Origin of the sequence: Shewanella sp. 8A, assembly GCF_023475945.1 — a bacterium.
Taxonomy (GTDB): domain Bacteria; phylum Pseudomonadota; class Gammaproteobacteria; order Enterobacterales; family Shewanellaceae; genus Shewanella; species Shewanella xiamenensis.
This window is the reverse complement of the sequence record NZ_JAMDJP010000023.1, coordinates 1-57,671: the sequence shown is the minus strand read 5'-3', so window position 1 is coordinate 57,671 and position 57,671 is coordinate 1. Positions and strand designations below refer to the sequence as shown.

The 57,671-nt window shown below is 46.7% G+C and carries 50 protein-coding genes and 2 pseudogenes (1 of these 52 running past the window's edge); 23 read left to right on the top strand and 29 right to left on the bottom strand.

The genetic code is table 11. The annotated features are described in order from the left end of the window. Nucleotides 1-19 (top strand): annotated as a pseudogene (locus M0413_RS16520) (class I adenylate cyclase); it begins 2,395 nt to the left of the window's first position. A 36-nt stretch (nt 20-55) separates the two neighbouring features. Here M0413_RS16520 and cyaY read toward each other — a convergent pair. Then, nucleotides 56-388 carry an iron donor protein CyaY gene (gene cyaY, locus M0413_RS16515; RefSeq protein WP_037422994.1) on the bottom strand — a complete coding sequence of 111 codons (333 nt, stop codon included), beginning with the start codon at nt 386-388 and terminating at the stop codon, nt 56-58. Nucleotides 389-455: 67 nt separating this feature from the next. Here cyaY and lptM point away from each other — a divergent pair, with 67 nt between their 5' ends. The 7 genes from lptM (at nt 456) to M0413_RS16480 (ending at nt 5,822) form a co-directional block, all read left to right on the top strand. Continuing rightward, complete coding sequence (lptM, locus tag M0413_RS16510; protein WP_037422991.1) at nt 456-650, top strand: LPS translocon maturation chaperone LptM; 195 nt, start codon at nt 456-458, stop codon at nt 648-650. A gap of 42 nt (nt 651-692) precedes the next feature. Next, complete coding sequence (gene lysA, locus M0413_RS16505; RefSeq protein WP_099457344.1) at nt 693-1,937, top strand: diaminopimelate decarboxylase; 1,245 nt, start codon at nt 693-695, stop codon at nt 1,935-1,937. 69 nt (nt 1,938-2,006) lie between these two features. Continuing rightward, nucleotides 2,007-2,834 (top strand): diaminopimelate epimerase, encoded by an 828-nt coding sequence (dapF, locus tag M0413_RS16500; RefSeq protein ID WP_069454111.1) that lies wholly within the window; start codon nt 2,007-2,009, stop codon nt 2,832-2,834. Beyond that, nucleotides 2,831-3,466: a DUF484 family protein gene (locus tag M0413_RS16495; protein ID WP_037430216.1), complete on the top strand. Its 636-nt coding sequence runs from the start codon at nt 2,831-2,833 to the stop codon at nt 3,464-3,466. Before dapF ends, M0413_RS16495 begins: the two co-directional genes overlap by 4 nt. Nucleotides 3,467-3,507: 41 nt before the next feature. Next, complete coding sequence (xerC, locus tag M0413_RS16490; protein ID WP_161808790.1) at nt 3,508-4,407, top strand: tyrosine recombinase XerC; 900 nt, start codon at nt 3,508-3,510, stop codon at nt 4,405-4,407. Beyond that, entirely contained in the window at nt 4,407-5,129 is a 723-nt protein-coding gene (locus M0413_RS16485; protein WP_099457346.1) for an HAD-IA family hydrolase, read from the top strand. Before xerC ends, M0413_RS16485 begins: the two co-directional genes overlap by 1 nt. A gap of 114 nt (nt 5,130-5,243) precedes the next feature. After that, a complete protein-coding gene (locus M0413_RS16480) occupies nt 5,244-5,822 on the top strand; it encodes a HupE/UreJ family protein (RefSeq protein ID WP_099457347.1) in 579 nt (192 codons plus the stop codon). 8 nt (nt 5,823-5,830) lie between these two features. Here the strand turns inward: M0413_RS16480 and M0413_RS16475 are convergent, their stop codons facing one another. From M0413_RS16475 to M0413_RS16465, 3 genes are all read right to left on the bottom strand, one after another. Then, the gene (locus tag M0413_RS16475; protein ID WP_099457348.1) at nt 5,831-6,334 is read right to left on the bottom strand and encodes an AlbA family DNA-binding domain-containing protein; all 504 of its coding nucleotides are present in this window, start codon (nt 6,332-6,334) and stop codon (nt 5,831-5,833) included. Nucleotides 6,335-6,432: 98 nt separating this feature from the next. Further along, a complete protein-coding gene (ric, locus tag M0413_RS16470; RefSeq protein ID WP_099457349.1) occupies nt 6,433-7,179 on the bottom strand; it encodes an iron-sulfur cluster repair di-iron protein in 747 nt (248 codons plus the stop codon). Nucleotides 7,180-7,706: 527 nt separating this feature from the next. Beyond that, entirely contained in the window at nt 7,707-8,414 is a 708-nt protein-coding gene (locus tag M0413_RS16465; RefSeq protein WP_249554946.1) for a hypothetical protein, read from the bottom strand. A gap of 232 nt (nt 8,415-8,646) precedes the next feature. On the opposite strand from M0413_RS16465, the gene M0413_RS16460 reads away from it, so the two are divergent. Together M0413_RS16460 and M0413_RS16455 are read left to right on the top strand one after the other, a co-directional pair. Next, entirely contained in the window at nt 8,647-9,981 is a 1,335-nt protein-coding gene (locus M0413_RS16460) for a helix-turn-helix domain-containing protein (protein ID WP_249554944.1), read from the top strand. Between the two features lie 329 nt (nt 9,982-10,310). Continuing rightward, nucleotides 10,311-10,979: an inovirus Gp2 family protein gene (locus M0413_RS16455; RefSeq protein WP_249554942.1), complete on the top strand. Its 669-nt coding sequence runs from the start codon at nt 10,311-10,313 to the stop codon at nt 10,977-10,979. 185 nt (nt 10,980-11,164) lie between these two features. On the opposite strand, the gene M0413_RS16450 is transcribed toward M0413_RS16455, so the two are convergent. From M0413_RS16450 to radC (M0413_RS16420), 7 genes are all read right to left on the bottom strand, one after another. Continuing rightward, the gene (locus tag M0413_RS16450; RefSeq protein WP_172591152.1) at nt 11,165-11,458 is read right to left on the bottom strand and encodes a type II toxin-antitoxin system RelE/ParE family toxin; all 294 of its coding nucleotides are present in this window, start codon (nt 11,456-11,458) and stop codon (nt 11,165-11,167) included. Further along, nucleotides 11,446-11,730, bottom strand: coding sequence for a CopG family ribbon-helix-helix protein (locus M0413_RS16445; protein ID WP_172590110.1), 285 nt, complete (start codon nt 11,728-11,730; stop codon nt 11,446-11,448). The genes M0413_RS16450 and M0413_RS16445 overlap by 13 nt, the downstream gene beginning before the upstream one ends. Nucleotides 11,731-12,017: 287 nt before the next feature. After that, the gene (locus tag M0413_RS16440; RefSeq protein WP_249554940.1) at nt 12,018-12,740 is read right to left on the bottom strand and encodes a lecithin retinol acyltransferase family protein; all 723 of its coding nucleotides are present in this window, start codon (nt 12,738-12,740) and stop codon (nt 12,018-12,020) included. 88 nt (nt 12,741-12,828) lie between these two features. Then, entirely contained in the window at nt 12,829-13,395 is a 567-nt protein-coding gene (locus tag M0413_RS16435; RefSeq protein ID WP_249554938.1) for a site-specific integrase, read from the bottom strand. 108 nt (nt 13,396-13,503) lie between these two features. Next, the gene (locus M0413_RS16430; protein WP_249554936.1) at nt 13,504-13,911 is read right to left on the bottom strand and encodes a DUF2787 domain-containing protein; all 408 of its coding nucleotides are present in this window, start codon (nt 13,909-13,911) and stop codon (nt 13,504-13,506) included. A gap of 81 nt (nt 13,912-13,992) precedes the next feature. Further along, nucleotides 13,993-14,355 carry a hypothetical protein gene (locus tag M0413_RS16425; protein ID WP_249554934.1) on the bottom strand — a complete coding sequence of 121 codons (363 nt, stop codon included), beginning with the start codon at nt 14,353-14,355 and terminating at the stop codon, nt 13,993-13,995. Nucleotides 14,356-14,421: 66 nt separating this feature from the next. Next, a complete protein-coding gene (gene radC / locus M0413_RS16420; RefSeq protein WP_249554932.1) occupies nt 14,422-14,901 on the bottom strand; it encodes a RadC family protein in 480 nt (159 codons plus the stop codon). A 130-nt stretch (nt 14,902-15,031) separates the two neighbouring features. Here radC (M0413_RS16420) and M0413_RS16415 point away from each other — a divergent pair, with 130 nt between their 5' ends. Beyond that, on the top strand, nt 15,032-15,223 hold the full coding sequence (locus M0413_RS16415; RefSeq protein WP_249554930.1) for a helix-turn-helix transcriptional regulator: 192 nt from the start codon (nt 15,032-15,034) through the stop codon (nt 15,221-15,223). A gap of 96 nt (nt 15,224-15,319) precedes the next feature. Here the strand turns inward: M0413_RS16415 and M0413_RS23045 are convergent, their stop codons facing one another. From M0413_RS23045 to M0413_RS16365, 10 genes and pseudogenes are all read right to left on the bottom strand, one after another. Next, the gene (locus M0413_RS23045) at nt 15,320-18,529 is read right to left on the bottom strand and encodes a protein NO VEIN domain-containing protein (RefSeq protein WP_249554928.1); all 3,210 of its coding nucleotides are present in this window, start codon (nt 18,527-18,529) and stop codon (nt 15,320-15,322) included. 270 nt (nt 18,530-18,799) lie between these two features. Beyond that, nucleotides 18,800-19,984: pseudogene (locus M0413_RS16405) on the bottom strand (IS3 family transposase). Nucleotides 19,985-20,170: 186 nt separating this feature from the next. Continuing rightward, nucleotides 20,171-22,222 carry a BREX system Lon protease-like protein BrxL gene (gene brxL / locus M0413_RS16400; RefSeq protein ID WP_249554926.1) on the bottom strand — a complete coding sequence of 684 codons (2,052 nt, stop codon included), beginning with the start codon at nt 22,220-22,222 and terminating at the stop codon, nt 20,171-20,173. A 34-nt stretch (nt 22,223-22,256) separates the two neighbouring features. Continuing rightward, nucleotides 22,257-24,827 (bottom strand): BREX-1 system phosphatase PglZ type A, encoded by a 2,571-nt coding sequence (gene pglZ, locus M0413_RS16395; RefSeq protein ID WP_249554924.1) that lies wholly within the window; start codon nt 24,825-24,827, stop codon nt 22,257-22,259. Further along, nucleotides 24,820-28,389 (bottom strand): BREX-1 system adenine-specific DNA-methyltransferase PglX, encoded by a 3,570-nt coding sequence (pglX, locus tag M0413_RS16390; RefSeq protein ID WP_249554922.1) that lies wholly within the window; start codon nt 28,387-28,389, stop codon nt 24,820-24,822. The genes pglZ and pglX overlap by 8 nt, the downstream gene beginning before the upstream one ends. Then, nucleotides 28,389-31,955: a BREX system P-loop protein BrxC gene (gene brxC, locus M0413_RS16385; RefSeq protein WP_249554920.1), complete on the bottom strand. Its 3,567-nt coding sequence runs from the start codon at nt 31,953-31,955 to the stop codon at nt 28,389-28,391. The genes pglX and brxC overlap by 1 nt, the downstream gene beginning before the upstream one ends. A gap of 23 nt (nt 31,956-31,978) precedes the next feature. Then, nucleotides 31,979-32,617, bottom strand: coding sequence for a DUF1788 domain-containing protein (locus M0413_RS16380; protein ID WP_249554918.1), 639 nt, complete (start codon nt 32,615-32,617; stop codon nt 31,979-31,981). Continuing rightward, nucleotides 32,614-33,195, bottom strand: a complete 582-nt coding sequence (locus M0413_RS16375) for a DUF1819 family protein (RefSeq protein ID WP_249554916.1) — start codon at nt 33,193-33,195, stop codon at nt 32,614-32,616. The genes M0413_RS16380 and M0413_RS16375 overlap by 4 nt, the downstream gene beginning before the upstream one ends. A 97-nt stretch (nt 33,196-33,292) precedes the next feature. Continuing rightward, entirely contained in the window at nt 33,293-34,504 is a 1,212-nt protein-coding gene (locus M0413_RS16370) for a tyrosine-type recombinase/integrase (RefSeq protein ID WP_249554914.1), read from the bottom strand. A 221-nt stretch (nt 34,505-34,725) separates the two neighbouring features. Next, nucleotides 34,726-35,589, bottom strand: a complete 864-nt coding sequence (locus M0413_RS16365; protein WP_037422912.1) for a YicC/YloC family endoribonuclease — start codon at nt 35,587-35,589, stop codon at nt 34,726-34,728. Nucleotides 35,590-35,798: 209 nt separating this feature from the next. On the opposite strand from M0413_RS16365, the gene rph reads away from it, so the two are divergent. Both rph and pyrE read left to right on the top strand, forming a co-directional pair. Further along, nucleotides 35,799-36,512, top strand: a complete 714-nt coding sequence (rph, locus tag M0413_RS16360) for a ribonuclease PH (protein WP_011073930.1) — start codon at nt 35,799-35,801, stop codon at nt 36,510-36,512. 96 nt (nt 36,513-36,608) lie between these two features. Further along, nucleotides 36,609-37,256: an orotate phosphoribosyltransferase gene (pyrE, locus tag M0413_RS16355; protein ID WP_037422911.1), complete on the top strand. Its 648-nt coding sequence runs from the start codon at nt 36,609-36,611 to the stop codon at nt 37,254-37,256. Nucleotides 37,257-37,349: 93 nt separating this feature from the next. On the opposite strand, the gene folE is transcribed toward pyrE, so the two are convergent. From folE to coaBC, 5 genes are all read right to left on the bottom strand, one after another. After that, the gene (gene folE, locus M0413_RS16350; protein WP_037422910.1) at nt 37,350-38,000 is read right to left on the bottom strand and encodes a GTP cyclohydrolase I FolE; all 651 of its coding nucleotides are present in this window, start codon (nt 37,998-38,000) and stop codon (nt 37,350-37,352) included. Nucleotides 38,001-38,269: 269 nt separating this feature from the next. After that, a complete protein-coding gene (locus tag M0413_RS16345; protein ID WP_249554913.1) occupies nt 38,270-40,255 on the bottom strand; it encodes a S9 family peptidase in 1,986 nt (661 codons plus the stop codon). Nucleotides 40,256-40,389: 134 nt separating this feature from the next. Further along, complete coding sequence (gene slmA, locus M0413_RS16340; protein WP_011073926.1) at nt 40,390-40,983, bottom strand: nucleoid occlusion factor SlmA; 594 nt, start codon at nt 40,981-40,983, stop codon at nt 40,390-40,392. A gap of 31 nt (nt 40,984-41,014) precedes the next feature. Then, nucleotides 41,015-41,473: a dUTP diphosphatase gene (gene dut / locus M0413_RS16335; RefSeq protein WP_011624324.1), complete on the bottom strand. Its 459-nt coding sequence runs from the start codon at nt 41,471-41,473 to the stop codon at nt 41,015-41,017. Then, nucleotides 41,470-42,702: a bifunctional phosphopantothenoylcysteine decarboxylase/phosphopantothenate--cysteine ligase CoaBC gene (coaBC, locus tag M0413_RS16330; protein WP_249554952.1), complete on the bottom strand. Its 1,233-nt coding sequence runs from the start codon at nt 42,700-42,702 to the stop codon at nt 41,470-41,472. Before coaBC ends, dut begins: the two co-directional genes overlap by 4 nt. Before the next feature lie 119 nt (nt 42,703-42,821). On the opposite strand from coaBC, the gene radC (M0413_RS16325) reads away from it, so the two are divergent. The 5 genes from radC (M0413_RS16325) to M0413_RS16305 all read left to right on the top strand — a co-directional run bounded on the left by radC (M0413_RS16325) (nt 42,822) and on the right by M0413_RS16305 (nt 46,292). After that, nucleotides 42,822-43,499: a RadC family protein gene (radC, locus tag M0413_RS16325; RefSeq protein ID WP_011073923.1), complete on the top strand. Its 678-nt coding sequence runs from the start codon at nt 42,822-42,824 to the stop codon at nt 43,497-43,499. A gap of 121 nt (nt 43,500-43,620) precedes the next feature. Then, on the top strand, nt 43,621-43,857 hold the full coding sequence (gene rpmB, locus M0413_RS16320; RefSeq protein ID WP_006079870.1) for a 50S ribosomal protein L28: 237 nt from the start codon (nt 43,621-43,623) through the stop codon (nt 43,855-43,857). A 6-nt stretch (nt 43,858-43,863) separates the two neighbouring features. After that, nucleotides 43,864-44,037, top strand: coding sequence for a 50S ribosomal protein L33 (rpmG, locus tag M0413_RS16315; protein WP_006079871.1), 174 nt, complete (start codon nt 43,864-43,866; stop codon nt 44,035-44,037). Between the two features lie 313 nt (nt 44,038-44,350). Then, on the top strand, nt 44,351-45,670 hold the full coding sequence (gene argA, locus M0413_RS16310; RefSeq protein WP_055647679.1) for an amino-acid N-acetyltransferase: 1,320 nt from the start codon (nt 44,351-44,353) through the stop codon (nt 45,668-45,670). Between the two features lie 103 nt (nt 45,671-45,773). Continuing rightward, the gene (locus tag M0413_RS16305) at nt 45,774-46,292 is read left to right on the top strand and encodes a PH domain-containing protein (protein ID WP_249554911.1); all 519 of its coding nucleotides are present in this window, start codon (nt 45,774-45,776) and stop codon (nt 46,290-46,292) included. A gap of 64 nt (nt 46,293-46,356) precedes the next feature. Here the strand turns inward: M0413_RS16305 and rarD are convergent, their stop codons facing one another. Both rarD and M0413_RS16295 read right to left on the bottom strand, forming a co-directional pair. After that, a complete protein-coding gene (gene rarD, locus M0413_RS16300) occupies nt 46,357-47,244 on the bottom strand; it encodes an EamA family transporter RarD (protein WP_249554909.1) in 888 nt (295 codons plus the stop codon). A 217-nt stretch (nt 47,245-47,461) separates the two neighbouring features. Next, a complete protein-coding gene (locus M0413_RS16295; protein WP_037422889.1) occupies nt 47,462-47,926 on the bottom strand; it encodes a thioesterase family protein in 465 nt (154 codons plus the stop codon). Between the two features lie 275 nt (nt 47,927-48,201). Between M0413_RS16295 and recQ the strand changes: the two genes are divergently transcribed. Then, on the top strand, nt 48,202-50,025 hold the full coding sequence (gene recQ, locus M0413_RS16290) for a DNA helicase RecQ (protein ID WP_249554907.1): 1,824 nt from the start codon (nt 48,202-48,204) through the stop codon (nt 50,023-50,025). Here recQ and M0413_RS16285 read toward each other — a convergent pair. Continuing rightward, nucleotides 50,007-51,785: a diguanylate cyclase domain-containing protein gene (locus M0413_RS16285; RefSeq protein ID WP_088586581.1), complete on the bottom strand. Its 1,779-nt coding sequence runs from the start codon at nt 51,783-51,785 to the stop codon at nt 50,007-50,009. The genes recQ and M0413_RS16285 overlap by 19 nt on opposite strands. Nucleotides 51,786-52,280: 495 nt before the next feature. On the opposite strand from M0413_RS16285, the gene leuA reads away from it, so the two are divergent. From leuA to leuD, 4 genes are read left to right on the top strand one after another with little or no spacing between them, the layout of a single operon-like run. Beyond that, nucleotides 52,281-53,849, top strand: a complete 1,569-nt coding sequence (gene leuA, locus M0413_RS16280) for a 2-isopropylmalate synthase (RefSeq protein WP_047534488.1) — start codon at nt 52,281-52,283, stop codon at nt 53,847-53,849. Nucleotides 53,850-53,900: 51 nt separating this feature from the next. Further along, nucleotides 53,901-54,995: a 3-isopropylmalate dehydrogenase gene (gene leuB / locus M0413_RS16275; RefSeq protein WP_047534490.1), complete on the top strand. Its 1,095-nt coding sequence runs from the start codon at nt 53,901-53,903 to the stop codon at nt 54,993-54,995. Further along, nucleotides 54,995-56,419, top strand: a complete 1,425-nt coding sequence (leuC, locus tag M0413_RS16270) for a 3-isopropylmalate dehydratase large subunit (RefSeq protein ID WP_249554905.1) — start codon at nt 54,995-54,997, stop codon at nt 56,417-56,419. Before leuB ends, leuC begins: the two co-directional genes overlap by 1 nt. Before the next feature lie 24 nt (nt 56,420-56,443). Further along, nucleotides 56,444-57,049 (top strand): 3-isopropylmalate dehydratase small subunit, encoded by a 606-nt coding sequence (gene leuD, locus M0413_RS16265; RefSeq protein WP_203432606.1) that lies wholly within the window; start codon nt 56,444-56,446, stop codon nt 57,047-57,049. The last annotated feature ends 622 nt before the right edge of the window (nt 57,050-57,671 follow it).

Here is a 57,671-nt window from a genome sequence, read left to right as displayed (position 1 = left end):
CGCCAATGTGGAGTTTTAGCGGGAGCGACCTCCCGCTTAGGAATAAAGCCGCGGCTTAGGAGAGGCTGAGTTCGATACCGCTTTGGCGTAGAATCGAGTCCTGCACAAAGGGCATAAACTCGCCGCCATTACGACCATCAAGCCATTTCCCCTCTACATAGCCAAAGTGATAGCCACCAAAACGCGTTGCTACCCAAATTTCATGCAAAGGTTCCTGTTTGTTGATTACGATTTTCGAACCATCGACAAATTCTAGCTGTAACACGTTACCACTGGCATCAATATCCACATCGGCATCTTGTTCATCAATTGCGGTTTCGATAGCGGTCTCTATCGCTTGGAACATGTCATCGGCGAGCTGGTGAAATTCTGTATCTGTCATGGCCATGCATTTCTGTCCTTTGCTTTCGTCAAGATGGGTGCGATTATAAGACGATTAGACACTAGATGCACAGATGTTGAGAAAAATGAGACTGTTTTTATTGTTATTGATTGGTAGCCTATTCATTACGGCCTGTGGTCAAAAAGGCCCCCTGTATAAATCCTCTCCAGTAGAGGCGACTCAGTCTAAAAAAAATAAGCCAGCTAAGCGTGATGCTACGCCTGTACAAGCCGCGGAGCCTCAAGCTGAAACTGAAAAAACACAATAATAATCAGCATAATTACTACAAAGCGCAGTAAGGAATCGGACATTGGATCACTTTCTCTACCAAGATAATACCCTGTACGCAGAAGGCTGTCGGGTCAATGATTTAGCCCAGCAGTATGGCACGCCACTGTATATCTATTCCCGTGCGACGCTCGAGCGTCACTGGCATGCCTTTAATAATGCAGTTGCCGACCATCCACATATAGTGTGTTACGCGGTGAAAGCCAACTCGAACTTAGCCGTACTGAACGTATTGGCTCGTTTAGGTAGTGGTTTTGATATTGTCTCGGGCGGCGAGTTAGCGCGGGTGATTGAAGCCGGTGGTGACCCTGCCAAAGTGGTGTTTTCGGGCGTGGGTAAAACCGTTGCCGAAATGGAGCAGGCATTAAATCTTGGTATCTACTGCTTTAACGTTGAATCGAGCGCTGAGCTTGAACAACTTAACGATGTTGCCGGCCGCTTAGGTAAAGTTGCTCCAGTGTCACTGCGGGTGAATCCCGATGTCGATGCCGGTACGCATCCTTATATTTCGACGGGTCTTAAAGAAAATAAATTCGGTATCGCCATGGATGAGGCCGAAGTTGTATTTGCTCGCGCCCATGCGCTGCCGCATTTGCAGGTAAAAGGGGTTGATTGCCATATCGGCTCACAGCTCACTGAAATTCAGCCGTTTCTCGATGCAATGGACAGAATGCTATCGCTCATTGACCGCCTAGCCGAGCAAGGGATAGTGATTGAGCACTTTGATGTCGGTGGCGGTTTAGGGGTGACCTATGATGATGAAACGCCACCGCATCCTGATGTGTACGCCGCTGCACTGCTCAAGCGTTTAGGTCATCGCAAGCTCAAACTGATTTTCGAACCGGGCCGTGCGATTGCTGCCAATGCGGGGATTTTCGTGACTCAGGTGCTGTATCTTAAAGAAAACAGCGATAAGCGTTTTGCGATTGTTGATGGCGCGATGAACGACTTAATTCGGCCCGCACTCTATAGTGCATGGCAAAATATCATTCCGGTGAATCCACGGGATGAAGATACGCAAGTATTTGATATTGTAGGGCCAGTGTGCGAAACCGGTGACTTTTTAGGTAAGGACAGACAACTCGCGATTGCGGCGGGGGATTTACTGGTTGTGCGCTCCAGTGGTGCTTACGGTTTTGCCATGGCGTCGAACTATAATACTCGTCCGCGTGCGGCCGAGGTCATGGTGGATGGCGATAAGGCTTATCTGGTGCGAGAGCGAGAAAAATTAGCGCAGCTCTGGCAAGGTGAGCAGCTCCTGCCGTAAACTAGAAAATTATATTGATTCAGGCGCTTGGCTAGTTATCGCGGCGCCTAGGCTTAAAGGATAAGTATCTTGATCCAATTCACTAAGATGCACGGACTTGGCAACGATTTTATGGTGGTCGATGGTGTCACGCAGAACGTGTTCTTTTCGCCTGAGCAGATCCGCCGTTTAGCTGACCGTAACTTTGGCATCGGTTTCGACCAACTCTTGCTAGTTGAGCCACCCTATGATCCCGACCTCGACTTTCACTATCGCATCTTTAATGCCGACGGTGGTGAGGTCGAAAACTGCGGCAATGGTGCCCGTTGCTTTGCGCGCTTTGTCCGTAATAAAGGGCTGACGAATAAGAATAAAATTCGTGTAAGTACCTCTGCGGGTAAGATGACTCTGCGCCTTGAGCGCGATGGTACTGTCACTGTGAATATGGGCGTGCCCGTGCTCGAACCTAGCCAAATCCCCTTTAAAGCCAAAAAGGCCGAAAAAACCTATCTACTGCAAACACCGCAACAAACCTTTTTGTGTGGCGCGGCCTCCATGGGCAATCCCCATTGCGTGCTCGATGTGGAAGATGTTGCCAGCGCTAATGTTGCCGAAATCGGGGCGCTACTCACCAAGCATGAGCGATTCCCGCGCGGGGTAAACGTTGGTTTTATGCAGGTGGTGAACTCGGGTCATATCAAGCTTAGAGTTTACGAACGTGGTGCGGCTGAGACTTTAGCCTGCGGCACAGGTGCTTGTGCTGCCGTGGTAGTCGGACAAATTCAAGGTAAACTCGATCAACAAGTACAAGTGGATTTACCGGGCGGCAGCTTAACCATCAATTGGGAAGGTGAAGGCAAACCGCTGTGGATGACGGGCCCAGCGCAGCACGTTTATGATGGACAAATTCAGTTATGACCGAGCCTTTGATGCCGCAGACCAATCTTCCCTTTGATGAGTTGATTATTCGCGAATATCTACTCGATAATCCTGACTTTTTTAATCGGTATCCCGAGCTGTTATTGGCGATGCGTTTACCCCATTTGGAGCGTGGTGCTATTTCCTTAGTCGAACGACGTCAAGAGTTGTTGCGCCTGCGGGTTGGGCAACTCGAAGAAGAAATCACCAGTTTACTGGCCATGGCTGCACGTAATGAAAAGATATTCCGATTTAATACTGAACTGTCTTTTAAGCTACTAAATTGCGTTAACTTAGAATCCCTTAAAGAAGTGCTGGCTGATAATTTAAAGGCGCAGTTTAATTTTACCCATGTGCGTCTTATCAGTGTGTTAGAGGCCGATATTGAGATGAAGGCGATTTGGGCGCAGCGTTTACGCAAGAATTACTATTTTGGTCGTCTGACACAACAAGAGGCGAAACGCTTATTTGGCAGTGAGGTCGGCTCGGTGGCATTAGTTAAATTAGCTGATGATATTCCTGTCATTTTTGCAGTTGCCAGCCACGATGCCACCCATTTTCATCCCGATATGGACAATATGCTGCTCGAGCAACTTCGGCGATTGCTGGCACATATGCTCGCCAAACTCTAAGCCCCGATGAGGAGTCCAATATGAACTCGCCAGCTAATGATATGCCCGCGCGTTGTCACTCCTATTTACAGCAATTTGAAACCTATATGCAGTCTGAACGTCAGTTATCGGCGCATACGGTTCGCAATTATATGTACGAGTTGCAGCGGGGAAGCGAGTTACTGCCCGAAGGTGTTGATCTGCTTAATGTTGGGCGTGAGCATTGGCAACAAGTGCTTGCTAAGTTGCACCGCAAGGGACTGAGTCCGCGCTCGCTGTCATTATGGTTATCGGCAGTAAAACAGTGGGGAGAGTTTTTACTGCGCGCAGGCGTGATAGAACTCAATCCTGCTAAGGGACTGAGTGCGCCCAAGCAAGCTAAGCCTTTACCGAAAAATATCGATGTCGATTCCCTCACACATTTACTTGAGATTGAAGGCAATGATCCGCTAACACTGCGTGATAAAGCCATTATGGAGCTATGCTATTCCAGCGGGTTACGTTTAGCAGAACTCGCAGCGCTCGATTTATCCAGTGTGCAATATGATCAGCGTGAAGTGCGGGTATTAGGTAAGGGCAACAAGGAGCGTATCGTCCCCGTTGGTCGTTATGCTATTGATGCCTTAGGCGCTTGGCTTGAGTGCCGCAGGCAAATCCCCTGTGAAGATAACGCATTATTTGTCACCGAAAAGGGCAAGCGTTTATCCCATCGCAGCATTCAGGCGCGCATGAGCAAATGGGGGCAGGAACAGGCACTTTCTATGCGGGTGCATCCCCATAAGCTGCGCCATTCTTTTGCCACACATATGCTGGAATCCAGTGCCGATTTACGGGCGGTGCAGGAATTATTAGGCCACGAAAACCTGTCGACCACGCAAATTTATACCAGTTTAGATTTCCAACACTTAGCTAAGGTGTATGATAACGCCCATCCTAGAGCGAAAAAACAACAGGATAAATAATGCGTTGTTATCTTAGACCCCAGAATATTCGTGCGATTAGCTTCGATCTCGACGATACCCTATACGATAACGAACCCCACATTCTCAATGCCGAAGCTGAGTTAATGCAGTTTTTGCATCAGGCTTATCCGCTGACTCAAGCTTGGCAACCGCAGCAATGGCGACTGCTCAAGTTACAACTACTACAGCAAAATCCGGCCCTCGCCCATGACACCTCGGCGGCGCGAATTGCGACTCTGCATAAAGGCCTTTTACTGCTCGGTTATAGTGAGCCTGAGGCAAAACGTGGCGCGCAGGAAGGTTTAGCTTGTTTTTATTTTCATCGAAGCCATTTTCAGGTTTCAGACGACGTCTTGGCGCTGCTCACGCGTTTATCGGTCCATTTTAGGCTGATTGGCATCACTAATGGTAATGTGGACGCACAGCGTATCGGCTTAAGTAATGTGTTTGAATTTGTGCTGCATCCTGGTAGTGGTGTAAGGATGAAGCCTGCTAAAGATATGTTTTCACAGGCCTGTGAAAGGTTAGATATCGGCTTAGATCAACTGCTGCACGTTGGCGATAGTATGAATGCCGATGTTCGCGGTGCGCGTTTAGCGGGATGTCAGTCTGTCTGGTTAAATCCCAGTTTTGGCCGTGTGGCATCGTTACCGATTGCTGCACTCTTACCCCATATGGAGATTGCCACTCTCGATTCATTACAGGAAATGTTATTGCCTTAAAAGAATAGCAGCCTATTTAAAGTGATAGGGATCAAGGATTGGCATATCGTTTTGCCGTAGAGTATTAGCATTTGTTTAACTCAGTTGTTACGCCCTCACTAACAAGGAACTGCTATGGTGCGTTTATGTCTGTTGCTCCTCTTGAGTCTATCGTTTATAGCCCCTGCGTCGGCGCACGAAATCCACTCCGGTGGTGGTTTTATGGCGGGCTTTAATCATCCCGTTTTAGGTTTTGACCATCTCCTTGCCATGTTAAGTGTGGGCATGCTCAGTACGCAGCTCGGTGGTCGCGCGATTTGGACTGTGCCCTTAGCCTTTGTGTGTTTTATGTTGGTTGGTGGAATACTGGGGCTTTATGCCATTCCGGTGCCCTTTGTTGAAATTGGCATTGCTTTGTCAGTACTGTTGCTTGGGTTAGCGATTGCCTTTGACCGCCAATTACCGCTGTTGTTTGCTATGGCATTTGTCGGCGTGTTTGCGATTTTCCACGGTCATGCCCACGGCATGGAAATGCCTGAACTTGCCAGCCCAGTTCTTTACGCCTTTGGTTTCTTATTTGGTACTGCGGTTATCCATTTAGGTGGCGTTATGCTAGGGCTAGGCATGCAGCGCGTCACTGGGCAACGCAGCTTAATGCGCGTATCTGGCGTGGCAATTGCCGCCATGGGAGGCTATTTACTCGCTGGTTTTTAGAAAAAGCACTACCGCGCCTTTATCAGCTTATTGCAGTGATGGGCGCGGCGTAGCATTTGTGTAACCTGTCTCCGGCTGGCATGCATGTCGGCATCTCCAACCCGAAAATAAGTCCCCATATAAGCATCGGTGCCTATAAATACTGGCTTTAGGTGCTCTGGCGCGAGTGGCACGCGAATCCTTATCAGCTTTTTATTCATAATTTCAATCAGCTGCACATCAGATATCGCTAAAATATTACAGCTTATCCGGCTAGGGTCATCGAGGATTTCCCAAAATTCCTGTAATACGGGTAGCGGATTAGGGATGCCTTCAATGGTGAAATGGCCACGATCTTCGCGTACCCCAAGAATAATCTCTCCGCCTAAGGTGTTGGCGAAGGAGCTATAGGTTGCCCAAATATCTTCAGGTAATTGACCTTGACCATCACGGCCTCTTGCGAGTTTAAATTCTACTTGGGCTGATTCGTGTAGAGAAGCAATATCATCGAGTGCGAATGTTGGGTATGTCATGGCGGCTTATCCTTGCAAGGCACACCACTTTTTGTAACACGCCAAAATCACAAAGGCCAGCAGTTGTGCTGACCTTGGTGGTTAATCAATCTTGTTTATTAGGCGAGTTGCAGCGCCTTAGGGAAGAGAATGTTGTTTTCTAAATGAATGTGTCTATGCAGGTCTGCCTCAAATTCTGCGAGCGTTGCATAACAAACCCGCCAAGTAGTACAGGCATATTCGGGAGGCGTAAAGTCGTTGGTTAACTCATGTAGCTTTTGTAAAATCAATCCTGCTTCTTCGTGCTCGTGTTGCATTGCATTGATAGGGTTACCTATATGACCAAAACAACCCTGCACTTGCTCGCCTTGACTCATCGCCCGAATCGCAGGAAAGAGGATATTTTCTTCCTTCATCAAATGCGGCATTAAATCTTCTATCAACGCACGAACCCAACCTGCAAATGGAACAATTTCAGCATAATGCTCGCCATGGGCGCGTACCATCTTTTCTGAGTATTCCAGCAATAACGGTGCTTTAGCGCGGACATATTGGTGGTGTGTACGCTCAATATAATCAATTAGTTGCTCAAGTGGTAGTTGATTAAGTTCATCTTCTTTAGCACCTGAATATGTCATGTACTCTAATGCGGCGGCGACTTTATTTGGGTCGGCTTGCGCTCGCTCACAGGCACTGATCAGTGCTCGACCACCGCCACAGCAGAAATCGATACCAAATTGGCTAAACACATGGGCGCGGCGAAAATCCTCCGCGACCAGCTCGCCTACTTTACGCTCAAGCCATGGGGATAAAGGGGCTGATGGTTGTTCAACGTGAGACGCTGACGAAAAGCTAGTTGATGACATTGCAACACTCCAAAGCACAAATAATTTACATGCATATTATTTACAGCTTTATTGTGATGCAATAAATCTTGACTAATTTAGTCAGGATTTGCTGCGGCTGTCACATTAAATTGCCTGAATTATTCCCAAAGGAGTAGGGGGTAGAGGCTGATGAAGACGAGTCGACGTTTTATCTAATTAGTATTTTTTTGGAACTTTGTAGCGTATTGAATTTACCATTCTTTGCGTATCATCTAAGGCTCATCGAATATTAAGTATTTGATAATAAATGAAACTACAAAGATGCTTTCAATGCCCTAAGAGTAGGGCATTAAAAGCAGATTGCTGAAGGAATGAGGAGATTATTCCACGTTTTGGATCTGAATGTTTTTATTTTCAATAAAACCATTATTTAACAATGGCTAGTGTGCGCTACTTCTTGGTAATTCGCATTGATACCCACCGATATACCCACCAGTTGAAAATGGCTAGGGTGAATTCCTAGATTAGCCGTTTGGGAATGAAATAAGCCAAATTACTGTTGATTCTTAGCTTTTTGTATCATCAACTTTATTTGCATTTAGTTTGCTGAGTTTTTCCGTTAGCTGTCGGTATTTTTTTTGTTCATCTTTACTGAAAAGGCTAGATGTTCTTTCAATGAGATCAAGTAACTCGTTGCAGTATTTGGTTAAGTTTTTGACATTATTAGATAATATATCAATTTGCTGATCTTTTTCTTCATTGCTTTTATGGAGCATAAGAAAACGATCAATAGGTGGTGTTTTTAGCGCTTGTTTGGCGGCTTTTGCTACTTCCTTTTTTTCCTTTTCGGTGCTTTTTGCAATCTTTTTTTGTTCTATTAAATTTTGGAAGTTGTTATCAATCAGGTTTTCTAGGACTTGACTCAGTGGCAAGTCCGCATCGACTGCCAATTTTCTGAGTTGAGAATGATGCTGCATAGAAATTGGGTAGGTAATTGATACTTTGCCATTTTTCTTGTTTTCCTGTCTCTGAATGACACTCCGCCAAGCATCCTTCATATTGCGGACCAATAATAACTCATTGCCATAATGCTCTTTGTACTGCCCAAGTCCAATTTCGAACGAGACTTTATCGAGTGATTTGTTTGCTCCCGAGGTTTGATCAACTGTATAGGGAAGTATTATTTTCTTTTCTAAAAAGTAACCCTCAGCCCACCTGACCATATCCACGTTCTTGAAGTCTATCCAATCGAATGGACCTTTAGTCTGAGCCATAGATTACCTCTTATAAAACGTCAATTTAGATTATGAAGTCATAACAGTAGCTTTTTCTAATAAACATTACTTAGTTTAGTACTCAAACCTTTACTTAATTTGATAACTAAATCATGCTACTTTGTCAATGTCTTAATTGATTGCTTAATTGCGTGACTTGGTCACATACTCTGTTTAATAGGTACTTTTTACGCTACTAAAGTCAGTTTTTGTTTAAGTTAACGAGGTGAAAATGTACCTAAATGCAATCAGTATTGAATTATCTTTACCTAAAGAAAACCACCTTGTACAAGGTGGTTATTTGGGTCGTCTTATTGCAAAACCTGAACTGAAATTCTTTTTTATCAGACTGATACATCAATATGGTATCGATGAAATTAGTGGCTTTAGTATTGAGGCGTTAGCTAAGGCTTTAGGCGTTTCTAAGAACACTTTCGTTGATGGGATGTCATTGCTATGCCGGATTGGCTTTTATCGAAAATCGTTGACTAAGGCTATAAGCACTTCAGGGAAAGGACGCCCAGCTTGCGTGTATAGTCCAACAGATAAACTCAATGAAGAGTTGCAGCGAGAAGATTTTGAATGTAACTGGAAGGTATTGATTGAGGATTTATTGGTTGATTGTGGTGACACTCAAGAAGGCCTGCGACATCCATTAAAGTTAGCTAATCGATTACTACTCATTACTTTTTTAATGCATGCCGATGAGTTTGGTGAAGTGCGTACGCTTGGATATGCACAGTTGTATAAACTTACTGGTATGTCCAAGCAACAGCTGGCCTCACAACGGAAAAACTTAATCAGCCTTGGCTACATAAATCACTACCAGCCAGGTACACCAAAGATAACTAAGAAACGAAGACGACAAAGTAAGAGTTGCTACTTCATAAATACCAGCCCTACAAAATATCCTCCGATTGGCACTAAACCCGCACGTCATATAGCCTTGATGAACCAATGGGAGTTGAATCCATATAGGTTGTTACAAGCTGCGGCAGAAATTGAAATAGCTAAGCAAATATTTTTATCTATGGAGGAGAATGTTGATGGCGATAAAGTTTTCGCTGAATTAGAGTACGTTGAAGCACAAAGACGATTCAGCGTCATTGTCAGTCTTGATAATGCATGGAAGTGTTCTAGATATTTCTATAAAAAATTTTCTACAAAACAGGAGGTGAAAACTCTAGACTTGCAAGTAATTTCATATGCGTCTTTAATGCTAACCAAACATTGGGATCTGTTTTCAAGAAAAAATCTGCATTACAGTGAGCTTACGATTGTGTCTAGCCTCGAGCAGCAGGTGTATGATTATTTCTTACGAGAAGAGATGATGCTGGAAAGCTTTTTACTCAAAAATGTGCAGCTAAGTGCAGAGGAATTGGCAAAGGTAATTTCCGACACACTCATTAGCATCAGTTTTGGGTTAGCAAAATTTGTTTATCGAGAATTGACTGAATTTGTAGAACACAAACCTTCAGGCATCATTTGCAACCTAACTATTTGTCCCATGACGTATGTTTCTCCAACCATGCACATGCCAATCAATGTGCTACTTGCTGAGAAATAGCAAGCAAACGGGAGATCTTAATAATTTAACTGTCGAGCGATATGAGATCCCATCGCCCTTGCTCGCCCGATCTGCTGCTCAATGATTGACGGGGATTTCAGTTATTGCGATTGTCTGTTTGTTAATACTATTAGTCTGTAGTTATACCTATCACTCAGTAGTATTCCTCCATCAGTATCTCTAACACTATCTACCCATGAACATACAGCGTTAGCTGCCATCATAGGCGAGCTAACTTTTGCTTTTTATATCAAGCACTTTTTGGCTTTTGAGTAATAAATTACACAGACCATATACGTTATGTAACTTAACCAATATGGGAACTCAACATGTCAAAACGTCATACCTCTAACACTAACCTTACCGTCATCAGCAATGGCCAATACCAAGGCTTCAAAGTTTATCCTAGGCTACTAAGCGCTGAATACTTAGATGCAATTTTACAGACCTTACAAGCAGCTATGAATGAGCACCCTCGTACCTTCATGGTGCGGTTTGATTTGCATCTACCACAGCTTAACTTTCTCGACTCACCTGTAGTTTATGATTCAACGGTAATCAGCAAGTTCTTTAAATCTCTGGATGCAAAAATCCAGCATAATAGGTTAATCAAGGGCCGTGAGGGTAAGCGGGTGCATCCTTGTACTCTGCGTTATATTTGGGCAAGGGAGCGAGCATGTGCCGATACAGACCATTACCATATCGCAATCTTCCTCAATAACGATGCTTATAACCATCTCGGTAATTACAATCGAAGTGGTCAAAACTTGAGTACTAAGATTGTTGAAGCCTGGGCCAGTGCCTTGGGATTAGATGATTACAGTACTCGGCATTTAGTCCATTTCCCTGAGGATACGCCAGTTTACTATCTTAATCGTAATGCACCGAATTATCCTCAAACCTTTGCGAGTGCTTTCTTTCGCTTGAGCTATCTGGCCAAGTTAGAGACTAAGCATTATGGCGATAGAACACGTTCATTCGGTTGTAGCCGTATTTAGGTGACAGAGTGATTAGCTTACTTAGCGCTAAGTGCGGTTGCTAGTGGGGTGAGTTAAAATAATGGAGTAAAGGGCAAGGGATTAAGGTCCCTTGCTTTTGTGCTCATAGTAGAGCAGTAGCGATATTCACAATGCAGACTTGATGACATAGTCCATTGGGGTAATCCGTAACTGATTCAGCCGTTTCAGTAACCGGCTTCTTTTTGGTGGCGTATACACAACACTGTCAATCGTTCACCGCCATCATACTGGTACATTGCCAGATAGCCTGTACCACCAAAGTCGATCAGCAGTTCCCTAAAGCTAAAGTCATTGTCATCGATAGGCCGACCAATGTCTGGATAGCTTTCCAGTTTTCTAATGGTATTGATTATGGCGCTGGCAGCCCGTTGTGCGGCAGGGGGATTTTTACTGCGAAGAAACTCACGTAAGCGTTCTAAATCACGTAATGCAGTGGCAGTGAAGACTATTTGTGGCATGTAGGGGCTGCCTGTTCATTTTCACTTCCCCAGGACTCCAGCCAACTCACCACTTCGTCACCGGTGACATGCAAGCCTGATGTCTGGTGTTCTTCCCATGCGCGTAACGCTTCTTGCTGCAAAGCTTCGCGTTTCTCTTCTCTCTCAACGTATTCACGGATCGCTTCACGCATCATCCAGTGTGATGAACGTTTACGAGTTTCGGCTAAATGCTCGACTCTGGCTTTCATATCAGCATCTAATTTAACCGACACGGGTTTGATTGTGCTCATCTGTGACTCCATAGGTAATGCTTAGTACTACTAGGTAATACCTTAGCATAACGTGGTACAAAAAAATAATGTTTACACGGTTTACTTGTCTGCTCGAGCAACGCCATAAAGCTCAAGGATGATAGAAGATAGTTTGTATCGCTTAACTGGGCACTAATGTTACGCCGTCATCACGCTAATCTTCAACGTAATCGCAATAAGGATAAAAACGATAGCGGCGGCATGCCGCTTCGTTTATAGGTTTGGCTAATGGCTGACTGAGTACTCTCAATATTGCAGGTGAAACATCATGATCTTAACCAATGCCATGCATCGGCTATCAGCCCAGCACCGGCTTTTACGCCATTGATGCCCACTTCTGCTGTCGTCAACACGGTGTTTAAGCCAGTTTCTACACTGCCGGTGACGAGTTTGATCCCCGCATCGGTAATCTCTCCTTGGCGTAAGCAAGCATAACTTTCACCTAGAGTTTGGCTGGTGCCTTTTAGTAAGCATTCTGCAGGCTTAGCGACAAGATCTCCAGGCGTGCCTAGCAGCGTGTTAACGTTATCGGGTAGCCCTAGGTATTCACCAGTCATTTTGATGGCGGTAGAGGCTAACACGACGTTTGCGACAGTCCCCGTGGCCAGCTTTGACGCAGTACTTCCCAGTAAGCCTGCTCTGGCAGAGCCTTGCAGCGCAACGTGAGTGAGATTACTCACTTGGCTGGAGGTACTGGTTCCCGCTAAGCATTCATTAACGAAGTGCTCGCAATTATTGGTAGCTACGCCGTATGGACTGTGACCCAGCTGACTGCGTGCAAGTTCAATGGCCTGATGGGGAAACTGCGTGGACTTTTTCACTCTAACGCTATGGCCACCAGCAAATTGCTGCAGATCGATTTCTTCAATGATGCCCTGTTTAGATAAGTGGATCACATTGCCATGACCCACATACAGGCCATGGTGTTCGGTTAAGCCAAGCGGATCGATATTGGTGACCAGATGATCTCCGGGTTGAAATGTATACATGGTATGGACTCCAAGTAAAATAACGCAGATAACCTTAGGACGCATCTGCTAATGGGTTGCATCGGGTGAAATGGACGTGCTGATTGACTCAGATTTCCAGCTCGACAAAGTCCTTATCGACTTGCTGCTGAGTAATGCCGATATAACGCAGGGTGACCGCTTCCGATTGATGCCGCAGCATGCGCATCACCCGGCCAATGTCTTTGCAGGCTTGATACAGGTGATAGCCGCGGGTTTTACGCATCGAGTGGGTGCCCAGGGCTAACTTGATATCGTCACCGACAAAGGCAAACGCTTTGGCGACTGCACGCCGTGTCAGTGGTTTCGCGGGGGCCTGCCGGTCTTTGGCTTGGCTCGAGCGGTGGGATTGGAACAGGTAGATATGTTCAGGGTGACGCTGGTGAATAGTCTCAATCAATGCCAACGTCTTAGGGTTGAGTTTGATGCTGGCGCGTTTACCGGTCTTCTGCTCAATGATATTTAAGCGGTCGCCGTCGATATCGCTGAACTTGATGGCCAGTAAGTCAGAGATCCTAAGGGCCAGGTTAAGGCCGATATTCCAGACATCGGCCATCTGCTGACCAAAGTGACGTTCGAGCAGGTAACTGATAAGCTTGATGGTGTCGCGGTTCTTGACCGCCTCGACTTCGTTCATGCTGGGTTCCCTCAATTAGCTATGTGATGAATGTGGGCACCAGCACATCGCAAACCCGCATCGGGCCTGCATTGCTTGGTGCCCAAAATACCTTTGTGGGCACCAAGTTCAGTCGGCGCTGACCTGAACCTGGTACACCTCCATCTCGACGTAGTTGCAAAAGTTCTCCAGCAGCAGCCGTACCAGGCTGTCGGCGTGCTCGAGGTAGCAACGGCCAAAGAAGCTGTTGTAGACCTGCTTCTGTTGAAACAGCACTTCCATTTCTTTCTCAAGCTCAGGGAAGGGCCCGCCGCAGTAAGTAAAGTCGGTGAAGTAATTGAGATACCAGCAATCCCCCTGGCGGTAGAGGTTGATCTCCACTGGATGATAACCACCTCTCTGTGCACTGTAGTCGGGATCGCGGTAGTTTAGGGTGACGATGTTGAGACTCGGGTTATTGAGTGCGGCCAGTTGCCGTTCTAACACTTCATAAAAGTGCTCTGGCAGTGGCAGGATGGTTTCGCGGTCTATTTTCATGGTGGACTCCAAAAACAAAAAGCCCGCTAACGACGGGCGTTGCAGGCAGGGTAGGTTGTGGGTAACGACAGGGGGAAATCGTTAGGTGTGACTGCTCCACTGTGGATGGGCATTGTCACCGTGATTGTAGTAGCAGCCGTTGATGAGCTTACGCCACTCGCCATAGGGCACGCCGTATTCATCGCAATCTTGGACCAGATGACAAAAGCCAATCTCTTTGGGCTGGTTATTCACCATGTCGCGATGACTGACAAACAGTTGCGTTTTACGTAATCGGTCGGGCGGAATGATTTGTGCTGGTCCACAGATATCGCCATCTTCATTCCTTGGGCGGACAAATATCGGCAGGGTTAATTCCAAGCAGATACGCTCAAGCAAGGCAGGGCTGGCTGAGCAGGCCTCCGCAACCGCCGCCTGAGAAAAACTATCGGTAAATTCAATCATGATGAACTCCCACGCATAAAGGGCTCCCACTCGGGGAGCCCTTTATGCTGCTATTAATAAGAACCGTTAATTAGAAAGCCAGCCGCGCTCGGCGAAGGACACACAGGTATCGGCGACAACGATGTGATCCAAAACAGGTACATCGATGGTGGCCAGCGCCGCAATAAGGCGTTCGGTGATCCGCCTATCTGCGCTTGACGGTTCGGCGCATCCGGAAGGATGGTTGTGGGCGAAGATCACCGCTGCGGCATTACATAGCAACACGGCTTTAACCACTTCTCGCGGATAAACACTTGCACTGTCAATTGTGCCGAAGAACATCTCATTGAATTCAATCAGTCGGTGCTGACTGTCGAGCATCATTACCGCAAACACTTCACGTTGATGCTGGTGGAGCTTAAATCGCAGAAAATCCATAGTTGCTTGCGGGTTACAAAAGGCATCGCCTCGCACAAAGCGCTCTGCGACGATACCTGCTGCGGTTTCTAAGATTTGCGATGAGGTTTGTGACCAGCTATTGCTGGGTAGAGTGATCACTTTGTGCATAGCGCCTCCAAAGGTTGCTAAATCGGTATATGCACAGAGGTGATATATATCTGAAAAGATTTGGAAATCGGGAAAAGTTAAAAATTACTGGAAGCGCATATGTGATGAGACAATAACCAAGGAACTCATCATGAAGCTGATTCGACTCAAAAAGGTATCTGAACTAACTGGCCTTGGCCGTTCCTCCATCTACAACTACATGACCGAAGGCCGTTTCCCCAAATCTGTGAAACTCGGTCCTCGCCTAGTGGCTTGGGTGGAAGAAGAAGTGCAAGCCTGGATTGCCGCACGGATAGGAGAAAGGGATGGTGTGGCATTGTAAACAAAATAGGGAGCTTACATGCTCCCTATTGGTCAGTATTAGTTGGCGTAAAGTCTTGGGGTATTGTCATGGCTGATAGCCCAAATACCATAAGCCTCAATTGAGCATTTCATCGCTAGCTATCTCACGCCACCCATGATCGAACGTAAATGTTTGAGCTTTGGCTGCAGGATTCTTAATTCTGAGCACTCGGGCATGAACCGGATCGGTTGCGCGTTCAACTACATATAGCCAGTACGAATCGCCCTTTTCGCGGGCATAGTTGAATTGAGTGTGTGAAAGGCCGACAGGGCGGTCTTCTAAAGTACCCGTCATTGCTTTCACTTCGATCCATCGCAACAGCTCGCCATTACTATCAGTTTCGAACAGATCGAACCCCGGGTTGCCTTCAGGAGTGCGATTAAGTGTTGGCTCCTGCCTTATAATAAGGTCAATTGCCTTCGCTTCAATTTTCATCCTTGTTTCTTGGTCGACGCCATCATTATCGTGACTATCATCAGGGTGTGCACCGACGTAGGATATGAATGGTCGTCCACCTGCGTGACCGGGAGTTCTCTTTCCGGGTTCGCTGCCGTTACCACCGCTTTTGTAACCGTTTGAGTTGTGCCTGCTAGAGCCGCCGTGGCCACCACTATTATCTCTCACGCCACTCTGTGAAGTAGCTGTATGCCCGTGGCCACCAGCTCTCACACCTGCTCCCATGGCGTCATTGCGGGGCTGCTCGCTCTCATCGTCGTATATGTCTCCATTGGATGGCTTACCAGCCTCCGTTTCAGGCACTGGACTTGGGTTTGGATTGGTGTGCAGTCGTGAAGTTAGTTCAGCAACGAGAGCGGGGTTGCTTCTCAGTAGGTCAAGAATGGCAGGATCGATACCAACTTCTTTTGCAAGTTGATCGATGATCGGAGGTTTGAAGATGATTTTGCTCTGTAGGAACGGGTTTGGCTTCCAGCCGAGGGTGTCGAACACGACGAGCCCGGGAGGTACGAGTTCGCCGTTAGCATTCGGCACCCAGCTTGCTTGGTTGAGTATTTGCACGAAGGCTGCATCGAATCGGCCGGTCTTTGACTCTTGATAGAAGCCCCATTTGTAGGTGCCATAGAAGGCAGTGGTCCCACGAGCTTCCAAATCGGTTAATGCTTCCCAGAGTACCCTTACTCGTGCAACAGCCTCCTCTGGTTTCAATGAGGTTAAAAGTTCCAGTAATTGGGTCAGCCCACGGAGGGTAAAGTCCTGCGGTGGACTTTGCCAGCTGGCACGCTCAAGGCCAGCTTCTCTGCGAATCTGTTCTTTCTGGGATTGATCAAGACGCGACGCTGTTTCCTGAGGAAGTAAGTAGCGGCTGGCACCACATGAGATCAAGAGCTCACGTATGCCTTCACCTCGCAGGCAGTCATAGTTGTTGTCAACGAGCCAGACGTCGGATACACCTGCAAACAGTTGCTGCAGACGGTCGGTGGATATGTAAGTCTCTCCAGGTTTGGCTCGGTAGCTTTGCCCTGTGCCAGTATCTACTACCATAACGAAGTCGGTATCGCGCAGAGCAGACCGAAGCTTCTCCTTTCGTACTGATGAGTCGGTGTTGAATGCTGTCAGAATGCGTTCGATATCAGCAGCGTAGGCATCCACGTTCACATCCAAATCTTGTTCTCGGTACTTTGGCAAAACGTTCCAGATAACGTCATCTACAGGGTCCGGTTCGGTAATGCCCAGCGAAACAAGAAAATCGCGCGCTGCTGGTGTATTACAGACTGCACGGCGCATTGTTGGGAAACTGGTGGAAATGGTGCTGGGAAGGAATGCCTTTGCTTTCCCGTTCTCATGTGCGACGACGTGCGTTCCTTCATCGAGACGGATGAGTGGAATTGTACCCAGATAGTTACGTAGAGTTCTTTGCTGGCCGCTAAGGTATTCATATAAGCTTAACACCCACGCATCTGTCTGCGCTTCAAGAAACGTCTTGGTTAGTTTCCGCACCAGCTTTATCGGTGTGATTTCCTCAATGTCGAGTTCACCCGTCAAATAATCGTGAATCTCTGGCGCCCTATCCTTTGTGATTTCTCCAGATAACCAATGACTTACTTCGATATCAAATAGCGTTGCAATCTGTTCAGGGCTAAAAAGCTCACGTAGCTCCTGCGTTCGCGCTAACTTGGCTTGAAGTGCGGTGACATGCTCTCCGGTGAACGTTGGAAGGAGTTCTTGGTTTAGAAATGCTTGTCGGACGGCGTCAAACATTGGTGCAAATCGCGAATCTTTGGGAAATTTCTCGCGGTTAACTGGTAAGCAGCGCATCGCCGCAATATCCAGCATTGCGTTGTCGCGCATCCAACACATAGCTTCTATCAGAAGACAGGAGGTTTCCTTAACCAAATACTGGTTCCATGGCTCACCGGGAGGAATGTTGTCGCGGCTTGGCGTGGTTTTGTATGGCCCCTGCACCAGAAAGCCAAGATGGCTCTCTACCACCGTAGGAAAGAACACTACTAGTGGTGATTTAGCCAGAGGCTGTACACTCCAGTGGCCGGGGGAGTCGTTCACTGCCTGCAGCAAGAATGCTATTTCCACTCGTCCTACTCTGTGGCCCTTTTCGGAAACTACATCGCGATGGAATACCAGCCAGTTTTGATCGACTTCTGGTTCATCGACCTCTTTGCCGACTACCTTAATGCGTTGGACATTGGGGCCGAGCTGTTCGGGGATGTGACGTCGATAAAATCCGGACGAGTCGGCTTCAACGTACCAGCTGATTTCCTCAATGTGACGCAGGAACAGCAGCGATCTGGGGCCCAATTGGCGAAAACCTGTAGTGATGTCATGGGCAGCGTTTGCATCTTCTGGTCTTAGAGGCAAGATGATCAACGTCTCGTCTGCTGCGCGTGGCAAACGCTCCAAGCTCTTTGGGTAGACGAAGTTCTCAATGGCGAAGTCCTCATCGCCAGAGTGTATTTCTGGAAGATCAGTAACTGTGTAGACTGATTTAAAGCCGAGCCCAAAACGACCGATGGAGGACTCGTTTTTGGTACTCTCAGATATCTCGCAGACACTTCGGACATCGGCTTCGTCAAACGGCTTGCCGAAATGCGAGAGGGTCAAGTGGTTAGGATTGAGAGTGAACGAAACTTTGCGCGAACCGTGCCATTCGCCACGTCGTCCGAGTGCATCCTCGGCGTTTTGCAAAAGCTCGAAGATGAAGTGCGTGCGGTCGTCGTACAGCTCAGCCGCCAGCTTACCGGACTTCTGAGCGCCTTTTTTTCCGTAGTTTTCTCTGTTTTCTTCGCAAATTGCCTGGTAATTCGATGCCACCGTTCTTTCCCTGAATAAGGCTGCACAACATCTGCAGAGATGCCATGTTTGCCAGAATTGTTGCGTTGCAGATATTTTAATATGGAAAATAGTCTATTACCAACTATGTTACGTATGGAAAATTGATGATTTGACGAGCTAACACAAAGGAAGAAATTCAGGCTATTTATGTGGGGAACGTTTCTTTGACTAGATTCTGTAACACTTCATTGTGGGCTTAGGAGTTTGCAATGTTTGTATCTGCAGTTCGTCCTTCTGGGTTTGCAGTGGTCAAGTAAAATTGGCCACGGGTTTATAGTTAAGCCAGTATCTTCTCTCTGACTCATTTGGGCCCAAACCACCGTTGTAGTGATGCGGTCTGACTTTACTGTAATACACTAGGATATATTGGGTGATTGCCAGCTTGGCCTCGGTAAAATTTCGATAGCCGATTTCCGGTATCCATTTCGTTTTCAAACGTCTGAAAAATCGCTCCATATGGCTGTTATCCCAGCAATTTCCTCTGCGACTCAGGCTCTGGGTTATCTGGTAACGCCACTGCAATTGTCGGAAACTTCGGCTGGTGTAGTGACTGCCGTGGTCACTGTGGAACAACACGCCTATAGGTCTGCCACGTTGCTCAAATGTCATACTCAAGGCATGCTTGGTCAACTCACCGTCCGGTGAGTGCGACAGCGCCCAACCCACTGGTTTGCGGGCAAATAAATCCAGTACCATGACCAAATAAACCCAGCGAGTGCCTGTCCAAACATACGTCACATCGCCGCACCACACCTGATTGGGCGCAACCACGTCAAATTGGCGGTCCAGCCGATTGGGAATTTCTACATGTTCTTGATTGGCTTTCTTATAAGCATGCTTCGGTTGTTGGCAACTGACCAATTCCAGCTTTTTCATTAACCGACCCGCACGGTAACGGCCTAATGCAAAACCCCGGGCGGTCGCGATGTCGGCTAAGGCTCTTGCCCCAGCAGAGCCATTGCTCTCTCGGTAGATTTGTCGGATTGCACTGTGCAAATACACCGTCTCTGGGCATATCTGCGGCTCCCGGCTTAACCAATACCTGTAGCTGTTGCGCTGGACTTTAAACACCGCAGCCAGGCAACCGGGCACTTTCCCCGATGGCTCTTGTTGAGTTTATCTATCAGAGAGAATTGTTCATGGAGTCCGACATCAACAGAGCGGTAGCCTTTTTTAGAACTTCCTTTTCTAATTCAAGCCGTTCTATGCGCTTCTTCAGTTCACGGATTTCAATCTGCTCAGGAGTCATGGGCATAGCCTTGGGGACTTGCCTGACCGTTCTTCGCGAAGTTGATTTACCCATTTGCCAATGGTGGAATACCCCACGCCCATGGCCTGAGCAGCCTCTTTTTGGGAGTAGCCTTGGTCAAGCACTAACTGAGCCGTTTCCAACCGGAACTCAGGGCTAAAATTCGGACCTTTTTTCTTTGTCATGTCGCCACCTAATGCTGCTATGGCTGTAATCATAACAGCTCTAATTAGGTGGCCAAATTCAGTGTGCCACTACAATCGCTATCATAGCCAGACCTTTGCGAGGACATGTTCGCACCTCCCCAAGAGTACTACTTTGCAAATTTGAAAAAACATTCCCTAACACAGCTACAACTTTAAACCACAAAGTCAACTTATCCGGATAAACGTCACCTCAAACGCCTTACAAGGCCGTTGTGATTGCAATCTATTTGCCAATTGAAATGCATCGTTCATGTCATATTGTTGGAAGATATCTAGCCCTCTATCCAGTGATATCTTCCAGCCAGTATCAGACACAATATGTCTGGCATGCTGGCTTCCAGAATTATCAAAGGAATAGGCGAATTTTATGCCCACTGCGAGCATTGAACCTTGAATTTGGTTAAACCATTCACGTTGTTGTTCGCTTTTAAACTCATCAGCAACGGTGATCAGACTTACATCAACTTCATCCTCATCGGCTTTTAACCGAACAATAGTTTCAAGCAATTCCATCAGGTTTCGAGCTTGGTAGAAGAGTCGAATATAGGGGTCGGTAATCGTGATGTTTTTAGCACCGCGAAGATATGGGCCAAAAAAGCTGTCAAAGCTGACACCCCGTTGGTTTTCAATCACCACCAAATGCTTTTCTTTTAATTCTTCTTTCACTACCGTTGAAACTGCAGCAAACGGAACAGACATTGATTCCGAGCTCTGCACTTCTGGCAGTGCACCGTCTTCGGTTTCGACGGTCTGACTGAAGTATCTTGGGTACTGCAGCTCTTCTAAGGTTTTGACACCAATTTTATTGCCATGCTTGTCTTTGTAACTGAAATCCACGGCAGCATAAGTCGTGTCCATCCGCATCAACTGGTCTTTGACGCGCTTACGGCCTTCCAGCGCAAACTTGAGTACCTTTTCAACTTCTGCCTCACTGGCCCCACCATGCGGGAACAGTATTTTCATCAGGCCCGAAAAGGTCTTATTGATACCATCGCGATCGCGGGTAGAAATGTCGGTGGATAAGGTAAAAAATTGTTTGTATTGATCCGAATAATCTTGGTTACGAAGGTGGCGAAGTATTTCGGCAAGGTAGTCGACCACAAAACCATAGCCACTGGAAAACATCTCACCGCGAATAATATCGATTTCCCAACCCGGAATATAAAAATGCAAGCGGTCCAAGAACGCCGAGTCATAGAACTTCTCGGGTAAGGCATCAAATAAGTCGGTGTGTTTGAGCATATAAGGCACGCTATGCTCAGTGTTACCCACAAATACCATCGACGCATCAGCACCCAGCGTTTCAACACCACGAGAGAACGACTTGTTCGCCATATAGTTTTTCATGATGTCGACAAGCGCTTTATCGACGCGTTTTTGCTTACCCGCAAACTCGTCAAAGGCCACCGTATCCCAATACCCCACTAAGCCGATCTTACCCGTGGTATTACTGACGAATAACTTAGGAACCGTGACTTCACCACCGGAAATGAGAATGCCATGCGGCGAAAACTCAGAATAGATATGCGATTTACCCGTTCCCTTGGGGCCAAGCTCAATCAGGTTGTAATTTCGCTCGCAAAAGGGGATCAGTCGGATTAGCTGCGTCAGTTTATTGCGTTCGCCAAAGTATTCCGGGTTAAAACCGACACTTTGGATCAATACATCAATCCACTCCTCTAAAGTGAACTGCTGACGAGCTGCCAGGTAAGACTCGTAGTCAAAATGGGACATTTGAATAGGCTTTAAACTGGCCAATATCCAAGGTACTGCGTCTTTATCTTCAATATGCTCATATTCGATATCGGCAATCACCCAAACCCCGCCAACCAGCACTTTAGGATGCTGCTTCACAGTCCCGGAATCGATCAGTACTTTTTTTATGCCCAAATTGGCAAACTCGGCTTCGTAACAGTCTTTTTTATCGTTCAGCGACACACTGATTTTATCGATGATTTTAAAGCGGCCTTTTTCACGGATCATCGAACGAATTAAACCCGCTTCGTTGCGATGCACATAGTGTTTAGCCAAAATTTCTTTGACGGTCGCTATCCCGCTTTGAATACTGTCCTCATCATTGGTTGCACAGTACTGGCCAAGCAAATACTCCAGCACATACGAAGGGACGATGGCATTGCCTTTCACTGCTTTTACTAAATCTTTGCGTACCACCAAACCTGGAAAAACGTCGCAAATTTTTTTATCTAAATCTGTCATTGCGCCACCTTATAACCGCTTATTGTTTATGCCGTTAAAAATCAAAATCCGACGTAAACGAGCGGCGAATTGTGTATTTAAGTTGTCGGTACTCTTTAAACTGGTTGGTATCTTCCACTGGCTCTTCCAGCTTCAGCGTTACTTCTTGATTATTGGCGCTATCAGCATCTTGGGTTAACACAAAGCGCAGTTTTAATTCCCGCTCCCGGGCATTTTCTGCCGTTAAATCCATGGTGACTTGGTGCACATCGGAAATCAGCAGCCCTGCTTGGGTGTAAATCCCAGCTCTGAGCACACGCGGTCTTAATTTATCTGTGACAGGTTCTGTTTGGTAAAGCGTCACCGACAACTGACCTGCCGTAATGACATTAGTACCACCACGCAATAAATCCACTTCAACGATCGCAGTGTCGCTTTGGCGTTTCTTGTTAATGGAAATAACCGGAACAATCACCTCTTGCAAAGTAGCGCCACCATGCACAAAGCGGCTACCAGAACCGCTTAAACGCAAGCGTTGAATGCCTTTGGGGATGGCGGCATGCACATCGCCAGTCAGACCAAGCTGTGCTGCAGAAAAAACTTTCACCGCACCGGTTCCCGCCAAGCTCTTGCCCAAGATAAAACGCCGGTCCCGATACAGCACATCACCCTGCACCTCAGTCGAGACGAAATCACTGTCTTCAAGTGCCCGGTTTTGGTAAATAAACCCATGGTCTGCGGTGATTAACACATTCGACGCATTATACCCGGCAAGCTTTTTCACCAAGGTCATCAAGTCATCGAACGTGCGTTCAGTGGCTTCAAAGGCCTCACCTTCGGATTGCATCTTATCGCCAGCATGGTCAATCCGGTTGTGATAGATGTAAATCACGTCATGGTTTTTAAATAACTCGCGGCCTTCGGTTTGAGTCATTTCTAACACTTGCTGCGCCTTTAACGCACAGGCATTGTCACCGATGGCTTGTTTCAGCAGTTTGTCTCTGTTGGCCGTGCCCTGTGTGGAAGCCCCTTCTTGCACCACAATCCCATCTTTACTGTCAGCGATTGCCAGTGATAATTGGCTGTTATTCTGTTCAATAAACGAGGGCAACAACGACGCCATCCCCAGCTGGGTATAGCTTGGTAGCGCTGATAGCATATGATCGAGTGAGGCTTGATAACGGTCGGTTTGCCGAATACGGCTGACCATCTCTTCGCCCGCCTCATAGCGGAATGCATCCGAAATAATCACACAGATTTTGGTGTTTTTATTACGATAAGGTTTCACCCAGCGGCTATAAAACTGCTTTTGTGGTGTCACATCACTCACAGCCCACTGCGTCATCGCATCCACTTGTCCTTGCCACTGGGTGGCCAGCGGTGTCAGGTAGCGGTTGGTATATAAGTTCTCAATCTTATCGGTGAGTTTGCTTAACAATGTCATCTGGCCGGAAGCGTTCAGGTGATACACAAACTTGCGATACAGCTGGTCTATTTTAAACCAGTGCCGCACATAACCATGCACAGCATCAGAGGCACTGGCCAGGTTTAACTGCAGCAGATCGACCTTGGTAAAAAACTGACTGGCCATATCAATGGCCGCATACAGATGTTGAAAGTGCGAGTACCAATGGCTTTGCCGACGCTGACGGCAATACAGGGTCACTTCCCCTTCGGAAAGGGTTCGTTGATCAACCGCTTTGACCAGCTCAACAATGATTTTTTTATCAATTAACTGGTAGTAATCCAGCTCAATTACATCTTTTAAATCGCGATTGTTTAAATCACTTTCGATATCAAGCAGCTGCTGATAATCATTCGACAAGGTTTCAAACACATGTTGGTGTTTTCGGCTGTCTTTCCAGCGTTTAAAGAGCACTAAAGCATCGTTGTTTAATGTGGCATGGTCGCTTTCTTTGGTCGATAACAAGGACAACACATACGCCGATTTAAACAACTCAATTGAGAAGTCCTTCACCGATGGATTAGCCGTGCCATAGCTATAAAAACGCTCAACTTGCTCCCACAAAAAACCATGCAGATTGCATTGCTGCAGCCGCAGATAACGCGGTTGCGCTGCTTCAGCCAGCTCCGCCAGCAGCGCTTCACAGATCACATCAAGCTTCACATCTGCGGTTTGGGTCAGGTCAACACACACCGCCAGCATTTTCATGCGAACCTGCGATTTGGTGTCGTCCGGTTTTAGCATGGCATGTAAGCGTTCTTTGCGAAGGTCTGCCTGTTTCGCGTCATCTGCTGCATCAAAAAAGCCAGCATGCTGGGTGACCAGCTCTGAGAACTCGGGCGGTAAATTCAGCTCGCTTAACCAAATAGCTGCTTGGTCAGTGCGAAACACCGCGCTACCGAGTTGCACGTCTAACAACCAGTTGTCTAAATAGGCTGGCTCTGCACCTTCGCGGTACAGTAAAAACTGTTGTTTCGGGGCTTCCCGCAAGATTTTGTGTTTCAGTAAAAACTCGTTATTAGCCAGTTCTAGTTTTTCCACACCCGCAAGTTCCAGCGAGCTAAAAGCGTCGCGGAACTCTTGCTTGTCGTCATACCAAAACACAATGCGGTTCTGACCAAATAGCCGTAATAAAGCCTGCTGAATGCGATTCTCAGTCATTGTCATCGCCTTCTAAACCGGCAATTTTCTTCAGCGCACTGCCAAACAGTGGGTAGTTGCGTTTAACGCCATCGTCTAAATCAATGCTAATTCGCTCGGCAGCCAGCGGAAATAACACTTCACGCTCGTAGTCGTTCACTTCATCCAATGCCTTGTTGATTTTATCAATCATCTTCAGCGCCTGAGTTTTGTCTTTTTGAGTGGCTGAAGCGCTGATATTGATGTGCTCAAAGCTTTGCTTGCGAGCCTCCAGCTTGACCCTAAAGTCACGCAGGTAGTCTAAAACCAAGCTACAGGTATCGGGGCGATAACGATGCATATAAATCAATGCATTAAAGGTGCCTTTACTGCTAGAAAACTGCCAGTAAATCGGCCGTTTTTTATAGCGCTGTACATGGTCTTTATAAAAGTCTTTTAACAAGTATTTACGTATATCTTTGCCAAGCGCATCTTCAATAAAAGCTAGGTTTTCAGCAAAGTTTGCTTCGCCAAACGTTACTTTTAAAAACTTTTTAAAACGCTCAGTGATATCGTCTTCGAACCAGTCGCCGTCAAAATCAATCAGCGGGATCACGTTATCGTCATCCGGCATGAACGTGGGGGTTTGAATACGCGCTAAATAGTCTTCTAAGCGATCACCTTGGTTCGCCAGAATTAATCCCGGCTCATCCAATGAATAGCGGCCGAACATACAACCGACAGCATAAGAGATAAATTCTGCCATGGTATCTGCGCGTAGTCGGGTTTCCCGTTCTTCTTCGCTGATTTTGGTGCCATAGCGGTAGGCTGGGTTACACGTTAGAGTTATCTCTTCAATAGGAACTTCAGGGGTTAGTTCATCCCGTAAACCATATGCATCAATAAAAAAACGATTATTCTTTTCTTCCAGCATCAGCATTTCAGCTGTCATTTCCTTCCAAAATAAACGTTGTTCGGTATAAACATCTTCTATTTTTTGGGCACAACAGCCCTGCTTTAGAAAAGGAGAAACACGGAAATCCCATGATAACTCATAATAATCCCAATCATTTTTTGATATGTTTATGCAAGCTTTTGCAATATTAGGATCTGAGTTTTTAATATAATCCTTAAGAATTGGAAGCCGTCCTACATCTCCAGGCGTAAGGTTTAGAGTCATACAAATTGAACTAATATAAAACTCCGCTATTTTTGAATTTAAAAATGAACAGAGTAAGTATTTCTCTTCATTAGGAAAAATAGCCGGCCCACCAATATTAAATATTGTACCAGCTTCACTCATTCGAAAGCTTGGCTTGTTCGAAGTTATTGCCCCCCAGCTAATGTTGGGGAGAAAGTATTTTTCTTCATTTCTAATTTCTTTTGTAAAGGTGTTCGATTTTAAACGAGTTTTAATGGACTCCTTCAGTTCAAGCCCATCATTCAACCAATTAATTAAATATTCATTAAATCCAAACCAACGGCGATACCCGCCGCCCTTAACATGAGGGAACCATTTCTTACCAGATTTTTTAGCTTCAATATTGTTTTTTGCAGTAAAATAAGAATTATCTAAAGGAACTTCATACCAAAGCCTTAAAAACCTCGCATTATCACTAGTCTGTAAACCTACGAGAGGTTTACTCACGGCTGCCAAGTCAGTACCATCTATAAAAGCTTTAGTTGCCTGTTTAGTAAACCAGTATCCAATGATGCTCGATGGCAACTTTTTGAACGTATGAGCATTTGAACGGTAAAACCAACCGCAATCAGGATTTTTGATAGCTTCCAGTGTCTTAGGTGATTGATTTTCAGATCCTTTAAAATCTGACAGGCGAATATATCCCCCACGATATTTTGCCTCAAATTTGTTTTCAATTGTGAATGCACAAATGGGCACTGTGGCTCCATCAAAACCTGAATATTCAAGCTGAATTAATGATGTGATAGTTTTTTCATCAATTAAAAACTCTCGCAATTTTTCATAAGACGAAATAAACATCCATACAAATGGTGTCATAAAGCCCAATTGGCCACCGACAGTAGTTAATTTTGCGTTTCGAACGATAAAAGCGGAGAAAAGATCAGACTTTACCTCTGTATAGTTTTGATTTAGCCATGCTGCAATTCTGGCATTCATACCCTTCCCACCCATATAGGGTGGGTTGGCAACAACCACATTGTATTTCTGACTTAAATAATCTGCCTGCCATAACACCTTTAGCACTTTGTGATGAGTATCGGTTAGAAATAACTGTCCAGATACATCCTTCGCTTCCAGCGTTCTAAGTACCTCAGTTACATCACCAATAGTTGGTGTAATTAACGAACCAAAGTTATCTGCCTCCTCAAAGTCTTTAAGCGCCTTGCGCAAATCTGCGGTAAATAAGTCTTTACCAACAAATTCAAAGTACTCATCCAGCTCATCTTCGGTGAAGATAATTTTGTCCAGCTTGCATATATTCGGTCTTATTGGATTCCGGAAAAAACGGCGGCGGTTATTGCCATCATCGTCCGGGTTACCTTTGATGGCTTTCATCGACAGGGCAAAAGCAGCCAGCTCGGAGGCGCGCTCGTCAATTTCAATACCATACAGGTTTTTGGTTAAAATCAGCTCTGGGATATCGACCGGGTCGTAGCCGGCATCTAAATAAATGGCGTACAGCAAATCATAGGCGTAGGTCAGCATATGGCCAGAGCCAGCCGCTGGGTCGCAAATTTTTAGCTCTTCCGGGCTGCTGATTTTTAGAAAATCTGTTTCTGGCTGCTCTTCACCTTCGGCCGCAGGCGCTGGTTTAATGTAGTAATCCATTTTCTCAACAATGCGTGAATTTGGATTATTTAACAGCCATAACCTACCTAGCGAGTTTTCCACCAGATAACGGACTATCCAATGTGGCGTAAATAACTGCGTGGCTGCAGGAATGTTTTCAGCGGTGACCTTTTTGTTGTTTTTCAGGTCTGCAAAGACTTTGTCTTTTTTCTCGGAAATATAAAACTGATACAACCAGCCAATCACTTCTACCGAGGTGCAGGCTTCAGGCGTCATGGCTTCGCGGGTTTTGGCCAAAATGGAGTTTTCGGACAACAAGTCATCCGGCATCAACAGTTCGGTGTAATCGTCAATATGCTGAAACAGATAAGGCATCAAGCTGTGATAGCTATTACAGACCGCGACAATCAGGTTGCGGTAAGCTTCGGTTTGGCCATCTTGGCTTTTAATGCTGCCATTAAGTAAACCCAACACGCGCTCAGCAGCACGTGCATTCACCAGCGAATCGTCGAGGTGGCCAGCTTTGGCTTCCGACAAAATTTCTGGCTGCACTTGACCTGCAACCGGTGACACTACACCTACCCGGTTGTAGCCATTGACGTCCATAAAGCGCAGCGCACAAAAGCGGTTAAACCAGGTGTAAGCAACTTTATCAATCAGGGTATCTTTGCCCTGTGTTTTTAAAGCCTGCTCTAATTGGTAGACCGCTTGTGGGGCTTCACGCCGGGCGCTACTTTCACTTTGTAATACCAAGCTGAGTTTGCTGCTTACCTGCTCTAACAAAGTGCGGCGTGCTTCCTTGGCAAAATTCTTTAGCTTTGAAGTATCCATTACACCCGCACCTTCTTACCTTGTTTAACCATATTCAGTAGTTTGGCTTTATAGCTGTCGATATAAGCGTCAACATCGGCTTCGCTATCGAGCAGCGGTTTATTAAACTCAACTTTGATGTCGCGAATAGCAACGGTTTGATACGCCGGTACTGCAGGCTCTGTCACGATAGGTGCAGCCGGTTGTGCCGCGGCCCCCGCGCCTGGCTTTGGCGGCTCCGTTTTAGATGGCTCTGTTTTTTGCGGCTCGGTTGGGGTTGGCGCCGTCCAGGCTAATACCTTATCCAGTAGCTGCGGATAGGTGGTATCTTCAAATTGCCGCACTTGGTCGCGCACCAAAGCAATTAATGTTTGCTGGGCTATTTTGGCTTTTACCGTACTAAACACCTGTTCGATGTTCGCCTGCTGCTCTGCAGTGAGTTGCCCGAAGTTATCCAGTTGCTGCAGCTTGGTGGAGATTGCATCCACCGTTTTTGCGGCTTCTTGATGCAATAGCTGGAGCTCAGCTTCAATTTTAGCGGTCAAGTTTTTGATATGACTGACCAGCTGCTGTACCGCATCCCCTTTATAAATATCGGGGTTTACAACAGCGTTTTGAATCGCACCTAATTCATCAGCCTGCACATAAGACAGGTTGGCTTTGTGGTCTTCTAAAAACCGCATGGCATCGTCTAGATGCTTTCTGCCTGGGCCTTTCATAAACTTGGTGATAGGGTCAATCAGGCGGTCTTTATAGGTATCCAGCCACTTGTCTTCTTCGCGGGTGAGTTCAGTGACAAACCATGGATAAGGCTTTTTCTCAAACTCAGTTAAATCTGCAATCACTTCAGCCAGCGCGCGTAAAAATGGATAACGACTGGCTTGGTCATGTAAGCGCACCAATTCGATTTTTTGCGCGACAAAAGATTCTTGCGTTTCTTTGGCTAACGCTTTTGCTTCGTTGGCTAAGGCGACTTTATCGAAGTAGTCGTTATAAAATTCTTTGAGTTTGCGGATCTGCGACTGGGTAAATTCAACTTGCGGATCGAGGATGAGGTTACCGTGTGTTGCAGCATTTTTCAGCGCTTTGGCTAAATCATTTTCATCCAGCAAGTTGGTTGATTCACGCACCTCCACTTTGCCACGGGCGCACAAGTGCGCAAGCGTGCATAAGGTTGCAGCATAAGACCAGCCGTATGATTTGCGCTCAAATTTATCCAGCACCGATTTTACCGTGGTATGGATGCCACCTCGGCTATTGCTTTGAATAAACGACAACATCTCTTGCAAGGATTCTGGCAACACGGCCTCGTCACCGAATAAGCCTTGTTGGCCTTCCGTGAGAATTTTGCTGACATCGGCTTCGGAATATTGCTGGCCGCGCAGCATTCTTAAGTTTGGATAGGTATATTTAACCAGCTCGATAAAAGCTTTGATGACCTTACTTTGACCGTCTTCACCGGCTAGCTCTATTTCCTTACCCGCGACAAAATACGTGGCCTGGCCCATTAACTTCGACAGCAACAGTTTTAATTGGTTATTGCGCTCGCCGTTTTGACCGGCTTTATCTGCCAGTATTCTTTTCACTGAGTCTTGCTGGGTGGCACGGTTGGCATGTGACACGTATTTTTGCGTTTGTAAGTACAACAGCAAATCACTCATCATCCGCGCACTTTCGGGTAATACTACCTTGAGTTCATCACTATAAAGCGTGTCTGTTCTGTGCTTTTCTAACGCATCACGATGATCATGGAACGAGGTGATAATGTTTATTGCCAGTTCTTGTTCGCGCCCAATCTGGACATCATCCAGCTTGCGGGTAAACGGATAATCCTGGCCGCTATCGTCCCAGCGGATTTTCCGATTTTTGATGATGCCGTCGTAGATCAGTTTTTCAAGCTCACTGCTTACCGCAGATGTATCGACATCGGTGTTTTTAATTTCGGCTTCAACATCCTGCTCTTCATCGGTCAGGTATTCGTATAAATCGCCATTGCGTTGGATATAGGTTTGTTGCTCCAACAAGCCCAAAGCTTCTTCTACATCGGCTTTTAACTTCGATAACGAGGTGTCAAAGTTATCCTGCATCAGGATGCAGATGTTTCGGATTGTTGGCTTAAACTCTTTGACATACTTCACTAAAAACAACGCTTTTAAGACCCGAAGCGCGAACGGGTTGGTCAGGATTTTCTCTGCCTTTAAGATGGACGCTTGGATGGCACCTTTTAATGCGGTTCTAATCCCTTCAAACATCAATTCGAAGGTCGCGAGATCGCCAAGCTTGTGATCTTTGATGCCAATAGCGACCTGCTGGAATACCCCGAGCATCGACCGCTCGCCGACTGAGCTGTTTTTCCCTTCGAAGGCGTTATGCCGTGATAAATTCTGAATAGAGGCCTGGAATAACAGGAACTGATACGGCACAAATGGGTAGCTTTTAATGAAGTGCTCGCGGTCTTTGTAGATCGGGTAACTTGCTGAACCATCAGCAAAGTCGAACAGGGTTTTAAGATTGTTCTCTTGTGCATGGTACAGGTTCGATAACTGCGCGATGTACTCATCTTTTTTGTCCAATAACCGCATCTGAATGACTTCAGCGACATCTTGGCTGTTGAGCTTCATTCTGTTTTTGAAACGAGCTTGAATACGTGAAAAGTCATTCGAAGAATGCGCGCCTTCTTCGCCAATCACCGAGTTCATTTCTTCTTGAGCAGTAACAATGATCCAAGCGCGGCCTTTACAAATGGTGGCTAAGGATTCAGCGACAGTTTGCAAGTTGGTCATCAGTTTGATGTTTTCAGCAACATACTGACCCACTTCATCGACAAAGAAATTCAGTCGGAATGAATCACCCTGCGCGTTGATGTAATCATTCACCTGGCCCGCAAAGTCTTCAATCGACAAACGGTAGTCGGCGCGGTATTTGTCCAGAATGTTCGATTCTGAGCTACCTGTCACTTGGTTATAGGCTTTATCAATATCCTGTGCCATGCGCTTTGCGCGCTGACGCCCTTTATCCCATGACATCCCGGAAATGGATTCGAAAACCTGCATAAAGGTATCAAATTGTTGGTCGGCATCTAGCTCACGCTCAAACTGAGCAATGTAGGGTTGCTTGCCGTAGTAACCACAGTGTTCATCGAATACTTTGACGAACACGGCGATTAGCGCGTCGATTTCGGTTTTGGAAATCACATCGGCTTTTTGGTCGATGTTAAACAGAATGCTTTCAGAGGGAATGGCAACCGCTCGTTTTAAATCGCTGGCTAGCATGCCGCCGTCGTTAAATGGTGGCTTGTCGAGAAACAATTGCAGCGGCGTTATATCTTCAATTGGTTTGTTTTGTAACAGCAACGCCAACATTTTCAGTAAATGCGATTTACCTGAACCGAAGAAACCTGAGATCCAAACGCCGTTGGCACCACTGTAGTTGAGATAGGCATCCAAAAATTTATCAAGGCGCTTTGCCACTTCATTAGTGATGACATATTCGTCTAACTCGATAAACAGGCTCACTTCATCATCAGCCTTAATAACCCCTTCAATCGGGCGATCCACAGGCTTTGCAAAAATATGTTCCATTGTCATGATTACTTCTCCTTAAAACCTGATTAATTTGCCCGGTCGAGAATATTGAAGGCACGGTAATACTTATCGTCGGTCAAAATGCCGAACAACACTAATGACGCACCGGTTGCGAGTGAATGTTGATATGTTCCAGGAAAAAACATCAACGTCGGCTGTTTCTTAGCGATTTTTTGCAAGTTATTTAATATGTTGTGTGAGCGAATGTAGGGGAACACTTCACCCACCCCAGTCACAAACATCACATGATGTTCATGCTCCTTCATTTTTTGCGCGATCCTTGGAATGAGCACTGTCTCAGTATCTAAAATACCCTGTAACTCTTCTTTCAGTTCTGCTCGTGACAGAGCCGTTTCCTCGGCTTGAAGCCATTCCCAGTCACCTTCATCCTGCAAAACCTCAATCACCAAGTCGTACAAGTTGATGTCCAGTACGTTGACGGCTTTGTTCTGCAAATCGTTTTTGAGCTGTTTGATCAGCTGATTCATGTCCGAACTGAGAGCAGGTTCAAACGGACAAATATGAAAAGGAACTTCGTTGTTTAAACCTTGGTTTTGTAAAAATGGCGTACTCGAAACCACGGCAAGCAGATGGCTATACGCTTCAGCCAGATTCTTTCTGGTAACCGTGTTTTGGCTCATTAATGAAGATTTATCAGAATTCATAACCTAATGGCTCCGGGAATAAAGGCCAAATCAGCTTCCGATGAACAATTCTGAATTGCCGACGAGAGCATTTGAGGAATAAGTTGATTGTTATCATTGAGCAGATCGCATTGCCGCATCATCTGAAAAAGCGCTTGGCGCGCGTTTGAACGGGTTTTATCAGACACGTTTTCGAGCTCTGGATGCCAATCAGCTTTCGAATTAAAGAAATACCCATAGTCGTCATGAGAAATTTCATACCGATGCTTGTCGTGGGCTTCCGCTAATACTTCAAGGGTGAAATCGCCGATAAATGGATACTGCTTACATAAGGCAATCCATACCAGTTGTTTGACATCTTGTGCGACATCATCGGCAATAAGCTCGATTTGTGCACAAGTGAGCAGCGATAAACGCTTCGTTATCTCACTGAGCAAGATGTCACTTGAGCGTTCGGTTCTGGTTTGCATTAAATTGGTTTGCTTGATCTGTTGTTTAACCAACGACCAATCGTTTAACTCACGATAACACTGCGCGACTAGCACTGTTTCGTGTAATAGAGCTGGGCGTGCAAAACCAATTTTATATTTCTTATTCAAAATGCTTTCTCATCTTTGCTGAGGCATCAATGGGTTAAGAGTTTATCATCTTCTTTCGGATAAGGCTCGTTGTGGCTAAGGAAGCTGCCGGTGTTTTTCAAGATAGTTCAGCAATAGTTTCTGATAGCTTTTCGAGAGCTGTTCGCCGTTCCTCCAAGTAGTCATGCCGGTTATAGATGCCTTCGACCCCTTTGAGCTTGTGATTGAGGCAGCGTTCGGCCACGTCACCGGGAGTGCCTTGCTTCGCTAGCAAACTGCGGCAGGTTCGTCTGAGGTCATGCACCGTAAAGTGGGGCATGTCGCCCATCAGGATATTGGGTTTCTTGGATTTACCTGGATCTCTCCCAAACAGTTTGGAAATGGCCCGATTGAGAGTGTCTTTCCCCATGTGCTGTTTGTTGCCTTGGCGACGATTGGGAAAGACGTAATCTGAACCGCATGCTCTCACTTCTAGTTCTTTAAGCCACTCCATCACAATGGGCGGGAGGGGGATGGTGAGACCTACGCCGGATTTACTGCGTGAAGCAGGTAGGTTCCATTCGCTCTTGGTTAGGTCAAATTCAGACCAAGTAGCTTCTGTCAGCTCTGATTTACGTACTCCCAGAGTGACCAGGAGCGTGCAGGCAAGGTAGTTATCCCGGCCAAAATAGGCCGGACTTTTTGCCGCCACCTCGAAAAATTGCTTCAATTCTTCTAGTGTTAGGGCTCTGTCTTTGGCTTTTTCAATACCACCAGCATCGGTAACCGAAAAGGCGCTGGCCGGATTGAAAGCAATTAAGCCAAGTTTGATGCCGTGGTTAAAAAGCTGTTTGCAGTGCATCAGCGCATCGTTGGCAATGGTTGGGCGACCACTTTCGGTGATTTTTCTCAGAATATCCCGGATATCCATGGGTGTGACGTCATTGAGTGGGAGTTTTCCGATTGTAGGCGCTATATCCTTGGAGAATATCCTGAGTGGGATCTCGGGGTGCTTAAGACGTTTCACTAACCCTGGATACCAATCATCAAACAGGTTTTGCACGGTAACGACTTGGGTGCGAGCTGCTTGCTGCCTTTCCTGTATAGGGTCGCAGCCAAGCCTTACCTGCTTCATCTGTTCGGCAGCCCGCAATCGCGCATCAGCAAGTTTGAGATCTCCATACTTGGCGAGCGTCATTTCTTTGCGCTTACCCGCATAGCTGTACCTCAGCATCCAGTATGGTGCTCCGGACTTTGGGATCACCAAGTAAAGCCCATCACCGTCAGCATAACGACCGACGGTCGATTGCCTAAGCTTTGCCTCAATTTCTTTTACCGTCAGTAAGCCCATTCTCGCGACCTCCCTTTGTGCCATATCGGCAATAGTAGATAAAGTTGACTTGTTGTCATTTTACCCACCATACCACTTGCTTGTGAAGACCTGTTTACCCACCACTTTACCCACCATTTGGTGCTGGGAGTGGTGGGTTTAAATGGACGTTAATGGACTATCTGTTTGCTCAAATTATTGTTTTAGTGTTATATTTTGTTGCTTCTTGGTGTCATCAAACATCATTCCACGTTTTGGATCTGCTCGCGCATTTGTTCGATGAGCACTTTGAGCTCGACGGCGGCGGCGGTGATTTCGGTGCTGATGGATTTAGAGGCGAGGGTGTTCGATTCGCGGTTAAATTCTTGCATCATAAAATCTAAACGGCGACCTTCGCTGCCGCCTTTTTTGAGGATGCGGCGGGCTTCGTTAACATGGGCTTCGAGCCTGTCCATTTCCTCAGCCACATCTTGTTTTTGCGCTAACAAGATCATCTCCTGCTCGATGCGGGCGGGATCGAGTTCACCTTTGATTTCGGCGAGACGATTGGTGAGTTTATCGCGCTGATATTCCATCACTTTAGGCATATGCTCGCGCACAACGGCGATTTGCTCGCTGACGCCATCCAAGCGGCTTAAGAGCATGTCTTTGATGGCTGCGCCTTCACGGCCACGGGCTTCAATGAATTGGTCGATAGCTAAGTCGAAGGCGGTCATTAAATCGGCACCCACCGCGTCCATATCCTGCTCAGCACTAGAAAGTACTCCTGGCCAGCGCAAAATATCGGTGAGGTTGACTTCGCCTTGTCCTGCTTCTTGTTTGAGCCAACTGGCGGCGTCGAGTAGCTGCTTGGCTAACCCTTGGTTTAATTTAAGTTCGTTATTGCTGTTATCGGCTAATTCGTAGCGTAAATTGACCTCGACTTTACCGCGGCTTAAGCGTTTACGCAGGCGGTCGCGTAAAACGGGCTCGAAGCTGCGGAATTGTTCTGGCAGACGTAGGTAAGTTTCGAGATAACGCTGGTTGACTGAGCGAATTTCCCAAGAGGCAGTGCCCCATTGTGCTTTGTGCTCAATGCGAGCGTAGGCTGTCATGCTTTGGATCATGGGTTGTCCTAGTGGTTTAATCGTCATAATGAGAGGCGATTATAGAGTCAATGGCTTTAGGATTAAAGGCATACCACTACTCGCGAGGAGGATTAGGTGTTTGTGTGACGAGTTTGCTAGAGAATCACCCTAAGCATGGCATCTATAGGCACAAAACCCTATAATATGCAGCCAAAATCGGTCAATGACTCAGAATACAGGAATTTCGCATGCGTCCAAGTAACAGAACGCCAGCACAAACACGCCCCATTACTATCACTCGCCAATTTACGGCCCATGCCGAAGGTTCTGTGTTAGTCGAATTTGGCGAAACTAAAGTGCTTTGTACCGCCAGTTTTACTGAGGGTGTACCGCGTTTCCTTAAAGGTCAGGGCCAAGGCTGGGTAACGGCGGAATACGGCATGTTGCCACGCTCAACCCATAGTCGTATGGACCGTGAAGCCGCTCGTGGTAAACAATCTGGCCGCACGCAAGAAATTCAACGTCTTATCGGCCGTGCGTTGCGTGCCTGTGTGGATATGAAAGCGCTGGGTGAAAACACCATTGTCATCGATTGTGATGTGATCCAAGCTGATGGTGGTACTCGCACCGCGTCAATCACTGGTGCTTGTGTCGCCTTAGTGGATGCGCTTAACTGGGCTCGTGGTAAAGGCATTATTAAATCTAACCCGCTTAAGTTCTTAATCGCTGCGGTCAGCGTGGGTATCTACAACGGTGAAGCGATAAGCGACCTAGAGTATGTTGAAGACAGCGCAGCCGAAACCGATATGAACGTGGTAATGACAGAAACCGGTAAGATTATCGAAATTCAAGGCACTGCCGAAGGTGAGCCGTTTACTCACGAAGAGTTGATTGAGCTACTTGGTTTAGCGAAGAACAGTATTCGCGAAATCGTCGATGTGCAGAAAGCCGCATTAAATTAATTGTTATTGATAAAAAGCCCCGTTATGGGGCTTTTTATTAAATCAATATTGCTATAACCCAATAAAAATAGAACGTTAAAGTCGTAAGGAGAGATTGTGAAAGCCTATCAACGTGAGTTTATTGAATTTGCCCTAGAGCGTCAGGTGTTGCGATTCGGCGAGTTTACCCTTAAATCGGGCCGTATCAGTCCTTACTTCTTTAATGCAGGCCTATTCAATACTGGCCGTGATTTAGCCCGTTTAGGGCGTTTTTATGCGGCGGCGTTAGTGGATTCTGGCATAGAGTACGATCTGTTGTTTGGCCCAGCTTACAAAGGTATTCCGATTGCGACCACGACAGCGGTGGCTTTGTGCGAACATCACGATATCGATATTCCCTACTGCTTTAACCGTAAAGAGAAAAAAGATCACGGTGAGGGCGGTAGCTTAGTCGGTAGCGAGCTTAAAGGTCGGGTGATGCTGGTGGATGATGTGATCACTGCGGGTACTGCGATCCGTGAGTCGATGGAAATCATCGAAGCTCATCAAGCGCAGCTCGCTGGCGTATTAATTGCGCTGGATAGACAAGAAAAGGGCAAGGGCGAATTGTCGGCCATCCAAGAGGTTGAGCGTGATTTTGGCTGCGGTATTGTGGCGATTATCAAGCTTGCGGATCTGATCCGCTATTTATCTGAAAAACCAGGTATGGAAGCGCAACTAGCAGCGGTAAGCCAGTACCGTGAGCAGTATGGCATCGAGGCCTAATAAGGCTTAAGCGTGTTATAAACCGCTAAAACAGAAACGCTGCTATTCAATAAGAATGGCAGCGTTTTCGTATATCTCACACAAAGTAAGGTCTTACTTCGACTGGTGTAAAAACTCGGCGCGGGTCGCGGGGTTGGATTTAAAAATGCCACCTAAGGCCGTAGTGGTGGTTGAGCTGGTGGAGTCCATTACGCCGCGGGATTTTACGCAGTAATGCACCGCATCCATTTTAACCGCAACATCTTTAGTTTCGAGCAAGGTCTGCAGCGCGACTAACACTTGCTGAGTCAAACGCTCTTGTACCTGAGGACGTTGGGCAAAGAAACGTACAATGCGGTTAATCTTTGATAAACCAATAATTTTTTTACGTGGAAGATACGCAATGGTTGCCGTGCCATCAATAGTGACAAGGTGATGTTCACAGGTACTGGTCAGGCTAATATCCTGTACGCGCACCATTTCATCAAAGCCCATTTTGTTATCAATCACAGTGATCTTCGGGAAGTTCGCATAATCTAGACCGGAGAAGATTTCGTCGACATACATTTTGGCGATGCGGCGTGGGGTATCGGCAAGACTGTCATCAGAAAGATCCAGTGACATGAGCGTCAGAATTTCCTTCATATGGTGTTCAATCTTGTCCTTACGCTCTTCAGGAGTAAACACACTGGGGAGCATGGGGGTTTCAAGTCCGCGCTCTTGTAGGGCGGCCTGTACTTTTACTGCTGCTTCACTTAATGACATTTTTATCCTCCACTACTTCAGTAGCGGCTATCACTGAAAACCTAGCACTGGTCGCTGAATATCAGCAATCAGGCGCGCTAGGGTATAAATCGATTCGTTGTCACTTGGACAAGAACAAGGTGGGGCAGAATAGCGCGAATTGCGGATAATTCATACCAAAAAACGCTTACGCTGAAGATGAAAAAGCCGATAGTCCTTATCGATTATCGGCTCCTTGGGGCGCTAAAACATCATTATCTTGATGAAGATAGCTTTTATTTTAGTTAAGGCTAAAGTTTCAGGTTAGTTTTTAAGAAGCTCAGCATCTGATCGTAATACTTGGCTCTATGAGTATCGTTATAAAAACCATGACCTTCGCTATCCATCACCAGTTTTTGGTAGGGATAATTATGGGCTTTGAGGGCTTTTTCGAGTGATTCCAACTGTTCAATTGGCGCTCGCTCATCTTCACCACCGTGAACGAGTAAGAGGTTCGCTTTTAATTTAGCAACGTTTTCAGAGGGAGACATGGCTTTTAGGGTGGCTTTATCTTGGCCAAGTACGTCCTTAAGATAGCTTGTTCCTGAACGTGTTCTGGCGATGTCACCTTCATTAAACATCAACTCCAGATCATACACACCGGCAACCCCTACCGCGCATTTAAACATATCGGGCGCCAATACGGCACTTTGTAGTGCGCTATAGCCGCCAAAGCTACCGCCAGCGATACATACCCGTTCCTTATCGGCAAAGCCTTGGTCAATGACGTATTGAGTTGCGTCTATTATGTCGTGCTGAATATCGGAGCCCCATTTTCGATAGCCAGCTTGCTGGAAGCCCTCACCATAACCACCTGAGCCGCGGAAGTTAACCTGCAACACCGCCATGCCGTTTTGAGCAAGTAATTGATTTTGTGCATCAAATCCCCACCAATCACGAATGCCATGGGGACCGCCATGGGGATTAACGACCAAGGGTAGATTTTTGGCTTCTTTGCCATAAGGTAGCGTTAAGTAGCCGCTTATTTTTTGGCCGTCACGGTTAGTGAAGCTAATAGGTTTGACCTCCGCCATTTGCTCTGGGTCGAGCCATTTACGGGCGGCGGCGAGATACTCTAGCTTGAGCTTTTTCGTATCAAACACATAGTAATCACCGGGATTGCGGTCATTAAATGCAATCACCACCAATTGCTCACCATTACGGGTTTCGCTGACAATCCGTACTTGATGCCCAGGTAGGGCAGCAATTAAATCCTTAAGTAGTTTGGCGTGGCTGTCGTTGTTATCCACAAAGGCATAGCTTGGATAGCCATTTTCAAACTCAACGGCATAAAGCTGCTTATTGGTACCGTTGATCCAGAAGTTATTGGGATCAACGACCTCATCTTGAATGATCTCGGCCTTCTCGCCTGTTTCGAGGTTGATGCGATAGACGCCTAAGGTTTCAGTGCCTACTCGACCCGCAGCATAGATGGTATTTTTATTATCAGCGAAGGAGATCGGTGTAAAATCACTTAAGCCAAGGTTGAGTTTATCGGTATTTATCCACTCGCCATCTTTGCGGTAAAACACTTTAGTGATGTTTTTGCTGTCTTTCCCTGCCACAAAGCGGACTTCACCATCATGGTCGGTCATAAAGCGAGCTTGGCCTATGGGAGAGCCTGTGATGCGTTTACGCACCCCGCTAAAAAGGTCAACGCGGTAGACATCCTGAGGCGTTTCACTCAAGTCAGGGGCACCAGTCCATGGGAGCGCATTGACCAGCATATAGCGTTCATCATCCGGAAGAGGATCCAGAATGAATGCTGTGGCATTTATGGCGGTGTTTTTCTTGATATTTGAACCTGTCTGTTGCTCACCGCTGTTATATCCAAAGAGATATTTAGGGCGAGAACCATCGGCGTTGACCGCCATTAATTCGCCGTAGTATTGGGGCACATCGCTCCAGCCCTTAAGGTATTCTTTTGCCAGTACAATACGCTCGCTATTGGCCCATTCATAGGTGCCTACCTGGGCGTTGCTTGGGAAGCGAATCGCATTCAGCAGTTTTTTGGTTTGAGCATCTAATACTATGAGTACATTTTTACCCTCAACACTGGTAATTGCACTTAAGTATTTGCCGGTAGGTGATATTTTCACATCAGCGTACTCATCACCGCGACTGAATAATTGTGATTGTGATAATGCATTCTTGGCCGATGTTTCAGCCGCGAATGTGTTGATTGGCATGATGGGTAAGCAAATTACGGCCAATGCAGCAAATGGCAAAGATTTCATCTGACATCCTTGTAATATTATTGTGGTTTTAGTTTTAACAATGTGTAAACAAGATTAAAGCAAAAGCACTACTGATACAAGGAGTCGGGATAAAAGAAAGGACGGTGATTACCGTCCTTTATGTTGATAAATCATTAGCTTTGCAACAGCTGATGCTGAATAAAGCGCCACTGTTCATCGAAGTGTTGTGTGGGTTTTAGTTTAAACTCACTGCGGACAAATTGAGCAATTCGCCCCTCTGCGAAGGCTAACAGCAAATTAGCTAAAATAGCCTCATCTAAATTAAAGCCTTTGCCTTCTCGCAGGGTCTTTTCCCGCAAAATTTGCTTAAGTTGAGTTTCTATTTTTGCAAATAGCGTACTAATGCGGCTACGCAGACGCTCATTTTCACCTAAAAGCGCATCACCATTGAGGACGCGCGAGATCCCTGGATTACGCTCGGCAAAAATCAGCAGTAGTTGCAGCACCAGTTGACAGCGTTTCATGGTGTCTTTTTCATCATCCATGATGATGTTGATACGAGAGAGTAATGACTCTTCAATAAACTCAATTAACCCTTCGAACATCCGTGCCTTACTCGGGAAGTGGCGATAGAGTGCCGCTTCCGATACGCCGACTTCTGAGGCGAGTTTAGCGGTGGTAATACGTTGTCCTGGGCTGGTTTCTAGCATTTGTGCTAGGCATTGCAGTATGTGTTCACGACGATTAATTTTTGGGCTTACAGCCATTGCAGTATCCTTCGCTCAATAACGATTCAGGTTATTTAGTGCCAGAATGGCCAAATCCACCTTCACCACGGTCTGAGCTATCGAACTCATCAACGAGTTTGAATTGTGCTTGTACCACAGGGACAAACACCAGTTGTGCGAGACGATCACCGATTTCTAAGGTAAATGGGGTATCGCTGCGGTTCCAACAAGAGACCATTAAGGGCCCCTGATAATCCGAATCGATGAGGCCAACGAGATTTCCAAGGACGATACCGTGCTTATGCCCAAGGCCTGAACGCGGTAAAATCACTGCTGCAAGGCCTGGATCTGCTACGTGGATGGCGATACCCGTTGGGATTAACTGAGTTTCTCCTGGGGCTATCGTCATTGTGGTATCTATCATGGCGCGAAGATCCATGCCTGCGCTGCCTGGTGTGGCATAGGCAGGCAGCGGGAATTCAGAGCCAATACGGGAATCGAGGATCTTTAATTCAATCGGTGTTTTCATTTGTGTTGTTTTTCTTTCACTATCAACGAAAGTAATTGGCGAGCCAACGTGAGTTTATCGGTAGCAGGCAAATCTTGACTACCCTGTGGCCAGAATACGCGCAGGGCATTGGCATCGGCGTTAAAGCCTAGACCAGCAACGGATACATCGTTTGCCGCGATCATATTCAAATTTTTACGTTTGAGTTTATCGCGGGCGTAGGTCTCTACATCATGGGTTTCTGCGGCAAATCCCACCATAAAAGGACGGTTTGCCAAGCTTGCGACCGTCGCTAAGATATCAGGATTCCTCACCAGCGCAAGTTGCATTTCTTCCGCTGACTTTTTGATTTTACTGGTGGCAATATCGCTGACTCGGTAGTCAGCAACCGCCGCACAGCCGATAAAAATATCTTTATTATCAACATTCTCCATCACAGCATCGAGCATATTCTGTGCCGATTCGACATTGATGCGCGTCACCCCTTCAGGCGTGGCTAAATTTACGGGTCCTGCGACCAAGGTCACATCGGCGCCCATATCGGCCGCGGCCTTCGCTAAGGCAAAGCCCATCTTGCCAGAGCTGTGATTAGAGATATAGCGTACAGGGTCGATGGCTTCGCGGGTTGGGCCTGCGGTGATCAGTACCGATTGGCCTGCTAGCGGTTGTGATTCCTGTTCAGCATAGACATCTTTTGTTGCAAAAAAGCGACTCGCAAGTTCGGCAATTTCGAGCGGTTCGAGCATGCGGCCTGGGCCCACTTCACCGCAGGCTTGACTGCCACTTGCCGGTCCCCAAAGGGTGTAACCACGGCTTTGTAAACTGGCTAAATTGGCTTGAGTGGCGAGATTACGATACATCTGCTGATTCATCGCAGGGCAGAGCGCAATTGGCGCTTCAGTGGCAAGACAAGTGGTGGTGATAAGCTCATCCGCCATGCCTGCATTGATTCGGGCGATAAGATTTGCTGTAGAAGGGGCGATAATGACTAAATCGGCCCAGCGCGCCAGTTCAATATGCCCCATCGCCGCTTCGGCAGCGGGATCGAGTAAGCTCGATGATACAGGATGTCCTGATAAGGCTTGCAGTGTGAGTGGGGTAATAAATTCCATCGCACTTTGGCTCATGACCACACGTACATCAAAGCCGCGTTCTTTTAAGCGGCGCACTAAATCCGCACTTTTGTAGGCCGCAATGCCGCCACCAATACCCAGCAGGACGTTTTTCGTTATCAGGCTCACAGACATCATCCGAGATTGAAATAATGTCGCCAACCATACCACAAAGCGATGAATTGGCGTGACTGTCCCAGTTCAAAAAATCTCGTCCATACTTGCTAAAGTAAAAATATGCGACGACAGGAGGTCACATGGCGATTAAGGATTGGCCAGAGGGCGAAGGGCCGCGGGATAAGTTATTGCTAAAAGGCGCTAGTCATCTCTCGGATGCCGAATTACTGGCGGTGTTGTTGCGTAATGGCCTGTCTGGGCTGAATGCCGTAGACCTTGCCCGCTCACTTATTCAAGAATTTGGTGGTTTAAGAAGCTTACTTTGTGCACCAAAGCATCAGGTGTGTCGACTTCCTGGCGTGGGACCTGTAAAATACGCCCAGCTTCAAGCCGCGGCTGAATTAGCGAGGCGTGTGGCACAAGAAAACCTGCAGAGAGGTCAGGTTTTGACAAATCCCGATTTAACTCGGGATTATTTAATGAGACAATTAGCTGACCGCTCCTATGAAGTGTTCGCAATTTTGCTGCTGGATAGCCAGCATAGAGTGATTCAGTTCGTCGAATTATTCCGCGGAACAATAGATTCAGCCTCAGTGTACCCACGTGAAGTGGTGAGCTTAGTGCTGGAGAAAAAGGCTGCTGCCGTCATAGTGTGTCACAATCATCCGTCTGGTATTGCCGAGCCCAGTCAGGCTGACAGACGAATAACTGAGCGATTAAAAAATGCGTTGGCAACCATAGATGTATCCCTGTTGGATCATATGGTTGTTGGTGATCGAGAGATAGTTTCCTTCGCGGAACGAGGCTGGATTAATTAATCTAACACTTGATCTTCACTCTGTGATCGTGTATAAAATGCGCCCTCTTTGTGCCTCGGGCGACGGCCATACGAGGCACATTAATGCTCGAGCGTTAAAATTGTTTTTGGAGAAGATTGACATGTCAAGAGTATGCCAAGTTACTGGCAAGAAGCCGATGGTTGGTAACAACCGTTCGCACGCAAAAAACGCGACCCGTCGTCGTTTTTTACCTAACCTACAAAACCACCGTTTTTGGTTAGAAGAAGAAAAACGTTTCGTACAGTTACGTGTATCTACTAAAGGTATCCGTCTGATCGATAAGAAAGGTATTGAAGTTGTTGTTGCTGAACTTCGTGCCCGTGGCGAGAAGGTGTAATAGATCATGGCTAAAGCTAAAGGTAATCGTGAGAAGATCAAATTAGTTTCTACAGCTAAAACTGGTCACTTCTACACAACTGAAAAAAACAAGCGTAACATGCCAGAAAAAATGGAAATCAAAAAATTTGATCCAGTTATTCGTCAGCACGTTATCTACAAAGAAGCAAAAATCAAGTAATCCTTGTTTAGTGTTTCGAGAAAAGCCCCTTATCTAAGGGGCTTTTTTTTTGGCTTTTCGTCATCAAGATGAGATAAATCTGTCCCATATTTGGCGAGTGCGACTAAATCATATTTGGTTAAAAAAATGTAATCATTTATCAAAAGTGCAATTTTTTGAAAATATAAGCACTTTGTTGTATTAAAACTGCATTTTAATGAGAATAAATTCTTTATTGGTGAATTAAAATGCAATACTATACGCGGGTTTTCGTTATTCACTCCTGGTAAGCCATTTTGGGGTTACCAGCTTAAATATGAGGTGTAAACAACGCGTGCGTACCACTGAACTGGTTGATGGATTTCGTCATTCTGCCCCTTACGTTAATGCCCATAGAGGGAAAACCTTTGTGGTGATGTTGGGTGGCGAGGCTTTAGCACAAAATCAATTTCGCGGCATTTTGAATGACGTGGCGTTATTACACAGTTTAGGCATTAAAGTGGTGTTGGTGTATGGCGCGAGGCCGCAAATCGATGCAGCGTTAGCCGCCAATGGGATTGAACCCGCCTACCACGAAGGTGTACGTATCACGGATGAAGACTCACTCAAAGTCATTAAGCAAGTCGCGGGTGCATTACAGTTTGATATTACCGCGCGTTTATCGATGAGTTTAAGCAATACGCCGATGCAAGGTGCGCAAATTAACTTAGTCAGCGGTAACTTTGTGATTGCTCAGCCACTGGGCGTCGATAATGGTGTGGATTTTTGTCTAAGCGGCAAAGTGCGCCGTATTGATACTCAAGGGCTTAAGCGTCAGCTCGATAACCACTGTATCGTGTTGATGGGGCCGATTGCCGCATCCGTCACTGGCGAAAGCTTTAACCTCACGGCTGAAGAGATTGCTACTCAGGTTGCTATCAAGCTGAAGGCCGACAAGATGATTGGCTTTAGTTCGCAAAACGGCATCCTCGATCGCAATGGCGATGTGATTGCCGAATTAATGCCAAATGATGCGCAAAATATTCTGACTAAGCTTGCTGAGCAAGGTTCTGCCTGTGTGGGCACGATGGCTTTCCTCAAGGCAAGTATTGATGCGTGCCGTAATGGGGTGCCCCGTTGTCATTTGGTTAGCTATCTTGATGATGGTGCCTTGCTGCAGGAGTTGTTCTCCCGCGAAGGCATAGGCACGCAAATCGTGACAGAAAGCGCTGAGCGCCTGCGCCGCGCATCGATTAGCGATATTGGCGGCATATTGAATTTAATCCGTCCTCTGGAAGAGCAAGGCATTTTAGTGCGCCGAAGCCGTGAGCAGCTTGAGATTGAGATCGAGCAGTTTATGTTGATTGAGCGAGACGGCTTAGTGATTGGCTGCGCGGCTCTGTATCCGTTCGAGGAGGATAACGCCGGTGAGTTTGCCTGCTTGGTGGTACATCCAGATTATCGCGATGCGGATAGGGGCAGTCTGCTGCTGAAAAACATCATAGGTCAGGCGCGTCATCGGGGTTATTCCCGTTTATTTGCCTTGACTACCCGCAGCATTCACTGGTTCTTAGAGCATGGCTTTGTGATTGAAGATGTTGATGCATTGCCGCAGAAGAAAAAGCAGCTGTATAACTATCAGCGCCGCTCTAAAATTCTCGCCCTTGATCTGTAAGCTTTTTACGCTTGATAAGATGCCAGCCTAGCGCTGGCATTTTTGTTGACATAATATGTCTTTGTTGGCAGATTAAGCTTTTCTTCCTTAAGGACTGCCCACCATGGTGACTCAGTTTTTCTCCCTCGCACCTCTGACTCAAACTTCAATTTTAAGCTTTATTATCTTGTTGTTAGGTTTAGCTGGCGTACTGTGGATGTTGTGGGTTAAACCTATGCCGAAAGTGGCTAAATCGGCGAGCTTAGGCATCTTGTTAGTGATGATTGGCGGATTTTCTTGGGTGTTTTATCAATCCCATAATGCTGAAATCGCGTTAACCGACACCAAGCTAAAACTCGATATTCCCTTCTATAAAGTGCAATTAGCGCGTTCCGAACTGTTAGTCGAGCAGGCGCGTCTTATCAACTTGAAGCAGGAGGCGGATTTGGCACCCAGCTTTAAAACCAATGGTATAGGTATGCCAGGGTATCAACTTGGCTGGTTTAATTTGAAGGGGAAGGGCAAGGCATTTGTGGCAGTGACGGATAAATCCGAGCTAGTGTTAGTGCCAACGACACGAGGCTACAATCTGCTCTTGTCTGTGCCCGAGGGCGAGAAGTTTTTAGCCCAGTTACAAAAGTAGGCGGTTAAGTTATACGCTCACTTAACCATGACCGACTTTTGTGACTGTGGGCTACGGCGTGATGTTATCGCGCCGTTTTTCGTTTATAAGCCATATCGAAGGTGAACACCAACAGGGCGCTCCAGATAAAGCCAAAGGTGATGCTCTTCTCGGCATCGAAGGGTTCATTGAATAAGGTAACCGCGAGGATAAACATAATACTCGGGCCGATATATTGGAAAAAGCCGAGCATAGACAATGGAATACGTACCGCTGCACCAGCAAAACACAATAGTGGAATCGTGGTAACAATCCCGGCTGCCATCAACAATAAATTAAGGTGCCAATCGTTGGTGAGCATATTCGCCGTGGCGCTATCTAAGGTTGCGACCAGATAAACCAATGCGACCGGAAGTAGGATGGCGGTTTCGACTAGCAGACCCGATTTAGCATCCACGTTGACCTTTTTACGCAGCAGAGCATATACCCCGAAGGTGCCCGCTAAGGCGAGGGATACAATAGGGATCGAGCCGAATGAGACTAATTGGATCAGCACGCCAGCACTCGCCAGCGCGACGGCAAACCATTGCAACTTACGTAATCTTTCCCCTAAAAACAGCATGCCGAGCAGCACATTGAGTAATGGGTTAATAAAATAGCCTAGGCTAGCATCGAGCATATGATCATTATTCACTGCCCAGATAAAAATCAACCAGTTGGCTGCAATTAATAGGGAGGTGATGGTGAGCACGAGTAGCTGTTTTGGCTGTTTAAACAACTGGCGCAGTTTTCCAAAACCGCCAATAAACAGCATGATGATCACCATAAATACAAATGACCAGATCACCCGATGCAGTAAAATTTCGGTCGCCGAAACATGGTGGAGTAGTTTGAAATATAAGGGCGCAAATCCCCACATACAGTAAGCACTGACGGCAAGTAGGATCCCTTTGCGGTATTCGGTATCAGGCATGAGACATCTTCGAAGGACAACAGGACGGCGATTGTAGGAGGCTATGGGAATTGACTCAAGGTGTGTACAACCGCCTTTTTCGTTACAGGATGTCTCTAATGCCGAGTGCTCAACAAAAAGAAGAGGGGAAACAGCTGAATAATCAAGGTGTTTCCCTTTTGTTTATTGATGTTGAATGCGGTAAATCAATCTTGAAAAAACGATGGGTGACAAGGGACTAGCCCACCATATAAGTGCCAGTGCCGAAGGCGATATGGGTTCCTTGCTCATTGTGTAACTCCATTCGGCAGACCGAGACGCGATTGCCAGCTCGGATCACACTGCCGGTGCCAGTGAAAATCTGTCCACGCCCGGGGCGCAGGTAATCGACACGCATATCAATAGTGCCTAAGGTTTGCAGTCGTTGTTGTAACTCTTCAACCGTCCAATCATCACGGCTAGCGACCAGTCCTGCAAAGGCGGTGAGCCCTCCTACGACATCAAGCACTGTGGCGGTGACACCACCGTGGAGAATTTGTTGATGAATATTGCCAATGAGCTCTGGCTTCATATTGATCACCACTTCAACGCCATCTATGTCGTATCGCTTGATATCCAGACCCAATAAATTATGAAACGGCACGTGCTGGTCAAACACTTCGGCAACACGTTTGAGTACTTCGGCTTGAATTGGGGTTGTCATGCTGTTCGTCCTTGTAGGCTGTAGGGCTTCTTAGAATAGGGTCGAAGCGTGCGCAATGGCATTCGACTTAGAGCAATTAATCTACCGCTAAGCCTATGCCTAATGCAACTTAAGCCGCTGTGCAGGCAAATCGTCTTAGGTGTTGTGATGAGCTGTGGATGTAGGCTAAACCTATTATCTGATTGTTGGCGTGGGCCAGTTTGGGCAAGATGGCGCAAGACAGGAGCGATTCTGTCCTTTAGAATAGGCGCCCTTACTTTTTAGCTAGAAGATCCATGGAAACTCAGTTACTCGACATACATGATGATCCGCTGTCTCAACGCCTGGCGCAGGTGTTTGGTTACCGTGACTTTAGGGACGGTCAGCGCGAGGTTATCGAACGTGTATGCAGTGGTGAGGACTGCCTGGTGATCATGCCCACCGGCGGCGGTAAGAGTCTGTGTTACCAGTTGCCCGCACTGCTGATGTCTGGCATCACTATCGTGGTTTCACCACTGATTTCATTGATGAAAGATCAGGTCGACAGCCTGTTGCAGACGGGGGTTAATGCCGCTTATTTAAACTCATCGCAGCCGCGGGAGCAGAGTGTAGAGGTGCTTAGGCAGTTGCATCGCGGTGAGCTCAAACTGCTTTATGTGTCTCCTGAACGCTTACTTACTGGCGATTTTATCGAGCGCATGCGCTCCTTGCCGCTGTCGATGTTTGCTATTGACGAGGCGCACTGCATCAGCCAGTGGGGGCATGATTTTCGACCCGAATATGCCGCCCTTGGGCAGTTAAAGCAGCTTTTTCCCCATGTGCCTATGATGGCGCTCACCGCCACCGCGGATCAGGCGACGCGACAAAATATTTGTGAGCGCCTAGGGATTAATCCCTTTAGATTACTATCGAGTTTCGATCGGCCCAATATTCGCTATACGGTTGCCGAAAAGCTCAATGCCGCGAATCAATTACGACAGTTTTTACTGCAACAAAATGGCAGTAGCGGCATAGTCTACTGTAGCAGTCGACGCCGCGTGGATGAGGTGGCAGAAAGGCTCACCCTGCAAGGGTTTCATGCTAAGGCTTACCATGCGGGCATGACGGCAGAAGAGCGCGGCGAAGTGCAGGATAGCTTCCTTAAAGATCAAATAGATATTGTCGTTGCGACCGTCGCCTTTGGTATGGGGATTAACAAATCCAACGTGCGCTTTGTGGTGCATTACGATATCCCTAAGAGTATCGAAGCCTATTATCAAGAAACTGGCCGAGCGGGCCGTGATGGACTCGAGGCCGAAGCCTTTATGTTGTTCGATCCTGCCGATATTGGGCGAGTGCGCCATCTTATCGAGCAATCGGAGCCAGGGCCGCAGCAGCAGGTAGATTTCCATAAACTCAATACCATGGCCGCCTTTGCCGAGGCGCAAACCTGTCGGCGCCAAGTGCTGTTGCATTACTTCGATGAAAGCGCATTAGAACCCTGTGGTAACTGTGATATTTGTCTTGACCCGCCTAAGCGTTATAACGGCACCGAAGATGCGCAGAAGGTGCTTTCTTGTATTTATCGACTCGGACAACGCTTTGGTATTAATCATTTGATTGAAGTGTTGCGTGGCTCCAAGGGCGCCGCGATTGTTGATCGTGGCCACGATAAACTCAGCACATGGGGGATTGGTAAAGATAAGAGCCATGAATATTGGTTGAGTGTTATTCGCCAACTGATCCATTTGGGCTTAGCGAGTCAAGATATTACTCGAGGCTCGTCCATTACTTTAAATCCTTCGGCAAGGCCAATATTGAAGGGAGAGGTGGCGTTGATGTTGGCTGAGCCGCGAATTCAACTCACCAGCATAAAGCGTAAAACGACACAGTCGAGAGTGCCGCTTAACTATGATCGCAAGTTATTTGCCCGCCTTAAAACACTGCGCCGCACCATTGCCGAAGAGCAGGATGTGCCGCCTTATCTGGTGTTTAACGATGCTACTTTAGCGGAAATGGCGGCTATGATGCCGACAAGCCCTGGGGAAATGCTGGCAGTTAATGGCGTGGGGGAGCGTAAACTCAGTCGATTTGGCGGTGAGTTCCTCGACGAAATAGCCGCTTATTTAGCGGGGGAGTAGTCGTTTTGTGTATCGGTCACCTTGAGTTTGCTGAGTTGATTGATATTGGCACGTTTCACTAAAGAATCCAAAGTATCAAACTGTTGCATCACTGCAATCCCGATATTGACCTTGCTTGATCCTTGTGATGTTTGAATTGTGGGCGTTAATTGGTTGACGACTCGTTGTGCGCCGCGGGCGGAGGTGTAAGGTAGCACTATCACAATTTCATCCATCGAATACCGTAATAGTATGTCTTGCTCACGGAGTTTATCTTGTAATTTATCGATCAAGGTTGGCAGATCGACTTGGCGAATTTGGCTAGCATTAAAAAGTAATAATGTCAGTGGATAAGCGCCCTGTTTGGCACTATGCAGGGTGAGCTCAAGCTGCTGAATAGGTGCAAGGCGCTTGGATTTGGTGTCAGGTGATGGGGCGTGTTTATTTTGCTTATCAATAAAGTACCAAATGGCGCCACCTAAGAGTGTCATGCTCACTAAAAACAAGGTGCTAAAGGCCCAATCTACATTCAGCTCATCCAGTAAGGTGGGATTGCTCTGTGGATCATCTGCGCTGAGTTGCTGTAATCCCTGCTGATTTAATCTGGCTTTAAACTGCAAAATTCGCATGTTGTTTATTGATTCGTTAGCCAGTTCTGCGGCATCGAAGCGCTTTTGTAAAAATTCGTAGGCGAGTTTGTAGTTATCTTGAGTGTGGTAATAATCACTCAATATACCATAAAACCATTTAAGATCAGTGTATTGCTTAAGCGTTTCGCCTTGTTCAATGGCAGAGTGCATGAGTGTTAGCGCTGCTTCATCCCTATGTTGTGCAAATCGTACTTGAGCGAGTAAACGAGTCGAACGCATCATGGCAACCTGTTGCTTTTGCTGCTTAAAAGTGTTCATTGCAATGGAGATATACTCTTCGGCTGTATCAATTTTGCCTTTATCAAGAGAAATTGAAGCCAGAATGGCATAGCTGTAGGCGAGTTCAAGTGGGGAGCCTATTTCTGGTAGTAAAGTTTTGGCTTGTTTTTCTAGTTGATCACTGTATTCACGCTCACCATTATCTAGTGCAATCCGCGCGGCATTGCTCAGCAGTACATGCCGGACTTTTCCTTGGGCATCAGCACTTTTTAATGCCAATCTAGTGTAATACATGGCTTGGGGTAAATCTTCGGTGGCATAGAGTAAGCTCCCCATCGCAGCATAGACATAACCCTCTGGCGGCCAGACCCAATTTTGCGTTTGAGTATGGATATCGGGATAGATATCAATAGCGATGCGTAAATCTTCAATTGCGGAGGAAAAATTCTCCGTATTGGTATCCAGTTGCCCTCTTAAGCGGAGTGCATCGATAAGGGCTTGTGGCTGCTGGTAGCGTCTAGCAAGAGTAATTGCGGAGTCCAGTATGGGTAATGCATCTTTAATATTGTCGTAATTTAGATAGGCATCGGCCTGACAATTCAAAAAATAGGGGCGTGCTTGATCTAACTTAAGCTGTTTAGCATGGGCTTCACCCATTTGCGCAAGATTAATCGCCGCTTCATTTTCACCGAGTTGTAACAGGTTTTGACACTTCAATATACTGAGGCGAAGTTTATCAATATTGCTGGTATTATCAGTTTGTTGCTGCTTTTCTAATGCGGTAATTTGTGCCAAAGCCTTGGTTGGATACTGATAAACTTCCGATGTCAATTTATCTAACTGCTCATTAGCGCAAGCCCATAATGGCACAAGCCACAATAATAGGCTCAGCGCTAAGACGCGAAAATCCATTTTTTGCTCCATACCGTGCATTTATTCTAGTATCCGTAACTTCGGGCGAGGATTATAACGTGTCTCAGGTTATTTTTGCATAAAAAATGATTTTTTTGTTAAAAGTTTGAGGTGCAGCATTTAATTTATTTATCTTGTATTGCAAGGGATTAACAATACAACCTTGAGACAAACATATCTGTTTCTGCCATTTTGCAGCAGATATATTAAGGAACATGAAAAAAATTGGGGTTGACACATTTAGCCAAGCAAGTTAAATATTAACCAAAGCAATATTCAATCAACAGAATAAATATTTAATTTAAATGAATAGAATTAGCAGCAAACTCGACCTCCTCCTTCTCTCTCTCGCGCCACAAACGCGGAGGTCTTAGTGTTGCTCGCTCGATAGATAGGCAAAACACTCATAAACCCCGCACCGATGTTGCGGGGTTTTTTGTATCTGAATACAGCAAAAGTTAAATAATGAACGGTGACGTTCCATGGAGAAACCCGATGTCTAACAGAGTCATTATATTTGATACCACCTTACGTGATGGCGAGCAGGCGTTAGCGGCAAGCTTGTCGGTCAAAGAAAAGTTACAGATCGCCATGGCGCTGGAACGTCTCGGTGTGGATGTGATGGAGGTCGGGTTTCCCGTATCTTCCCCCGGCGATTTTGAGTCGGTGCAAACCATTGCTCGCACCATTAAAAATAGCCGAGTGTGCGCATTATCCCGCGCCTTGGAAAAAGATATTGATGCCGCCGCTCAAGCATTATCGGTGGCTGATCAGTTCCGCATTCATACGTTTATCTCCACCTCGACCATCCATGTTGAGAGCAAATTAAAACGTTCATTCGAGCAAGTGTTGGAAATGGCGGTCGGTGCAGTGAAATATGCCCGTCGTTTTACCGATGATGTTGAATTTTCATGCGAAGATGCGGGGCGTACGCCGATTGATAATTTGTGCCGTATGGTGGAAGCGGCGATTCATGCGGGGGCTCGCACTATCAATATCCCAGATACCGTGGGTTACACAGTGCCAAGCGAGTTTGGTGGCATTATTCAAACCCTGTTTAATCGCGTACCGAATATCGACCAAGCCATTATTTCGGTTCACTGCCACGATGACTTAGGTCTGTCGGTCGCCAATTCGATTACTGCTGTGCAGCATGGCGCGCGCCAAATCGAATGTACCATGAATGGGATTGGTGAGCGTGCGGGTAACTGTTCTTTAGAAGAGATCGCCATGATCTTAGCGACCCGTAAGAACCTGCTAGGGTTTGAAACGGGGATCAATGCGAAGGAAATTCACCGAACCTCAAATTTAGTCAGCCAGTTGTGCAATATGCCAATCCAGTCGAATAAGGCGATTGTTGGCGCTAATGCCTTTACCCATTCGTCGGGGATTCACCAAGATGGCATGTTAAAAGCGCAAAACACTTATGAAATTATGACGCCAGAGAGCATCGGCCTGAATCGTAACAATCTGAATATGACCTCGCGCTCCGGCCGCCATGTGATTAAGCATCGCATGGAGGAAATGGGCTACAGCGAGCAGGATTACAACTTGGATGCCCTGTATGAACAGTTTTTAAAATTGGCGGATAAAAAGGGCCAAGTCTTCGATTATGACTTAGAAGCCTTAGCCTTTATGGAGACACAAGCCGCAGAAGATAACTTCTACCAATTACAGCAATTGGTGGTGCAATCTGATTCAACCGAAGGCGTGGCCACGGCAACGGTGCGTATTGATGTCGGCGGTGAGATTAAAACTGAGGCCGCTACAGGCAATGGCCCTGTTGATGCTGCCTATAATGCTATCGCCCGCGCGACTGACCGCCGTATCGATATCATCAGCTACAAATTGGGGGCTAAGGGCGTAGGACAAAATGCGCTCGGCCAAGTTGATATTACCGCGGTTTACCATGAGCAAAATTTCCACGGTGTCGGGTTAGCGACCGACGTGGTTGAGGCATCAGCCCGTGCATTAGTGCACGTGATGAACCTGACATGCCGCGCCGATAAGGTTGCAGATTACAAACAGAATATGCATAAAAACAAAGAGCTGGGCGGCGTATAGCCAAGGCAATATCGAGCATAAAGTTTTCACATTGAAGGAGTGAACGGGCGTATGAGTTATCAAATTGCAGTATTAGCCGGGGATGGCATTGGGCCTGAAGTGATGGCCGAGGCGCGTAAGGTGTTAAAAGCGGTTGAGGCACGTTTTGGTCTTAATATTGAATACACTGAATATGATGTTGGCGGTATCGCCATCGACAATCATGGTTGTCCATTGCCAGAGGCAACACTGAAAGGCTGTGAAGCGGCCGATGCCATTCTATTTGGCTCTGTCGGTGGCCCCAAATGGGAAAAACTGCCGCCCAATGATCAGCCCGAGCGCGGTGCATTGTTACCGCTACGGGGTCACTTCGAACTGTTTTGTAACCTACGCCCCGCTAAATTGCATGATGGTTTAGAGCATATGTCACCGCTGCGCAGCGATATTTCTGCCCGGGGTTTTGATGTCTTGTGTGTACGTGAGTTAACGGGTGGGATCTACTTCGGAAAGCCTAAGGGGCGCCAAGGTGAAGGTGAGAGCGAAGAAGCCTTCGATACCATGCGTTACAGCCGCCGTGAAATTAGCCGTATTGCGCGCATTGCCTTTGAAGCCGCTCGCGGACGCCGTAAAAAAGTCACTTCGGTCGATAAGGCAAACGTATTGGCTTGCTCGGTATTGTGGCGCCAAGTGGTTGAAGAAGTGGCGGTCGATTTTCCCGACGTTGAGCTGGAACATATCTATATCGACAACGCGACCATGCAGTTGCTGCGCCGCCCCGATGAGTTTGACGTTATGCTGTGTTCTAACTTGTTTGGCGACATTTTATCGGATGAAATCGCCATGCTGACGGGTTCTATGGGCTTGTTGTCTTCGGCGAGCATGAATAGCACTGGCTTTGGTTTGTTTGAACCCGCAGGTGGCAGTGCGCCGGATATCGCAGGTAAAGGTATTGCTAATCCGATTGCACAAATTCTGTCGGCGGCACTGATGCTGCGCCACAGCTTAAAGCAAGAAGAGGCGGCAAGTGCGATTGAACGTGCTGTGACTAAGGCGCTGAATTCTGGCTATTTAACCGGTGAGCTATTAAGTAGCGACCAACGCCATAAGGCTAAATCGACGGTCGAAATGGGCAACTTTATCGCCGATGCGGTTAAGGCAGGTGTGTAATGACTAATCCTTCAATATCAAGCGCTCCGAAAACCCTGTATCAAAAGGTGTGGGATGCTCACGTTGTAGCAACTCCCGAGGGTGAAGCACCGATCATTTATGTTGACAGACACTTAGTCCATGAAGTGACATCTCCCCAAGCTTTTAGTGGCTTAAAAGTGGCTGGGCGTAAGTTACGCGCCCCAGAAAAAACCTTCGCGACCATGGATCACAACACCTCGACTCGCAGCGCCAGTCTTGATGCCTTAAGCCCGATGGCGCGCACTCAGGTCGAGACCTTGGCGCAAAACTGTAAAGACTTCGGCGTACGCTTATATGATATTCACCATCCTAATCAAGGGATTGTGCATGTGATGGGGCCTGAGCTTGGGATTACCTTACCCGGCACTGTGATCGTCTGTGGTGATTCTCACACCGCGACCCACGGCGCCTTTGGCGCCTTGGCCTTCGGTATCGGCACTTCCGAGGTGGAGCATGTGTTGGCGACCCAGACTCTGCGCCAATTAAAAGCCAAGACCATGAAAATCGAAGTCCGCGGTCAGGTCACCGATGGCGTAACGGCTAAAGATATCGTACTGGCGATTATCGGTAAGATTGGGATGGATGGCGGCACTGGCTATGTGGTTGAGTTTTGTGGTGAGGCGATTGAAGCGCTGTCGATGGAAGGGCGCATGACTGTCTGCAATATGGCGATTGAAATGGGCGCTAAGGCGGGGATGGTTGCGCCGGATCAAACTACCTTCGATTACCTAGAAGGTCGTGAATTTGCACCGAAGGGCGAAGATTGGGTGCGGGCGGTCACTGAGTGGAAAACACTGAAAACCGATGTTGGCGCTGAGTTTGATGCCACCGTGGTGTTGGATGCTGCCGATATCGCGCCGCAGCTCACGTGGGGTACTAACCCTGGACAAGTCGTTGCCATCGATGCGCCAGTGCCTAATCCTGCCGATGAGGTGAATCCAACGATTCGCGCTAGCATGGAAAAAGCACTGGACTATATCGGCTTAACTGCTGGTACGCCAATGACAGATGTGGCGATCAATAAGGTCTTTATCGGATCTTGCACTAACTCGCGGATTGAAGATTTACGCAGCGCAGCGAAGCATGCCAAAGGGCGCAAAGTGGCTGCGGGGGTTACGGCAATCGTAGTACCGGGTTCTGGCCAAGTGAAGGCACAGGCCGAGGCCGAAGGCTTAGATAAAATCTTTATCGAGGCCGGATTCGAATGGCGTTTACCGGGCTGCTCTATGTGTTTGGCGATGAACGATGACAGATTAGAGGCGGGTGATCGCTGCGCCTCGACCAGCAACCGTAACTTCGAAGGGCGCCAAGGCCGTGGTAGTCGCACGCACTTGGTGAGTCCGGCGATGGCTGCGGCGGCGGCGATTGCTGGGCATTTTGTCGATATCCGTAAACCTTACTAACCGTCATCCCAACAGGAGAAGTTAATGCAACCTTTTACTTGCCATACAGGGCTTGCGGTGATGATCGACAGCGCCAATATCGATACCGATCAAATTATCCCGAAGCAATTTTTATCTAAGGTGACGCGCGATGGATTCGGCGTGCACCTATTTCACGATTGGCGTTATCTCGATGATGCGGGAGATGTGCCTAATCCTGATTTCACTCTAAACAAACCTCGCTATAGCGGCGCCTCGATTCTGCTGGCGCAGGAAAACTTTGGCTGTGGTTCTAGCCGTGAACACGCCCCGTGGGCATTGGCGGATTTTGGCCTGCGCGCCATTATCGCCCCGAGCTTTGCCGATATTTTTTATGGAAACTCCATCAATAACGGTTTACTGCCGGTGAAGCTTAGCGCGAATGAAGTGCGTCAGTTAATGGATGAGGTGGCGAGCGAAGAAGGTGCACAAATCACCGTCGACTTAACCACTTGTAAGGTGACATCGCCTTCGGGGGCTGAGTTTAGCTTTACACTGGCTGAGTCAGCGCGACATAAATTGCTGAATGGGTTAGATGCCATTGGATTGACCTTATCCCACGGGACGCAGATTAGTGAATACGAATCACAAATCCCAAGTTGGCGACGCTGAGCTATTCGGCGAACACTTGTACCTTAATAGATGTTAATCTTAAACGCCTAGTTCGAAAACTAGGCGTTTTTATTATTTCTGCTTAAGCGGCTAAATGTAATTTATTGTATTTATTAGTTTAAAGTGAAGGGTGACTTTCCTGTATGGTAAGGAAAATGATCGATAGTGATTTGTGCTGAATTTTTATGAACAAAATGGCTTACAAGTGTTTAGGAGTTTTATTTTGTTTAATGTGTTGTTTTTTAAGTTAATTTAACTCTTGTGGTGCTTGCCTTGAAAATGCTTTCAGCAAATCTATCTTTGGAAATACACTGATTATTCTTGTTTTAAAAGTGATTTGCCTCACTAAAAATATTGATTAGATTGTTTTGGCTAGTTTTTTTATCTGTTTTATTCTCGCTTGTTGCAAACATCTTCTGCATCAGTAAACTGCCGACCATTCAATATGGAGTGTTTGCTCTATTTTGTGTGAGCGCCATTGTGATCCCGTGAATGGCACAAGATAACAATAACCTAGATTCTACGTCAGTACTTCAAAAAGCATAATCAAAGCCTTGATAAATATGCATTCCTTCGAAATTCAGCTTTCACCCATTGGGTGAAAGAAAAGTGCTCAAAAATA

Bases quoted from the DNA above. Each gene is read 5' to 3' on its own strand.
- M0413_RS16345 (WP_249554913.1), bottom strand. From the start codon at position 40,255: ATGAAATCTTTGCCATTTGCTGCATTGGCCGTAATTTGCTTACCCATC.
- M0413_RS16285 (WP_088586581.1), bottom strand. From the start codon at position 51,785: ATGGATTTTCGCGTCTTAGCGCTGAGCCTATTATTGTGGCTTGTGCCA.
- recQ (WP_249554907.1), top strand. From the start codon at position 48,202: ATGGAAACTCAGTTACTCGACATACATGATGATCCGCTGTCTCAACGC.
- M0413_RS16370 (WP_249554914.1), bottom strand. From the start codon at position 34,504: ATGGGCTTACTGACGGTAAAAGAAATTGAGGCAAAGCTTAGGCAATCG.
- M0413_RS16380 (WP_249554918.1), bottom strand. From the start codon at position 32,617: ATGAATTCTGATAAATCTTCATTAATGAGCCAAAACACGGTTACCAGA.
- ric (WP_099457349.1), bottom strand. From the start codon at position 7,179: ATGTCATCAACTAGCTTTTCGTCAGCGTCTCACGTTGAACAACCATCA.
- M0413_RS16295 (WP_037422889.1), bottom strand. From the start codon at position 47,926: ATGACAACCCCAATTCAAGCCGAAGTACTCAAACGTGTTGCCGAAGTG.
- M0413_RS16430 (WP_249554936.1), bottom strand. From the start codon at position 13,911: ATGAAAATAGACCGCGAAACCATCCTGCCACTGCCAGAGCACTTTTAT.
- rpmB (WP_006079870.1), top strand. From the start codon at position 43,621: ATGTCAAGAGTATGCCAAGTTACTGGCAAGAAGCCGATGGTTGGTAAC.
- pglX (WP_249554922.1), bottom strand. From the start codon at position 28,389: ATGGATACTTCAAAGCTAAAGAATTTTGCCAAGGAAGCACGCCGCACT.
- M0413_RS16480 (WP_099457347.1), top strand. From the start codon at position 5,244: ATGGTGCGTTTATGTCTGTTGCTCCTCTTGAGTCTATCGTTTATAGCC.
- M0413_RS16445 (WP_172590110.1), bottom strand. From the start codon at position 11,730: ATGAGCACAATCAAACCCGTGTCGGTTAAATTAGATGCTGATATGAAA.
- radC (WP_011073923.1), top strand. From the start codon at position 42,822: ATGGCGATTAAGGATTGGCCAGAGGGCGAAGGGCCGCGGGATAAGTTA.
- rph (WP_011073930.1), top strand. From the start codon at position 35,799: ATGCGTCCAAGTAACAGAACGCCAGCACAAACACGCCCCATTACTATC.
- leuC (WP_249554905.1), top strand. From the start codon at position 54,995: ATGACTAATCCTTCAATATCAAGCGCTCCGAAAACCCTGTATCAAAAG.
- M0413_RS16460 (WP_249554944.1), top strand. From the start codon at position 8,647: ATGTACCTAAATGCAATCAGTATTGAATTATCTTTACCTAAAGAAAAC.
- M0413_RS16365 (WP_037422912.1), bottom strand. From the start codon at position 35,589: ATGATCCAAAGCATGACAGCCTACGCTCGCATTGAGCACAAAGCACAA.
- radC (WP_249554932.1), bottom strand. From the start codon at position 14,901: ATGCACAAAGTGATCACTCTACCCAGCAATAGCTGGTCACAAACCTCA.
- folE (WP_037422910.1), bottom strand. From the start codon at position 38,000: ATGTCATTAAGTGAAGCAGCAGTAAAAGTACAGGCCGCCCTACAAGAG.
- xerC (WP_161808790.1), top strand. From the start codon at position 3,508: ATGCCCGCGCGTTGTCACTCCTATTTACAGCAATTTGAAACCTATATG.
- rarD (WP_249554909.1), bottom strand. From the start codon at position 47,244: ATGCCTGATACCGAATACCGCAAAGGGATCCTACTTGCCGTCAGTGCT.
- cyaY (WP_037422994.1), bottom strand. From the start codon at position 388: ATGGCCATGACAGATACAGAATTTCACCAGCTCGCCGATGACATGTTC.
- M0413_RS16450 (WP_172591152.1), bottom strand. From the start codon at position 11,458: ATGCCACAAATAGTCTTCACTGCCACTGCATTACGTGATTTAGAACGC.
- M0413_RS16455 (WP_249554942.1), top strand. From the start codon at position 10,311: ATGTCAAAACGTCATACCTCTAACACTAACCTTACCGTCATCAGCAAT.
- dut (WP_011624324.1), bottom strand. From the start codon at position 41,473: ATGAAAACACCGATTGAATTAAAGATCCTCGATTCCCGTATTGGCTCT.
- M0413_RS16475 (WP_099457348.1), bottom strand. From the start codon at position 6,334: ATGACATACCCAACATTCGCACTCGATGATATTGCTTCTCTACACGAA.
- brxC (WP_249554920.1), bottom strand. From the start codon at position 31,955: ATGACAATGGAACATATTTTTGCAAAGCCTGTGGATCGCCCGATTGAA.
- coaBC (WP_249554952.1), bottom strand. From the start codon at position 42,702: ATGATGTCTGTGAGCCTGATAACGAAAAACGTCCTGCTGGGTATTGGT.
- M0413_RS16495 (WP_037430216.1), top strand. From the start codon at position 2,831: ATGACCGAGCCTTTGATGCCGCAGACCAATCTTCCCTTTGATGAGTTG.
- M0413_RS16485 (WP_099457346.1), top strand. From the start codon at position 4,407: ATGCGTTGTTATCTTAGACCCCAGAATATTCGTGCGATTAGCTTCGAT.
- rpmG (WP_006079871.1), top strand. From the start codon at position 43,864: ATGGCTAAAGCTAAAGGTAATCGTGAGAAGATCAAATTAGTTTCTACA.
- pglZ (WP_249554924.1), bottom strand. From the start codon at position 24,827: ATGACTGAGAATCGCATTCAGCAGGCTTTATTACGGCTATTTGGTCAG.
- leuA (WP_047534488.1), top strand. From the start codon at position 52,281: ATGTCTAACAGAGTCATTATATTTGATACCACCTTACGTGATGGCGAG.
- slmA (WP_011073926.1), bottom strand. From the start codon at position 40,983: ATGGCTGTAAGCCCAAAAATTAATCGTCGTGAACACATACTGCAATGC.
- leuD (WP_203432606.1), top strand. From the start codon at position 56,444: ATGCAACCTTTTACTTGCCATACAGGGCTTGCGGTGATGATCGACAGC.
- M0413_RS16465 (WP_249554946.1), bottom strand. From the start codon at position 8,414: ATGGCTCAGACTAAAGGTCCATTCGATTGGATAGACTTCAAGAACGTG.
- M0413_RS16440 (WP_249554940.1), bottom strand. From the start codon at position 12,740: ATGTATACATTTCAACCCGGAGATCATCTGGTCACCAATATCGATCCG.
- leuB (WP_047534490.1), top strand. From the start codon at position 53,901: ATGAGTTATCAAATTGCAGTATTAGCCGGGGATGGCATTGGGCCTGAA.
- brxL (WP_249554926.1), bottom strand. From the start codon at position 22,222: ATGACAGATTTAGATAAAAAAATTTGCGACGTTTTTCCAGGTTTGGTG.
- M0413_RS16425 (WP_249554934.1), bottom strand. From the start codon at position 14,355: ATGATTGAATTTACCGATAGTTTTTCTCAGGCGGCGGTTGCGGAGGCC.
- M0413_RS16415 (WP_249554930.1), top strand. From the start codon at position 15,032: ATGAAGCTGATTCGACTCAAAAAGGTATCTGAACTAACTGGCCTTGGC.
- lptM (WP_037422991.1), top strand. From the start codon at position 456: ATGTTGAGAAAAATGAGACTGTTTTTATTGTTATTGATTGGTAGCCTA.
- M0413_RS16435 (WP_249554938.1), bottom strand. From the start codon at position 13,395: ATGAACGAAGTCGAGGCGGTCAAGAACCGCGACACCATCAAGCTTATC.
- M0413_RS16305 (WP_249554911.1), top strand. From the start codon at position 45,774: ATGGTGACTCAGTTTTTCTCCCTCGCACCTCTGACTCAAACTTCAATT.